51 protein-coding genes (2 of these 51 cut by a window edge) are annotated in these 57,671 nt (G+C 43.5%); 32 read left to right on the top strand and 19 right to left on the bottom strand.

Annotated features, from left to right (window positions below; genetic code table 11):
• From B9Y89_RS05530 to B9Y89_RS05495, 8 genes are all read left to right on the top strand, one after another.
• Window positions 1-213: the final stretch of a fumarylacetoacetate hydrolase family protein gene (locus B9Y89_RS05530; RefSeq protein ID WP_085522234.1), read on the top strand. Its footprint begins 696 nt before the window's first position; the window shows 213 of its 909 coding nt (coding positions 697-909); its start codon lies beyond the left edge, outside the window; the stop codon is at window positions 211-213.
• A gap of 17 nt (window positions 214-230) precedes the next feature.
• Complete coding sequence (gucD, locus tag B9Y89_RS05525; protein ID WP_085522233.1) at window positions 231-1,697, top strand: alpha-ketoglutaric semialdehyde dehydrogenase GucD; 1,467 nt, start codon at window positions 231-233, stop codon at window positions 1,695-1,697.
• A 94-nt stretch (window positions 1,698-1,791) separates the two neighbouring features.
• The gene (locus B9Y89_RS05520) at window positions 1,792-3,978 is read left to right on the top strand and encodes a dihydroxy-acid dehydratase domain-containing protein (protein ID WP_085522232.1); all 2,187 of its coding nucleotides are present in this window, start codon (window positions 1,792-1,794) and stop codon (window positions 3,976-3,978) included.
• Between the two features lie 123 nt (window positions 3,979-4,101).
• Window positions 4,102-4,407: a UxaA family hydrolase gene (locus B9Y89_RS05515; RefSeq protein WP_085522231.1), complete on the top strand. Its 306-nt coding sequence runs from the start codon at window positions 4,102-4,104 to the stop codon at window positions 4,405-4,407.
• Window positions 4,408-4,421: 14 nt separating this feature from the next.
• The gene (locus B9Y89_RS05510; RefSeq protein ID WP_085522230.1) at window positions 4,422-5,579 is read left to right on the top strand and encodes a UxaA family hydrolase; all 1,158 of its coding nucleotides are present in this window, start codon (window positions 4,422-4,424) and stop codon (window positions 5,577-5,579) included.
• Window positions 5,580-5,681: 102 nt separating this feature from the next.
• Window positions 5,682-6,806 carry a UxaA family hydrolase gene (locus B9Y89_RS05505; protein WP_085522229.1) on the top strand — a complete coding sequence of 375 codons (1,125 nt, stop codon included), beginning with the start codon at window positions 5,682-5,684 and terminating at the stop codon, window positions 6,804-6,806.
• A gap of 267 nt (window positions 6,807-7,073) precedes the next feature.
• On the top strand, window positions 7,074-7,535 hold the full coding sequence (locus B9Y89_RS05500) for a VanZ family protein (RefSeq protein ID WP_139822728.1): 462 nt from the start codon (window positions 7,074-7,076) through the stop codon (window positions 7,533-7,535).
• A gap of 14 nt (window positions 7,536-7,549) precedes the next feature.
• Window positions 7,550-8,485: a nucleoside hydrolase gene (locus B9Y89_RS05495; protein ID WP_085522227.1), complete on the top strand. Its 936-nt coding sequence runs from the start codon at window positions 7,550-7,552 to the stop codon at window positions 8,483-8,485.
• 239 nt (window positions 8,486-8,724) lie between these two features.
• On the opposite strand, the gene B9Y89_RS19565 is transcribed toward B9Y89_RS05495, so the two are convergent.
• Window positions 8,725-8,811: a putative holin-like toxin gene (locus B9Y89_RS19565; RefSeq protein ID WP_369596724.1), complete on the bottom strand. Its 87-nt coding sequence runs from the start codon at window positions 8,809-8,811 to the stop codon at window positions 8,725-8,727.
• A 197-nt stretch (window positions 8,812-9,008) separates the two neighbouring features.
• Here B9Y89_RS19565 and B9Y89_RS05490 point away from each other — a divergent pair, with 197 nt between their 5' ends.
• The gene (locus B9Y89_RS05490; RefSeq protein WP_085522226.1) at window positions 9,009-9,743 is read left to right on the top strand and encodes an SIS domain-containing protein; all 735 of its coding nucleotides are present in this window, start codon (window positions 9,009-9,011) and stop codon (window positions 9,741-9,743) included.
• A gap of 398 nt (window positions 9,744-10,141) precedes the next feature.
• Here B9Y89_RS05490 and B9Y89_RS18730 read toward each other — a convergent pair whose 3' ends face one another.
• The 4 genes from B9Y89_RS18730 to B9Y89_RS05470 form a co-directional block, all read right to left on the bottom strand.
• Entirely contained in the window at window positions 10,142-10,324 is a 183-nt protein-coding gene (locus B9Y89_RS18730; RefSeq protein WP_139822727.1) for a hypothetical protein, read from the bottom strand.
• Between the two features lie 78 nt (window positions 10,325-10,402).
• Window positions 10,403-11,623, bottom strand: a complete 1,221-nt coding sequence (hmpA, locus tag B9Y89_RS05480) for an NO-inducible flavohemoprotein (RefSeq protein ID WP_085522224.1) — start codon at window positions 11,621-11,623, stop codon at window positions 10,403-10,405.
• Window positions 11,624-11,770: 147 nt separating this feature from the next.
• Window positions 11,771-13,063, bottom strand: a complete 1,293-nt coding sequence (locus B9Y89_RS05475; protein ID WP_176222116.1) for a bifunctional folylpolyglutamate synthase/dihydrofolate synthase — start codon at window positions 13,061-13,063, stop codon at window positions 11,771-11,773.
• Window positions 13,064-13,348: 285 nt separating this feature from the next.
• Complete coding sequence (locus B9Y89_RS05470; RefSeq protein ID WP_085522222.1) at window positions 13,349-14,581, bottom strand: aminopeptidase; 1,233 nt, start codon at window positions 14,579-14,581, stop codon at window positions 13,349-13,351.
• Between the two features lie 520 nt (window positions 14,582-15,101).
• On the opposite strand from B9Y89_RS05470, the gene B9Y89_RS05465 reads away from it, so the two are divergent.
• Together B9Y89_RS05465 and B9Y89_RS05460 are read left to right on the top strand one after the other, a co-directional pair.
• Window positions 15,102-16,016, top strand: a complete 915-nt coding sequence (locus tag B9Y89_RS05465; protein WP_085522221.1) for an EamA family transporter — start codon at window positions 15,102-15,104, stop codon at window positions 16,014-16,016.
• An 82-nt stretch (window positions 16,017-16,098) separates the two neighbouring features.
• Window positions 16,099-16,674, top strand: a complete 576-nt coding sequence (locus B9Y89_RS05460) for a CBO0543 family protein (RefSeq protein ID WP_085522220.1) — start codon at window positions 16,099-16,101, stop codon at window positions 16,672-16,674.
• A gap of 107 nt (window positions 16,675-16,781) precedes the next feature.
• Here B9Y89_RS05460 and B9Y89_RS05455 read toward each other — a convergent pair whose 3' ends face one another.
• Window positions 16,782-17,570 (bottom strand): class I SAM-dependent methyltransferase, encoded by a 789-nt coding sequence (locus tag B9Y89_RS05455; RefSeq protein ID WP_176222115.1) that lies wholly within the window; start codon window positions 17,568-17,570, stop codon window positions 16,782-16,784.
• A gap of 164 nt (window positions 17,571-17,734) precedes the next feature.
• Here B9Y89_RS05455 and manA point away from each other — a divergent pair, with 164 nt between their 5' ends.
• Window positions 17,735-18,694: a mannose-6-phosphate isomerase, class I gene (gene manA, locus B9Y89_RS05450; RefSeq protein WP_085522218.1), complete on the top strand. Its 960-nt coding sequence runs from the start codon at window positions 17,735-17,737 to the stop codon at window positions 18,692-18,694.
• A 132-nt stretch (window positions 18,695-18,826) separates the two neighbouring features.
• On the opposite strand, the gene B9Y89_RS05445 is transcribed toward manA, so the two are convergent.
• From B9Y89_RS05445 to B9Y89_RS05435, 3 genes are all read right to left on the bottom strand, one after another.
• Window positions 18,827-19,747 (bottom strand): nucleoside hydrolase, encoded by a 921-nt coding sequence (locus B9Y89_RS05445; RefSeq protein ID WP_085522217.1) that lies wholly within the window; start codon window positions 19,745-19,747, stop codon window positions 18,827-18,829.
• A gap of 102 nt (window positions 19,748-19,849) precedes the next feature.
• The gene (gene rbsK / locus B9Y89_RS05440; RefSeq protein ID WP_085522216.1) at window positions 19,850-20,767 is read right to left on the bottom strand and encodes a ribokinase; all 918 of its coding nucleotides are present in this window, start codon (window positions 20,765-20,767) and stop codon (window positions 19,850-19,852) included.
• Between the two features lie 18 nt (window positions 20,768-20,785).
• Window positions 20,786-21,799 carry a LacI family DNA-binding transcriptional regulator gene (locus tag B9Y89_RS05435; RefSeq protein ID WP_085522215.1) on the bottom strand — a complete coding sequence of 338 codons (1,014 nt, stop codon included), beginning with the start codon at window positions 21,797-21,799 and terminating at the stop codon, window positions 20,786-20,788.
• A 291-nt stretch (window positions 21,800-22,090) separates the two neighbouring features.
• Between B9Y89_RS05435 and B9Y89_RS05430 the strand changes: the two genes are divergently transcribed.
• Together B9Y89_RS05430 and B9Y89_RS05425 are read left to right on the top strand one after the other, a co-directional pair.
• Window positions 22,091-23,296 carry a NupC/NupG family nucleoside CNT transporter gene (locus B9Y89_RS05430; protein WP_085522214.1) on the top strand — a complete coding sequence of 402 codons (1,206 nt, stop codon included), beginning with the start codon at window positions 22,091-22,093 and terminating at the stop codon, window positions 23,294-23,296.
• 78 nt (window positions 23,297-23,374) lie between these two features.
• Entirely contained in the window at window positions 23,375-24,655 is a 1,281-nt protein-coding gene (locus B9Y89_RS05425; RefSeq protein WP_085522213.1) for an NCS2 family permease, read from the top strand.
• Window positions 24,656-24,868: 213 nt separating this feature from the next.
• Here the strand turns inward: B9Y89_RS05425 and asnB are convergent, their stop codons facing one another.
• The 5 genes from asnB to B9Y89_RS05395 form a co-directional block, all read right to left on the bottom strand.
• On the bottom strand, window positions 24,869-26,377 hold the full coding sequence (gene asnB, locus B9Y89_RS05420; protein ID WP_085522212.1) for an asparagine synthase B: 1,509 nt from the start codon (window positions 26,375-26,377) through the stop codon (window positions 24,869-24,871).
• Between the two features lie 689 nt (window positions 26,378-27,066).
• A complete protein-coding gene (locus B9Y89_RS05410; RefSeq protein WP_176222114.1) occupies window positions 27,067-27,837 on the bottom strand; it encodes an IucA/IucC family C-terminal-domain containing protein in 771 nt (256 codons plus the stop codon).
• Window positions 27,821-28,642 carry an ABC transporter ATP-binding protein gene (locus tag B9Y89_RS05405; protein ID WP_085522209.1) on the bottom strand — a complete coding sequence of 274 codons (822 nt, stop codon included), beginning with the start codon at window positions 28,640-28,642 and terminating at the stop codon, window positions 27,821-27,823. Before B9Y89_RS05405 ends, B9Y89_RS05410 begins: the two co-directional genes overlap by 17 nt.
• Window positions 28,643-28,647: 5 nt before the next feature.
• Window positions 28,648-29,703 (bottom strand): FecCD family ABC transporter permease, encoded by a 1,056-nt coding sequence (locus B9Y89_RS05400; RefSeq protein ID WP_085522208.1) that lies wholly within the window; start codon window positions 29,701-29,703, stop codon window positions 28,648-28,650.
• Complete coding sequence (locus B9Y89_RS05395; RefSeq protein WP_085522207.1) at window positions 29,700-30,707, bottom strand: FecCD family ABC transporter permease; 1,008 nt, start codon at window positions 30,705-30,707, stop codon at window positions 29,700-29,702. Before B9Y89_RS05395 ends, B9Y89_RS05400 begins: the two co-directional genes overlap by 4 nt.
• 177 nt (window positions 30,708-30,884) lie before the next feature.
• On the opposite strand from B9Y89_RS05395, the gene B9Y89_RS05390 reads away from it, so the two are divergent.
• The gene (locus B9Y89_RS05390) at window positions 30,885-31,865 is read left to right on the top strand and encodes an ABC transporter substrate-binding protein (protein ID WP_085522206.1); all 981 of its coding nucleotides are present in this window, start codon (window positions 30,885-30,887) and stop codon (window positions 31,863-31,865) included.
• A 92-nt stretch (window positions 31,866-31,957) separates the two neighbouring features.
• Here B9Y89_RS05390 and B9Y89_RS05385 read toward each other — a convergent pair whose 3' ends face one another.
• The gene (locus B9Y89_RS05385) at window positions 31,958-32,569 is read right to left on the bottom strand and encodes a DUF3298 and DUF4163 domain-containing protein (protein ID WP_085522205.1); all 612 of its coding nucleotides are present in this window, start codon (window positions 32,567-32,569) and stop codon (window positions 31,958-31,960) included.
• A gap of 136 nt (window positions 32,570-32,705) precedes the next feature.
• Between B9Y89_RS05385 and B9Y89_RS05380 the strand changes: the two genes are divergently transcribed.
• The 7 genes from B9Y89_RS05380 (at window position 32,706) to B9Y89_RS05350 (ending at window position 40,148) form a co-directional block, all read left to right on the top strand.
• Window positions 32,706-34,310, top strand: coding sequence for an ATP-binding protein (locus tag B9Y89_RS05380; protein ID WP_369596718.1), 1,605 nt, complete (start codon window positions 32,706-32,708; stop codon window positions 34,308-34,310).
• 16 nt (window positions 34,311-34,326) lie between these two features.
• Complete coding sequence (locus B9Y89_RS05375; protein WP_085522203.1) at window positions 34,327-35,004, top strand: response regulator; 678 nt, start codon at window positions 34,327-34,329, stop codon at window positions 35,002-35,004.
• 175 nt (window positions 35,005-35,179) lie between these two features.
• On the top strand, window positions 35,180-36,193 hold the full coding sequence (locus tag B9Y89_RS05370; RefSeq protein ID WP_085522202.1) for a tripartite tricarboxylate transporter substrate binding protein: 1,014 nt from the start codon (window positions 35,180-35,182) through the stop codon (window positions 36,191-36,193).
• Window positions 36,194-36,256: 63 nt separating this feature from the next.
• Entirely contained in the window at window positions 36,257-36,715 is a 459-nt protein-coding gene (locus B9Y89_RS05365; protein WP_085522201.1) for a tripartite tricarboxylate transporter TctB family protein, read from the top strand.
• A 62-nt stretch (window positions 36,716-36,777) separates the two neighbouring features.
• On the top strand, window positions 36,778-38,283 hold the full coding sequence (locus tag B9Y89_RS05360) for a tripartite tricarboxylate transporter permease (protein WP_085522200.1): 1,506 nt from the start codon (window positions 36,778-36,780) through the stop codon (window positions 38,281-38,283).
• Window positions 38,284-38,293: 10 nt separating this feature from the next.
• A complete protein-coding gene (locus tag B9Y89_RS05355; RefSeq protein WP_085522199.1) occupies window positions 38,294-39,685 on the top strand; it encodes an SLC13 family permease in 1,392 nt (463 codons plus the stop codon).
• A gap of 265 nt (window positions 39,686-39,950) precedes the next feature.
• Window positions 39,951-40,148 carry a hypothetical protein gene (locus tag B9Y89_RS05350; protein ID WP_085522198.1) on the top strand — a complete coding sequence of 66 codons (198 nt, stop codon included), beginning with the start codon at window positions 39,951-39,953 and terminating at the stop codon, window positions 40,146-40,148.
• 64 nt (window positions 40,149-40,212) lie between these two features.
• Here the strand turns inward: B9Y89_RS05350 and B9Y89_RS05345 are convergent, their stop codons facing one another.
• A complete protein-coding gene (locus tag B9Y89_RS05345) occupies window positions 40,213-41,883 on the bottom strand; it encodes an HD-GYP domain-containing protein (protein WP_176222113.1) in 1,671 nt (556 codons plus the stop codon).
• Window positions 41,884-42,195: 312 nt separating this feature from the next.
• Between B9Y89_RS05345 and B9Y89_RS05340 the strand changes: the two genes are divergently transcribed.
• Complete coding sequence (locus B9Y89_RS05340) at window positions 42,196-42,990, top strand: flagellar motor protein (RefSeq protein WP_085522196.1); 795 nt, start codon at window positions 42,196-42,198, stop codon at window positions 42,988-42,990.
• Window positions 42,983-43,729, top strand: coding sequence for a flagellar motor protein MotB (locus B9Y89_RS05335; protein ID WP_085522195.1), 747 nt, complete (start codon window positions 42,983-42,985; stop codon window positions 43,727-43,729). The genes B9Y89_RS05340 and B9Y89_RS05335 overlap by 8 nt, the downstream gene beginning before the upstream one ends.
• Before the next feature lie 551 nt (window positions 43,730-44,280).
• On the opposite strand, the gene B9Y89_RS05330 is transcribed toward B9Y89_RS05335, so the two are convergent.
• Complete coding sequence (locus B9Y89_RS05330; protein WP_085522194.1) at window positions 44,281-45,957, bottom strand: DUF6044 family protein; 1,677 nt, start codon at window positions 45,955-45,957, stop codon at window positions 44,281-44,283.
• Between the two features lie 250 nt (window positions 45,958-46,207).
• On the opposite strand from B9Y89_RS05330, the gene B9Y89_RS05325 reads away from it, so the two are divergent.
• The 3 genes from B9Y89_RS05325 (at window position 46,208) to B9Y89_RS05315 (ending at window position 49,759) form a co-directional block, all read left to right on the top strand.
• Window positions 46,208-47,335, top strand: a complete 1,128-nt coding sequence (locus B9Y89_RS05325) for an NADH-dependent flavin oxidoreductase (RefSeq protein ID WP_085522193.1) — start codon at window positions 46,208-46,210, stop codon at window positions 47,333-47,335.
• A gap of 303 nt (window positions 47,336-47,638) precedes the next feature.
• Window positions 47,639-48,577: a C40 family peptidase gene (locus B9Y89_RS05320; protein ID WP_085522192.1), complete on the top strand. Its 939-nt coding sequence runs from the start codon at window positions 47,639-47,641 to the stop codon at window positions 48,575-48,577.
• 348 nt (window positions 48,578-48,925) lie between these two features.
• The gene (locus tag B9Y89_RS05315; protein WP_085522191.1) at window positions 48,926-49,759 is read left to right on the top strand and encodes a sulfurtransferase; all 834 of its coding nucleotides are present in this window, start codon (window positions 48,926-48,928) and stop codon (window positions 49,757-49,759) included.
• A gap of 116 nt (window positions 49,760-49,875) precedes the next feature.
• On the opposite strand, the gene B9Y89_RS05310 is transcribed toward B9Y89_RS05315, so the two are convergent.
• Window positions 49,876-51,087, bottom strand: coding sequence for an aminopeptidase P family protein (locus B9Y89_RS05310; protein ID WP_085522190.1), 1,212 nt, complete (start codon window positions 51,085-51,087; stop codon window positions 49,876-49,878).
• 220 nt (window positions 51,088-51,307) lie between these two features.
• Here B9Y89_RS05310 and B9Y89_RS05305 point away from each other — a divergent pair, with 220 nt between their 5' ends.
• The 3 genes from B9Y89_RS05305 (at window position 51,308) to B9Y89_RS05295 (ending at window position 55,403) form a co-directional block, all read left to right on the top strand.
• Window positions 51,308-52,156 carry a DUF6612 family protein gene (locus tag B9Y89_RS05305; protein ID WP_085522189.1) on the top strand — a complete coding sequence of 283 codons (849 nt, stop codon included), beginning with the start codon at window positions 51,308-51,310 and terminating at the stop codon, window positions 52,154-52,156.
• Between the two features lie 148 nt (window positions 52,157-52,304).
• Window positions 52,305-54,197: an LTA synthase family protein gene (locus B9Y89_RS05300; RefSeq protein ID WP_085522188.1), complete on the top strand. Its 1,893-nt coding sequence runs from the start codon at window positions 52,305-52,307 to the stop codon at window positions 54,195-54,197.
• Window positions 54,198-54,581: 384 nt separating this feature from the next.
• The gene (locus B9Y89_RS05295; protein WP_085522187.1) at window positions 54,582-55,403 is read left to right on the top strand and encodes a manganese catalase; all 822 of its coding nucleotides are present in this window, start codon (window positions 54,582-54,584) and stop codon (window positions 55,401-55,403) included.
• A 61-nt stretch (window positions 55,404-55,464) separates the two neighbouring features.
• Here the strand turns inward: B9Y89_RS05295 and B9Y89_RS05290 are convergent, their stop codons facing one another.
• Window positions 55,465-55,752 carry a hypothetical protein gene (locus tag B9Y89_RS05290; protein ID WP_085522186.1) on the bottom strand — a complete coding sequence of 96 codons (288 nt, stop codon included), beginning with the start codon at window positions 55,750-55,752 and terminating at the stop codon, window positions 55,465-55,467.
• A 211-nt stretch (window positions 55,753-55,963) separates the two neighbouring features.
• On the opposite strand from B9Y89_RS05290, the gene B9Y89_RS05285 reads away from it, so the two are divergent.
• Window positions 55,964-56,893 (top strand): lysylphosphatidylglycerol synthase transmembrane domain-containing protein, encoded by a 930-nt coding sequence (locus tag B9Y89_RS05285; protein ID WP_085522185.1) that lies wholly within the window; start codon window positions 55,964-55,966, stop codon window positions 56,891-56,893.
• Window positions 56,894-57,099: 206 nt separating this feature from the next.
• A protein-coding gene (locus B9Y89_RS05280) for a C40 family peptidase (protein ID WP_085522184.1) crosses the window boundary here: on the top strand, window positions 57,100-57,671 show its 5' portion. The gene runs 418 nt beyond the window's last position; the window shows 572 of its 990 coding nt (coding positions 1-572); the start codon lies at window positions 57,100-57,102; the stop codon falls past the right edge of the window.

Raw genomic sequence — 57,671 nt, 5'->3', positions numbered from 1 at the left:
AAAAGAACATATGAGGAGTTAAGCACTTACCTTGTGAGGGATAATACCGTATTCAATGGTACTGTGTTATTAACGGGCACAAGTATCGTTCCGCCAAATGATTTTACACTTCAAGATGGGGATCAGATTGAAATCGATATCCCTGGCATCGGTTGTTTGATTAATCCAGTAAAAATGCAAGCAAATCAACTCTCAAAAACGATGAAACAATAATAGAAAGGATGAAAGCTATGACTGTTGAGACAAAAATTCAAACATTTCAAAACTATATTGGTGGTCAATGGACGCAGGCGGCATCTGAAGATGTTAAAGCTTGCATGAATCCGGCCCATCAACATGAGGTTGTCGGGTATATTCAAAACTCCTTAGCCGAGGACGTTGATCATGCAATAGAAGCGGCGCATAAAGCTAAGAAAAGTTGGCGCAAATTAGCCGGTGCTGCAAGAGGTGATTATCTTTATAAAATCGCCGCTGCGATTGAAGCAAGACACGAAGAGATTGCCCAAACAATGACGAGAGAAATGGGGAAAACGTTACCGGAAGCTAGAGGTGAAACGTCAAGAGGTATTGCGATTTTAAAATACTATGCCGGCGAAGGGATGCGGAAAACAGGCGATGTGATTCCCGCCAGTGATAGCAAGGCGTTGCAGTATACCAATCGTGTTCCGCTCGGTGTTGTTGGATTGATTACGCCTTGGAACTTTCCAGTGGCCATTCCATTGTGGAAGATGGCACCGGCCCTCATTTACGGAAATACAGTTGTCATTAAACCCGCTCATGATGCTTCAGTGACTGCGGCCAAATTGATCGAGTGTGTCGAACAAGCGGGATTACCTGCCGGTGTTGTTAACTTGGTCACTGGATCAGGATCGGTCGTTGGGCAACGCATCATCGATCACCCTGAAATTAATGGCATCACGTTCACAGGCTCTAACCAAACAGGAAAGAGGGTTGCCCAAGGGGCCGTTGCACGAGATGCGAAATATCAATTGGAGATGGGCGGCAAGAATCCCATTATTATTGCGGATGATGCCGATCTTGATGAGGCTGTCGAAGCGACACTCAGTGGCGGTCTTCGTTCAACAGGTCAAAAATGTACCGCGACAAGCCGAGTCATTGTGCAGGAAGGAGTCTATGAAGCCTTCAAGAGCAAATTAATCAGTCGAACGAAAGCATTGACGGTTGGCGATGGCATGAAGGAAGACACCTGGATGGGTCCAAGTGTCAATGAGGCTCAGCTTAATACCGTACTTTCCTATATTGATCAAGGAAAAGCGGAAGGCGCGACTCTGCTTCTTGGTGGGGGTAAACCTTCAGATCCAGAGTTACAGGATGGCTTTTTTGTCGAGCCGACGATTTTTGAAGACGTTAACCCCAATATGACAATCGGACAAGAAGAAATCTTCGGCCCTGTTTTAGCTCTAATGAAGGTAGATACGATTGAAGATGCCTTAGAAGTGGCCAATCATGTTGCGTTTGGCTTGAGTGCTTCGATTTTTACTAAAAATATCGAGAATGCTTTCGAATTTGTTGAAGACATTGAAGCGGGTCTTGTCCGTGTTAATTTTGAAACAGCTGGTGTTGAACTTCAGGCGCCATTCGGCGGAATGAAGGGATCTAGTTCCGGTTCGCGTGAACAAGGCACAGCGGCGATCGAGTTTTATACATCCATCAAGACGGTGTATGTGAAACCATAGTTTTCTTAGCACTCAAGGAAAGGGTTTAACACTTTCTTTGAGTGCGGCCTTGATTCTAAATCACTTTTCTTTAAATTATTGGAGGGCTGGACCTATGTTGAGACCAAATAAAGAGCCAAAGATCACTATTGATAATCCCCATAATCCTTATCGGCACAATGTACAAGGAAAGGCGAATGAGCCGATTACGGTGGCCGGATTACTAGATCGTGCTAAGAGCGTCCTGGAAGATCAAAAGATCCAGGCTGATTGGACATTAGGGGAGATTTATAATCGGTTGGAGAAAAACGCGCCCCGGATTGCCATTATTGGCGGTTCATCCGATCATCCCGCTCATATTCTTGATATGCAAACCGTTTCCAAGGCTGCGATTAAAATATGGCAAGAAGGCGGTGTTCCATTCTATTTTAGTACACCGGTATTATGTGATGGGACAGCACAAAGCAATATGGGGATGTCTTATTCCTTGCAGAGCCGAAACGCGATTGCTGAAATTGTGGTTAATCAAATGGAGGCTCACAGTTATCATGGGGCTTTTGTCATTCAAGGTTGTGATAAGCAGCCTCTGGGTGTACTAAGCGGTTTAGCTTTATTAGATCGTACCCGGCGCCTGCGTGGTGAGGCACCCGTGTTTGCTTCTTTCGCACCGTCGCATGTATTACAGGGCGGAGAAATTCCACCGCAGTTACAAGATGATTTGCGCGCCGTCGCTGATAAAGCTGTACGCATGGGCTATCAAAATATATCTGATGACATGCATGATGCCTTAGACTATATCTTGCAGTGCAGTTCAAATACACAGTTCCAAGGGGTTTTGCTACGAGCTGTTGAGAACGAAATTATCACTCATGAGGAGCAAAAGGCGTTTGAAAAACAATTGGCTGTTAATACGTGTGATGCTTCAGGAGGCATCTGTGCCTTTCACGGTACAGGGAACAGTTCTAGAGATATTATGGCAGGGTTTGGATTAGCTCATCCGAATTTAGAACTTTTGATTGAACCGCCAACACAAGAACAGTTGAATCCAGCTATTGAATCGTTATTCTCAATCGCCAATCGCCCGGAATGCAGTGTGGGAGAGCTGGTTGGCCATAATATAAAGAATGCCATTCGCATTCATAGTTCTGGCGGAGGCTCATCCAATTTAATGATGCATATTGTGGGGGCGATGATTTATGCCGGTTTCGATTTTAATTTGTGGGATGTTGAAAAGATTCATCAAGAACACCCCATCCCTGATTTGCTCGATTATAGTTTGACAGAGGGTCGGGATATCTATGTATTAGCACAACAGACTTGTTCAGGTATGATTCGCGGGATGGAGACCCTCTTTTATGAGCTTCTAGAAAATGACGTGCCTATGGATGTCGATGCCATGACAGTGACTGGTCAGACATGGAAAGAAAGGCTCAGCGATTCAAACGGATTAAGTGCAGACGGCGTTACAGACAATCCAATTATTCTCAGCCAACCCAAGCGTCAATTTAGTGGCGTCGATGTCTTGCGTAGCAACTTTTTTGAAAGCGCTGTCGTTAAAATAAGCGGTATGCCGACTGAGCAGGTCGACCAGTTTGATGAGAAGGTATCGTTTGTCGTATATTTTGAAAACGAGGAAAAGGCGAATGAACAACTCTTAAATGCTGAGATGTTAGATGAACTAAGAGATCAAAAGACCTTCTCACAGCAGCATCTATTGCAAATGTGGGAGCATAATCAGCCGCAGACGTATTGGGAAGCCCAATCATTATCTTATAATGAGCTATTCGATCGCATGGTAGATGATGACATATTAAGACTGGCGATCATTATTGCAGGGCAGGGACCTGAAGCGTTTGGTATGCCTGAAATGTTCACACCTATGCAGCATATTAATGCGAATCGTCAACTGCAGCGATTAGCGACACTAATCAGCGACGGTCGTTATTCTGGTGTGTCATACGGTGCCGCTATCGGACACATGACACCGGAAGCGTATAAAGACGGTGATATTCTATACTTACAACAAGGTGATTTGCTTCATTTGCGCTTTCGTTCCAAACGTATTGATTTGTTAGATAGTGAAGCATTTGCCCAAGGAGATATCATGCCGTATCAAGGTGACTTGCGAACGGAACGGCAACAGCTTGGTGACCAAAGAAAGGACACCATGAAAAAGCGCCAAAAAACAGTGGCAGCATCCAATCGCCTTGTGGGCTGCACTGACGCTTCAGAAGGGGTTGTCCCTATGGCGGTTAAAGTCGATGCAGATATTCCCTTTTCTATACCTGCAACAAAATTATAGTGGGGTTGTGAGCCGTATCCCTAAAGGATTTCGGGAAAAGATGAATTGAAAGCGATTAAGATAACTCTGTATGAGACTTCACCTTAAAATATAATAAAGAATGATAGGGAGGGAGGAATGATCATGGTCCAACTTACATTTAATGCGCTTAAATTAAATCCAAAAGATAATGTCGTCGTCACACTCAAAAACGTGAAAGTGGATGAATATCTTTCGGTTCAAGGAGAGCACCTTACAATGAAAGTCTTAGATGGCATTCCCTATGGTCACAAAATTGCCATTGCTGACATACCAAAAGGCGGTCGGATTATAAAATATGGTGAATGGATGGGAGTCGCTACGCAAGACATTCAGGCAGGGGCCCATGTTCATGTGTCTAATGTAAGGGGCCTGAATGATGAGGAAAGGCAGACAATCAACGTTCAATAAGAAAGGGATGAATCATGAAAACTTTTGAAGGCTATCGCAGAGCGAACGGAAAAATAGGTGTTAGAAACCATGTTATCGTTATGAATACCGTTGGGGAATTATCAAGTCTTGCTCAAAAGTTGGCGGAGTCAGTGCCGGGGGTCATAGCAGTCACTCATCAGGCGGGCGAAACAGAACATTCAGGAGATATTAAGCAAACGATAAAGACATTAAAGGGGACGGCAGGACATCCTAATGTGGCGGCAGCATTATTATTGGGCATGGGAAGCAAGGATCCGGCAGAGGCTATTTCAAAGGATTTGCAACAAGCCGGTCATCATGTGCATGCCCTTATTGTTAATAAGGATAAAACTTTAATGGATATTTTAGCAGAAGGTAAAGATTGGCTGCAGCACGCGTTAGATCAGAGCCAACAACAAGAAACAGAGGCAGCAGATGTTTCTGAATTAATTATTGGCTTAGAATGTGGTGGATCTGATGCGTGGTCAGGGGTCACAGCTAATCCATCCATCGGAGCCTTTTCAGATGCAATTGTACACGATGGAGGTACGAGTATATTAGCAGAAACGACTGAAGCGATAGGGGCAGAACATATATTAGCAGAACGTGCTATCAATTCCGAAGTGAGCCGGGATTTTTTGAATAGGGTCAAAACATATGAAGAGAGAGTGAAAGCTGTAGGGGAGGATGTCAGATCAGCCAATCCTTCTCCAGGAAACATAGCGGGAGGCCTAACGACACTTGAAGAGAAATCATTAGGTTGTATCAAAAAAGGTGGAAACTCACCATTAAGAGAAGTTTTAAACTATGCTCACGAACCATCTGAAAAGGGTTTTGTATTTATGGACACACCAGGATATGATGTTGAGTCAGTAGCTGGATTAGCTGCGGGTGGGGCACAAATCGTATTATTCTCGACCGGCAAGGGATCTCCTACAGGATCTCCTATTGTTCCCGTCATTAAAATAGGAACGAATACAAGACTCTATGAAAATATGCCGGATCATATTGATATTAATGCAGGTGAAATTTTGGAAGGCACAAGTACCATCGATAAGATAGGCGAGGACATTTATTCTCTTGTTTTAGAAGTAGCCAATGGATATAGGACGGCTTCGGAATTAAATAAGAATCAGGAATTCAGTATTTGGCGGTTAGCGGAAACCATGTGATAACGGTATAGATATTGCGGCTATTTCCTGGTCAATTCATGCAGATAGGAACAACATTGGCGATTTTAACTTTTAAGCGAAAACTTGAAAGGAGAATAATGAATGAGTCTCACTTTTCAGGGTTATCAAAGAAGTGATGGGACGGCTGGGACGAGAAATCATATTGGCATCGTATCATCGGTCATATGTTCCAGCACGGTGGTTCGAGAGGTGGCCGATCAAGTTCCATCAGCAATACCCTTTGTGCATGCAAATGGATGCGCGCAACTAGGAGATGACTTTAAACTCACAAAACAAATGCTAGTGGGTATGGTGTCAAACCCAAATCTCTATGCAGCCCTTCTTATTGGATTAGGTTGTGAAACCAATCAAGTCAGCGGATTATTAAAAAGCATACCTAAAAATAAGCCCCTTGAAGCAATAGGGATACAACAATTATCTGGTGGCGACAATACAATCAATCATGGTGTTAGCAGAGCTGAAGCATGGGCTAAAGAGGCGGAGAAAGAAGAACGTACAACACAACCGCTATCATCAATAACTATAGGTGTTATGACTGTAGAGGCAGATGAGGACACACTAAATGACGTTACTCCCATCGTTGGAAAAGTTGTTGATCAATTACTTGAAAATCATGGGACGGTCATTACAGGCTTGGGAAAAACCATGGAACCGGCTGGGAACCTATTAGCCGAACTTGCTAATAATAAAGATGCAGAGGATAAACTGAGAAAAGTAGAAAAAGGTTTTCAACGTGAAAGTTGGGAAACGGTTCAGAATGTTAATCAAGAAACCCTTCCTTGGTCGGATGATCAAAGGAGAACTGCTCATCTTGAAACAGGCATAAGTGGTTCAAAAGCCATTGATAGTGTCCTAGGATATGGGGAAAAGCCCATTCGAAAAGGTCTTCATATGATGTCAGTGCCGAACAACATCGTGGAAGCGATGTCTAGTTTAGCTTCAGCTGGATGCGGCATCGTGTTGATGATTAGTAGTAGAGGCATATTTACAGGATCTGTTGCTGTTCCTTGCATGACGGTCGTACCAAGTCAACATGATGCTTTATATGATGAATTAGTTGATTATAAGGTTTCAGGGGCTGATGTTGAACAACAAGTGACAGAATTAATAGATACGTTAATTGATGTATGCTCTGGGAAAGAAACAAGGCTTGAAACTCATGCACTTGGTGAATTTTCGATTTCACACGTGGGAACGCCATTTTAATAAATGAATACTAGTAAATGTTGCATCATTGCTCTAAAGATGGCTCCTATCCAAATGTATCTGCGTTATATTTGGATAGAGGGCTTTTCTTTTTGATGAATCATGGATTTCCGCTCCAATCAGCGATTTTTGACGCTTTAGTTTCATAAGTCCTATTTAAAAAAACATCTTTTAGAAAAGAGCCTAGTATAATGAACAAGAATTTGTTTATATTTGGATTGTCTATGATATGATAGTGGGAAATCCCTTATAAAGTAGCGTGGTTATGTGAAACGATGGGTGATGAGAGTTGCGCCGATCATTTATATGCTGGGTATCTGGTTGCAGTCGGGATATTTTAATCCCGGGGAGGCTGTAGAGACGTGGCCGATTTTTGATGGGTTCAATCAATTATTTTCTGACCAGACTAGTACTACGGGCGGTATGGACATGACGCAGTTGTTTGAATACGGTCACCTAGTGGAGTTTGGTATTTTTTATATTTTATTAATGATGGCTTTAGCAACTTTCTTAAGAGTAGGATCGGGTTGGGAAGGGTTGGCCGCCGCTCTAGCGGTGTCTTATGCATTCATAGATGAATGGCACCAATCCTTTGTGCCTTATCGCTCAGCAACATTCATTGATTTAGTTAAAGATTTTATTGGTATATTTGTAGCTTGGTTGATGATTCACTTCGTTTATGTTCGGAAACACAGCGCAGATTGGATGAACGAAAGGGATCGTCAGTGAATGGAGGTGCAGAAATGAAGCATAAACAGATCATTTTGGACGTTGATACAGGTTTGGATGATTCGTTGGCACTGATGTTGGCCTTGAAGCACCCAGATATTAATGTACTCGGTATTACAACAGTTTCGGGCCGCGTTTCCGCCGAACAGGCTTATCTAAATACAATCCAGTTAATTAATCGATTAGATACTCATGAAAGACCACCGGTCATTAAAGGATCAGGTGAGCCGCTCTTGAATCGTTTTCCCATAGCAACACATCAAGCCCATAGTACGGAAGAGCAACTTCATAGGATTCTCGACGGCAGTTCTGTGGAGTACCCGGTATTGGATGAGCATGCTGTCACTTTTATGATTAATACCATTTTAAAAAATGCCAAACCCGTTACACTTGTGTTAATGGGCCCACTAACCAATTTTGCCTTAGCCTTGAAGGTGGCCCCGGAGATCGTTGATTACATTAGTGATGTGATTGTCATGGGTGGTGCAGAAGGTAAAGGAAATATTACGTCAGTTGCTGAATTTAATATATACTGCGACCCGGAAGCTGCTCAAATTGTTTTGGGGCATCCTGATTTGAATATTCATTTGATTACGTTGGATATTTGTCAGAATGCCTTTTTAACAGAGGAAGATCTTGAAACTTTATTAGAAAATGATCAATCTACAAGTCAGTTGGCTTTGAAAATCCTACAAGGTATAACCAATCAGTTCAGAAATGTCTATGCTCCTATAAGTGGCGCGGCCACTTTACTATATGCGATGGACTCCGAATTGTTAGAAGGGGAAATGGCTGAGGTGTCCGTGGAGACGGGGAGTCCGCTCACTCGTGGCATGACGGTCATCAATCGGGAGAGTTATGGAGATGGTCATGTCTTCGTACCCTCTGACATCGATCACCAGCGGTTTACGGAATCATTTGTTCGAACGTTGGTGGGGGAATGGTTATGAAAATAGGGCATCCCTATGTGGTTTCAAGTGAGCAAGTGTTCCATATGCGTTATTTGACGTTCCCATTACTAACTTGATTTTTTGTTCTTTGGTGCATATAATGAATTTAGAAAACATAATTTAAAAAGAACACCGGCGGCAACCGGTGTTCTAGAATAACAGCTATCCGCATGGAAGTTGCGGTGGCCTCTTTAAGAAGAAGAAATAGCCTTCCCTACTGGCCTAAACAATGCAGGGGGCTATTTCTCTTTTTGTGAGACAGCAATAACAGTGGCAACTAACAGACCAAAACTGATCATTAAGTTAATTGTATGATATACTGTCATATGATCACCCCCTTCCTATTTGGAATCAGGGATGACCACCGCCCCATCCTGCATTATATAGCTGCTTTTTGTATGATATCATATTCTATTTATTTATTCACGGACTGATCTAATATAAAAGCAAACGAAAAAAGCTACTCTTAATTTAAAAGCGGGGTAGCTTTTTACTATATATTATTTTTATAAGAGGCCAATCTATGCTAAACACTTATTTTGAAAAAATAGACGCATTATTAACAACGATTCAGGAAGAAGAAGGAGACCACTTACGGATGGCAGCGCAGAAAGTGGCTGCTAGTGTGCAAAACGGCGGCATTATTCAAATGTTTGGGTGCGGCCATTCGCATATTTTAACGGAAGAGGTGTTCTACAGAGCTGGTGGGTTGGTTCCGATTAAGCCGATTTTTGTGGAACCCTTAATGTTACATGAGGGGGCCGTAAGATCGTCGGAATTGGAACGTCAGAATGGCTATGCCGATGAATTTTTGGTCGAGCAACATTTTTCTGAGGAGGATGTTGTGTTTGTCCTCTCGACATCGGGCCGGAATCCAGTCCCAGTAGATGTGGCTCGCCATGCTAAGGCATCCGGGGCATTCGTTATCGGTGTTACATCAGTCGAATATTCTCAGAGTCAAAGCTCGCGTCACACGAGCGGTGATCATTTATATGATGCGGTGGATTTGGTCATTGACAATCATGCACCAAAAGGGGACGCGATGCTATCCCATGAGGATGTTTCAGTACCTTTCGCACCATCATCAACTGTTACCGGGGCAGCGATCCTTAATGCCATATTGGCTGATGCCATTAAGACCATTGCGGAGACAGGGGCCGAACCGCCTGTTTTTCTCAGCGGCAATGTCGATGGTGCGGATGACCACAACAAGCGCTTAATCGAGCAATATAAAGATAGGATTTCGCTATTAAGGTAAAACCATGAATAGACCATCAAAAGTCGCGGATCAAAACAACAAAGCCTATTAAAGTTACGCTCTTCTCTAAAAGATTGTTGTTTTTTAAATAGGACTTATGTTGCTATTTAAGAAATGGGTTGATTTCCGCTCCAGGATGCTCGCTTTCCGCGGGGCGGGCGGTGAGCCTCCTCGGCGCTCTGCGCCTGTGGGGTCTCACCTGTCCCGCTACTCCCGCAGGACTCTAGTAAGACACCTTGAGTAAGCGGCGCTGAGGAACACACTATGTTTAAGTGTTCCGAATCTCGACGCACCTTCCGCTCCAATCAACGATTTTCGACCTTTAGCTTTATCGTTTACGGGGATAAATCTAAAACAGGATACTCAGGAAGCCGAACCATAAGATATGAAAGCTAGATCTAAGCGCCGTCAAAATACGAAGACGCCTGCGGGAACAGCACGAACGCCTTAGAATAAGCTTCTTTGGACTGCGACGAAACATCTTGCTTCTCTGAATGGGCTTGAAGATGCAGGAGCACGAACGCCTTAGAATAAGCTTCTTTGGACTGCGACGAAGCAATAGGAATGACTATTTTAAACAAATCATCCGAACTGATTTATAAACAAGTTCGGATGATTCTGTGACTCATATACTTTTGTCCAAGTCTCGTCTTAGAGACTTAAGCTTCTTCTAAAATACTAATCGGATTAAAGACTTCGTAGTGACTGCGCTCTTCCGGAACATCCCAATCCTTAAGAGCTTGATTAACAGCTTTCATGAAAGGAACGGGTCCGCAGAAGTAGAAATCGGCTTGGTTACTTGGCAAAATGGATTTTAGCCATTCTAGATCCACATAGCCCTCTTTATCAAAATGATGAGCAGCCTTGTCTTCCGCCGTAGGGTCATCATAGCAAACAAATGATGACACGTTTTCGTACTCATCAGCTACTTTTGCCACATGCTGCTTCATCGCATGGTTTGAACTGTTTTGTGTGGCATGGATAAACGTTACGGGACGATGAGGCTCTTTTTCTGTAAGATGATTGAATATACTCATAAGCGGGGTCAAGCCAATGCCGCCACTGATGAGGACAATTGGAAGATCTTCGTTCATGATCGTAAAGTCACCCGCTGGAGCCGCAAATGATAGGACATCTCCTTCCTGAACCTGATGATGCAAATAATTTGAGACAATCCCATCCGGTGTATTGTCGTCGCCGTCTTCACGTTTGACACTAATTCGATAATAATCTTTGCCAGGAGCATCGGATAAACTATAATGCCTCATATGGGTATATTGCTCGCCTTCAATCTCAGCTCTTAATGTAAGATACTGGCCGGGTTGATAGGTTGCTATGGGTTTGCCATCTTTCGGTTTAAAATAGAAGGAGGTTACCGAGCCGGTTTCTTTCACTTTTTTATCAACAATAAATTCTCGAAAGCCTGACCAGCCTCCGGTTTGTTGTTCCGTTTCTTCATAAAGTTCTTGTTCAAGACTAATAAACACGTCTGCAATGGCGTTATAGGCCTCGCCCCAAGCATCAATCACGTCATCTGTTGCTGCATCACCGAGGACGTCCTTAACCGCTTGTAGAAGGGTTTCACCGACAACCGGATATTGTTCTGGTTGAACGCCTAAGGCGACATGTTTTTCAGCAACCCGCATCACAAGTGGTTTAATGGCGTCTAGGTTATCAATGTTTTCACCGGCAGCATAGACGGCATAAGCCAATGCCTCTTGCTGCAAGCCTCTCTGTTGATTGGTTTGGTTAAAGATATTATATAATTCAGGAGCTTTAGCAAAAAGGAGCTCGTAAAAACGCACGCCGATGTCACGGGCATGATCTTTTAATACGGGGGCCGTCGATTTCACGATACTAAGCGTGTTAGAGTCTAGCATAATGAGTCACCATCCTATTGAAATGTGTGCATTCGTAATAATTATTGTTTCCTGCTACATCTTTATAATACTAAAGGTGGTTATTTCAATTTGTGATATAAATCACACTTACTATGACAGTTGTGTGAAATGAGCAGATTGAACCGATCACATCTCATCATCAGTGTCTTGATCTAACAGTAGGGTGCGGGCTTGGCCGATAAAATATAGAGATCCCGTCACCAGTACTGTTTGTGGATCAGGTTGAGTCACAACCGCTGTAAGGGACTCATGAAGTTGGTCATAGAAGCGGATGTGGCTATGAGCGTTCTCAAGTTCCCTTCTTATATCGTGAAAGTTTTGGTTGCCTGGCTGGAAAGGATTGGGCACAATATGCAGCGGGATCGATTCGTCTGGAATGGCGGCAATCAAAGCATTGGCGGATTTATTGGTCGGAAAACTGATGATTAAATGATCGATATCTCTTGGCTCAAACCTTTCAAACAAACGTTTGATTTCAAATGGATTATGGGCGCCATCTAAAATGAGGGTATGTTGACCGATATTAAGGAGCTCGGAGCGACCGGGAATCGAGAGGTGCTGCAGTGTTCTTCGAATCCGATCATCATGGATTGGGTAGCCCTCAGATTTAAGCATGTTAACGACGGCCAAAGCATTTGTGATATTTTGCTGTTGGTGATTGGCATGGTTCAGCAAATCTAATCCGGTCAACATCCAATGGCAGCCGTGATACACGAATGCATGCTCCAAACGATAATCTTCGTTATAAAAATAAAATTGAGCAGATGATCGGTTTTGATGGCATTTAAGGATCTGTTTTGCCTCCGGATTTGTCATACCACAGACAACGTAGTCTGTTGCCGGTTTTATAATTGCTGCTTTATTCTTGGTGATTGACGGGATGTCAGGGCCAAGAAGGTGGGTATGATCGAGCGTCATTTCAGTCAGCACAGCGATCCAAGGATCAAGGACATTAGCTGGATCCGAAGCGCCGCCGACGCCATTTTCATAGATGATTAGAGAGATTTGATTGTTTTGGAAATAAAGGAATGCTGCAAGCAGCATAATATGCGGATGACCCACATCCCTTTCATGAGAAAAGGATGGTAATGACCGCCAAATCGACGCGATGATAGATACAAATTCGTCTGTCTGGATGACACTGTCGTCAATCGCAAACCGCTCCTCGTAGCGTTCAAGGTGCGGACTGATAACTCGTCCGTGTTGAATGCCATTTGCGGTGAGCAGTTTTGACAACGTCAATACCGTGGATCCTTTGCCAGAGGAACCCGCGATTTGAATGATGGTAAAGTCGGACAGATCAATTTGGAAAACGTCAAGCAACTCTCGCATAATGGCCAAGTGATGACCATCTCTGTTGATAGTACGATGATGGAAGGTTTGTAGATACGATAAGATCCTATTATAAGTTACAGTCATTGAACGACTCCATCCCATGATTTTGGAATTAATGAAAAATCAGGTGTTATAAAGATAGACTTCATGCTTAGAAGGGACAGTCCTTTATGTCCTTAACCACCGGTTTTTGTTCCTTAGCTTTCGGGTTATGTTCTTTACCCCATTCTTTTGCGCCTTAAATGAGATAGAATGTTCTCTAACTCAAATTTTATGAGCCATTATTACGGTTATTGTACCCTCGTTTAAAACTTCATGACTTTAAAAAATAGAGACTGCCCCTTTATGAGGCAGTCTCTTAAGAAAGGATTAAATGGCCCAGTTACCGTTGCGGAATAGTGGCTTAATGTCGCCATCTTGTGTTTCGGCATCAATATCAAGCTCGCTAGACCCGATCATGAAGTCGGTGTGGACGACACTTTCAGTAACTTCATGCTGTTCAAGAGCGTCAGAATCCATTTGGTCGCCGCCCTCAATATTCATCGTAATCGCATTACCAAGCGCAATATGACATGAGGCATTCTCGTCATATAAGGTGTTATAGAAGATAATGCCGGATTGGGAAATCGGTGATTGATCAGGCACAAGAGCCACTTCACCAAGGTAGCGGGCGCCTTCATCTGTATCTAGCATACTCTTCAGAGCGTCATAGCCTTTTTCTGCGGAAAAATCAACAACCTTGCCGTTTTCAAAGGTAAATGAGAAATTCTCGATGAGATTACCGTTCAAAGCAAGTGGCTTGGTGCTCGTCACCGTACCGTTGACACCGTATTTTCTAGGTGCAGAAAAGACTTCCTCGGTCGGCATGTTCGGTATGTAGGTGAGGCCATTCGGTGACTCATGGCCAGCCCCCACCCATAGATGATCGGGATTTAGCTCAATTGTCAAATCGGTTCCAGGTGCTTTGTAATGTAGGGCCTTAAAGTTTTGCTCATTGAGATAATTCATTTTGTCCTTGAGATTTTCGGAATGCGCCTCCCAGGCAGCAACCGGATCGTCTTCATCTAAGCGGACGGTTTTAAAAATCGCTTCCCATAGTGCTGCGACAGCTTCTTCAGGTGTTTTGTCTGGGAAAACTTGCGTGGCCCAGCTTTCAGTAGGCACACCAGCAATACACCAGTGGATATCCCCTTTAAGCTGCGCTTCTTTGAAAAATTTCAAGGCTTTTCCGGATGCCTGCTGCGCGATCATAATTCGATTAGTATCGACTCCGGATAAAGCGTTTGGATCTTGTCCAGTGATATTAAGCAAAGCACCGTTGTCCTCAACAAATGCTTGGAAACGATCAACCTTCCATTGGGGAACGTCCTTTAAGCTTTCTTCTGGTTGCTCCTCAAATTGAATGCGTCCGGTTGGTGCGTCACTATAATCGACGTCAACCTTTTTGGCCCCATTGCGATAAGCTGCTCGTACAGCCTCTCTGGCAAATTCAGCTGCCTCAATCGGAGCCTGAATAATGACGGGCTGATCTTTTTGAACATTAAGCCCAATTTTTACGACGAGCTCGGCATATTTCTCGAGCTTGGATTGAAAATGATCCATCTAATATCTCCTTATCATTCAGAAATTAACGTGGTTGTGTTGTGCTAAAGGTAAGCGTTGCCAAATGGAGTTTGGCGATGATGATATGTCATCCCTTTACTACTATATTATCGTTTTTATTCGAATCTTACCATATATTTGTCTAATGAATTGAGATTTGAATCGATTTCATAATTTTAAACTAAAGCAGAAAACCAAACATTTGTCAGTGTGCTTGGCCTGTTGATTTCCACTCTAGGCGGACGCTTTCCGCGGGCATGGCTTGAGCCTTCTCGTGCTTCGCGCTGCGGGGTCTCAAGGCTTATGCTATTCCCGCAGGAGTCGCCGCCTGCCGTTCAATCAACGATGTTAACGTACTGAATTGACAAACATTAATACAATAGACCTTTGGGGTGTTCGGATTAAGTATGAGTATAAGCAATTGTGAAATTGATTCATTTAGCCTTCAATTAAACATTCAACTTAAGATCGTAAGTTATGTTAATCTAAATATGGATATTTATGCATAGGAGAGCTCAACATGAAAAGATGGCAAGCGGTGATCGTATTTATGATTGGTGCCGGCAGTTTCGGCATGAACCCCGTTTTTGTAAAACTCGGTTTTGCGGAAGGGTATACATTAGGTGAAGTGAACGCAGCGCAAATGATATTGGCGGTTCTGTTCCTATGGTTAATCGGCATACGGACGGCGAAAAAGACCCAGACAATGAAGACCATTAATCTTTCGAAAACAGGATATATGATGGTGGCCGGGACGCTGACGGGATTAACCGGGATTTTCTATTATGGTGCGATGCAATATTTACCAGCGTCGGTTGCGATTGTGCTCTTGTTTCAGTTTGTTTGGGTGGGTGTGCTGTTTGAATGGGTATTTGACCGCAAACGGCCGACTAAGGAGACGTTGTTGTCCGTCGTTGTCACATTAATAGGGGTGGCGTTTGCGGCGGATGTTGTGAGCGGTGACTTATATAACTTTGCACCGGTCGGCATTTTGCTCGGCTTTTGTTCGGCCTTTTCCTATACCGGGTTTGTTTTTGTCAGCGGTCGTGTCGCGATAGATGTTCGTCCGTTGGTCAGGACACCGATTATGATGACAGGATCATTGATATTAATTTTAATTATTTTCCCGCCTGGTTTTCTGTTGGGTGACACCTTAACGAGCAGTCTATGGTTGTATGGCGCGGGCCTCGCGCTCTGCGGCGGTATATTGCCACCGTTGTTGTTTGCGATATCTGCACCGCATATCCCGGGTAGCTTAGCGACGATTCTTGGATCCGCGGAACTGCCAGTGGCGGTCGTTGCCTCAAGCATCATTCTTTCTGAACGAGTCACCCTGTTGCAATGGTTCGGTGTTATCCTCATTATTATATCAGTGGTCATGAACGAATGGCTGGCCTCATCGCGTCGCGGGAAAATGAGAGGACATAATAATTAAAGGGGAGTGAGTCATTCTCAGTATAAATTTTTCCTTTAAGGGAAAGACCTATACTATACTGAGAGTTAAGTGAGGAAATGATATGAGTGCTGAAAAGGCGGAATTCTTTAATAGACTCGTGAATTTAGGGGAAAAGTTATCTGATGAAGAGCTTCATTATTGGAAAGCTTATTCCGATTATGATACTTGGCAATTTTGGGTTAATATCTTAATGTTAGTTGTCCCCTTAATCATTTTATTGTGCTTCATTGATAGAGAGAAAATCTTCCTTTTAGGCTTTTATGGCATGAATATTGATGCATGGTTCACTTATTTGAACCTGATCGGAGTAAGATGTGGTTTGTGGGATTTCCCAAATCGATTAGCGCCGATATTTCCTTTTTTTAGTTTCAGTGCCTCTTTAATACCCGTCATATATATTTTAGTTTACCAATGGACACTTAATCATAATAAGAACTATTATATTTATACATTCATCATATCAGCAATCATTTCATTTATTATGATGCCGATATTTGTCGTAACAGATTTCTTTAAAATGTTTAAATGGGTTAATTATGCTTGGTTGTTCGTATTTATAGTGATTGTATTTCTTTGGAGTAAGATCATTACAAATGTATTTATCTTTATGCATAAGAAGAGTGAATCGATGAGATAAGAAAAAATATTACTGGACCGTCAGTTTTAGTGCCGCATTGTAACAGACACAATGCGGCATAGGGTTTCAGCGGCGGTAGAAAGGAACAGCCTGTCTATGAACGATGGTTAGTTTGTCTTTTCGCCCTTTTTCCTACAAACAAAAATAAATTCATCACCATCTGAGACAGGTGTGCCGTCATACCAACCCATTTCGTTCGTGATTTCAAATCCGGCCTCATTCAGCAGGTGCCGCAAATCATCTTCCCCATAATAGCGGACTTGCAGACGGTCCCGATATTCCTCAGCCTCTGTTTCCATCCCAGAAACCCGATAGAGATTATCGAAAGTCATCAGCCGCTGCCGCTGATCTAGTTCCTGAAGAATGGTGTAACGGGTCACGAACTGCCCGTCTTCCAAGAATTCAATGGATTCTTGGGTTTCTAACCCTGTCTGCCAATATTCGGCGAATCCGTCGCCAAGATGGGAGACGTTTAGGATGAAGGCCCCGTCCTCATCAAGATGATCGTAAATACAATTCAGGCAGTTTCGAGCGGCTTCATCGGATGGTAATGCTTGAAAACTGTGAAACGGGATAAGGATGAGTTGAAAGGTTGTCCCTAACGAAAAGTCGGTCATCGCTTTCTGTGCTATCGTGATTCTTTCATATGCTTCATGGGGTAAATTCTGGCGCTTCTGTTCAAAAATCGAAAGCATTTCCTGAGAAAGGTCGAGACCATACACAGAAAAACCCTCTTGAGCAAGCGGAATCGCTATGCGTCCCGTTCCACAACCCAATTCAAGGATAGGGGAACCAAACTGAGAAGCTTGATGAAGATAAAAAGGAATATCATCGTTATGGGCCGGATGCTGGTCGATATCATAAAAATGGGCGGTATGTTGAAACGTATTTGTCAAGGTTATCACCTGTTTTGATCGCATAGATATATTTTATATAACGCTTACTGCTTGTGATTATACACAGGTTTTGGTTTGGAGGCTAGTTCAAGGCACTTACCAGTTGTTGGCGAACACGGCTTTTGCTATCATTTGATTAGAAAAAAGATTGAAGGAGTGGGCCTATGTACGATGAACCTTTGTTTTTAAAACCCGTTCTGCAAGAAAGAATTTGGGGCGGTACAGCCTTAAGAGATGAATTTGGTTATGAAATTCCATCCGAAACAACGGGGGAGTGCTGGGGGATTTCAGCCCATCCGAACGGTCCTTCGAGCATCATAAACGGCCCGTTGCAAGGCATGACACTTGACGAGGTTTTTAATAATTATCGTGATCTCTTCAATGGTGATACGAGCGATGCTTTTCCGTTATTAACGAAGATTCTGGATGCTAAGCGCGATTTATCTGTTCAAGTTCATCCAAATGATGATTATGCAAGGGAAAAGGAGCAGCAGCCCTACGGCAAAACAGAATGCTGGTATATATTAAATAGTGAACCCGATGCCGAAATTGTTTTTGGTCACCATGCCCAGTCATCGGCTGAATTCCGGGAAAAAGTGGATGCAGGTGAGTGGGATCAGCTATTGCGGCGCGTGAAAGTAAAGCCTGGTGATTTTTTCTACGTCCCGAGCGGAACGATTCATGCTATCGGTGCCGGTATTCAAATTCTTGAAACCCAGCAAAGTTCGGATATCACTTACCGTGTGTATGATTATGATCGCCGGGGGGGCGACGGTGAGTTACGGGAATTGCACATAGAACCTTCAATTGAAGTGACATCTTATCCCCATAAAGATCCTTTAAATCACTACGTTGCCCGACAAGATACAACTTACGTGAAGACACGTTTGGCTAAGGAAACCTATTTTTCAGTTTATCATTGGGATGTCCGCGGCCAATTGACTCATGAACGCGAGGAACCGTATTTGCTGGCAAGTGTGATCAGTGGTGAAGGTAACATCCGAACAAAGGATCAAGAAAATCCATTGAAAAAAGGCGATCACTTCATTGTTCCAGCAACCATTGATCAGTTAACAATCGAAGGTGACTGTGAGCTTGTGGTTTCACATCCTGAAGGCGTTTGAAAATCGGCTCCTATCAATGTAACTCAAGGTTTTTTTATGATTGATCCATATAAAGCACCCCCTTTGCCGCTTCTGCTATATTTGGAGGCAAAGGGGGTGTTTCGGTTTTTTTGTAACTATGTTCAAGATCTATTAGACAACACGCTCAAGAAAATGGGCAACAAATCGGTCGGCATCGACACCGAGACCGACTTTAATATTGGGATGATCCTTTTCATGGGTCTCAAAGGTTTGGCCTTCGTATTCACCGTCAGTGACCACATCAATTTTCAAAGGTTCAGTTTTAACAAAAGACGAATCAATCGCTATACCAACAGTTAATGGATCGTGCAGGGCACAGCCGTTCATACCTGGATTATTTTTAATGTAAGCGTCGATATAGAAGTCACAAGCATCCGCCAATGTACGGGACAATACGGTATCTTTATCGCGCCATTCATTCAAAACGGAGCGTTCAAGCATCGTTTGCATGGTTACATCCAGACCAGTGAGGGTTATTGGAAGGCCCGATTGAAATGTGAGCTGGGCGGCTTCTGGGTCAGTGTATATGTTAGCTTCAGCGTAAGGCGTGATATTTCCAGGCGCCCGCACAGCTCCGCCCATGACAATGACCTCATCGATGAGTGAAATAATTTCTGGATCCTTATTAATGGCCGTCGCTAAGTTGACTTGACTCGCGGTTGGCAATAACGTGATATCATGCGGATGTTCACGAACGGCTGAAATAATAAAGTCATGGGCTAGTCCATCCGAGGCCTTCGTCGTTGCCGGTGGCAGCACAGCTTCACCAATGCCGTTTTCACCATGAATTGATGCTGTTTTTTCATGAGGTTCGTCCCCATTAAATTTCTTATCAACGCCTGGAATGACAGGAATGTCTTCAGCACCGAGGGCTTCCAAGAGCTGCAAGGTATTTCGGGTGGCTTCGGGTACCGTTGTATTACCAAAACTTGTTGTGATACCTAGAATATTCAATTCTGGGGAATGGACGGCATAGCTAATTGCCAGTGCGTCATCAATACCTGTATCCACGTCTAAAATAATGTTTTTCATAACTTTTCGCTCCTTTTAGATCAGGCTCAAATGATAGGGTCATGCTTGAAAAATATTCCTTAATTGGAGATTGGTTTTAAAAAGCTAGGACGACAATAATGATTAGTCTTTTTGTGATGCTTTGACTAATTTGTCCACTTCTTCGCGATAAGGCATCCCATCTTGGGCCCCGTGTTTGGCGACGGACAATGTCCCCGCGTAAGTAGCGAATTGAACCGCGTCTTCAAGTGGCTTTCCTTGTCCAATCGTAACAGCAAGTCCGGCGTTATACGTATCTCCGGCGCCTGTGGCATCGACTGCCTCAACTGGAACAGCTGGTTGATGTTTTAGTTCACCATTGAAGGTTGAATAATAGGCGCCTTCGCTTCCCTTTGTCATAATGATTTTTCCAGGATACGATTGCAAAGCAGTTTTGAAATCGTGATCAACGTCAGAACGACCTAACATCGTTGCTAATTCATGTTCGTTAGGGGTCAAAAACGTTGCATCTTGTATGACGTCTGGTCCAAGCCCGACGGCTGGTGCGGGATTTAAAATCACCGGTACGTCATGTTGTTTGGCTGTCTTCATCGCTGCCTTAACGGTTTCGAGCGGCGTTTCTAATTGGACTAATAAAACGTCTGCTGCTTGAATGGCATCTGAGGCTTGATCAACCATTTCGGGTGTTAGGGCATGATTAGCTCCTGGCGTCACGATGATTCGATTGTCGTTCTCTTCAACAATAATCGTAGCAATGCCTGTCTTTTCTGTAACCGGTTCCACATTGTCGGCATTGATGCCTTCGTTTTTTAAATTAGTGAGCAGTTGTTTGCCAAAATCGTCTTGGCCCACACACCCTATCATGCTAACGTCAGCACCTAATCGGGCACAGGCAACAGCTTGATTCGCCCCTTTACCTCCAGGATTCGTTGAAAAATGGTCACCAAATTGTGTTTCCCCGCGTGCGGGTATGACGGGAATTTGGGTGACAAGATCCATATTGAGACTGCCAACAACGGCAATTTTTGGCGTGTTTTTCATTAGTATATCACCTTCCAATTAGGATTGATCATCATGAGCACTCATGATGAGGGACTTGTTGGTCGATTGTCGTTGAATTAACTGAGCAGAATATTTTCGATAAGGTTTTGTTAGTTGTTTTTGTTCTATGAGATCAATCAGCATCTCAGCTGCTGTTTCCCCAAGTTGGTAGATGGGCTGAGCCATCGTTGAAAGTTCCGGGAACGTTGTCTCACATAGAGAAATACCATCAAAACCAATGACCGCTAATTGATCCGGGACAACAATATTCAAATCGCGCGCAGCTTTTAATACACCGATAGCCATTAAATCGTTCCCTGCGAAAATACCGTCAATTTCCGGATGGTCTTTCAACAGTGTTAAGGCGGACTGATAAGCTTCTTGACTACTATAGTTCCCATTAACAATGTAGCCGTTATGGAACCAGTTTGTCTCTCCGACGACATCGATATAACCTTGACAGCGGATATTTGCGTTATTCACATGTTCCGGTCCGCGCACATGGGCAATCACTTGGCATCCTAAATCTTTCAAGTGGCGAACAGCTTCTCTAGAACTGCTGAGATTGTCGGAGAACACTGTTGGAACCGTTGAATCAATGGCCCGATCAATCGCAACCACAGGCTTATTAAAGGCATGTACTTGTTCATTATCCATCGTATTCGTCGCCAGTATGGCCCCGTCCACATATTTTTGTTCCATCATTGTCAGATAAGCTTTTTCTTCCTCGGCTTTTTCATCTGAGTTACCGAGAATGACTGTATACCCCTTACGATTCATGACATCTTCAACCGCCCGTGCAAGCTCGGGGAAAAAAGGATTTGTAATATCAGGAACGATCAAACCAATTGTCCGCGATTGTTTCTTATATAAACTACGGGCGACTGCATTGGGTTTATAGTTCAGTTCTGTTATGGCCTGGGATACTTTCTCTCGTGTGTCCTCCCCGACATAACCATTATTATTTAACACTCTTGACACTGTAGCGACGGACACACCGGCCGTTTTTGCGACTTCTTTAATTGTTGGCATCGGCCCACCGCTTTCTAGGAAAAGTCATTTCTATCTAGCAACTATGTAACCCGTTACATTTATTATATTTAAAGGTTTACAAAGTTGTCAATCCAATTTTAATAGGAAAGAAAGTGGGAGTAAGCTGTTTATTTTACTAATTGACAAATGATATAATAGCCTATATATTATATGTGTATCCGGTTACACATTAGTTGTTATAGAGACTTAAGAATTTAAAATAAGGTTGTCTATTTTATATATATATGGAACCGGTTACACATTATTTACTTGAATATAGGGGGAGTAACGGTGCAAATCCTGTGGGGTATTTTAGGAATTATTGTGATTCTGGGAATCGCCTTTTTATTTTCAAACAATAAAAAAGCGATCAATTTCCGAACAATTTTGTTGGCGCTAGTCATACAAATTTTGTTTGCACTTATTGTTTTAAAGTGGCCGCTGGGCCATCAAGCACTTAAATGGGTTTCGGATAAAGTGGAGAAAGTGGTTGGCACAGCCGGCTCCGGCATTGACTTTCTTTTTGGTCCGGTCTTACCGGAGGACGGCAGTATATTTGCGTTCCAAGTGTTACCTGTCATTATCTTTTTCTCTTCATTAATTAGTGTCTTGTACTATCTCGGCGTGATGCAATGGATGATTCGTCTTTTAGGCGGCGCTCTTCAAAAGTTGTTAAAAACGAGCAAGGTAGAGTCCATGAACGCGGCCGGGAACATTTTTCTTGGACAAACAGAGGCGCCTCTCGTCGTTAAACCGTATATCAAAAATATGACGAACTCTGAGATGTTTGCCGTGATGACTGGTGGACTATCCACCGTTGCCGGATCGGTTCTAGCTGGTTATGCACTCCTAGGTGTACCGATGCAATATCTCATTGCTGCAAGCTTTATGGCAGCGCCGGCAGGTCTACTAATGGCGAAGTTGATTATTCCCGAGAGTCATAAAGAAGAAACAACAGATGATGTTACACTAGAGAAAGATACAGAGACAACGAACGTCATCGACGCTGCAGCCAGAGGGGCAAGTGATGGTTTGAAACTGGCCTTAACAGTTGGCGCCATGTTAATTGCCTTCATCTCGTTAATTGCTTTAATCAATCTTCTCTTGGATTGGGTTGGCGGCTGGGTTGGTCTTGACATCACCTTGCAGCAAATCCTAGGTTATATTTTCTCACCAATTGCGTTTCTTATTGGTGTGCCTTGGGATGAAGCCATCCGTGCCGGCTCGTTAATTGGGCAAAAAATTGTTTTAAATGAGTTTGTCGCTTTTTCAAACTTCGGCCCAAATATCGCTGAGTATACGGAAAAAACGAAAACGATCATTTCCTTTGCATTGTGCGGGTTCGCCAATGTTGGATCCATGGCGATTTTAATTGGTGGATTGAGTCCTATGGCTCCAAATCGTCGTGGCGATATTGCCAGATTAGGGGTTAAAGCGATAATAGCTGGTACGTTAGCCAATCTATTAAGCGCTGCTATTGCAGGCATGTTAGTTTAAAAATATAATTTAATATGTGATTTTCTGTTCTGAAATCACGGGTGGGTGAGGGATACCTTAAGCAAGGAGAAACTTTTTTTGAAGTTACGACGTTTTTTTGGCTTCAATGAGTATGGTTCTACAATCAAGCAAGAGGTGATGGCAGGAGTCACCTCTTTTGTGACCATTGCTTATATTATTATCGTCAATGCTTCATTTTTACAGGAAGCAGGTATCCCATATCAGCCTGCGATCATCGCAACAGTATTAACATCGTTCGTCGGTTGTATCTTTATGGGATTTTGGGCCAATGCACCCGTTATTCTTACGCCGGGTATGGGGATTAATGCCTTTTTCACCTATGTAATGGTTCAGTCAATGGGGCTGGCATGGCAGGAAGCATTGGCAGCAGTATTCATAGCCAGTCTGATTTTCGTAGTCGTTGCGTTCTCACGGTTCGCATCTCTGCTGTCTCATGCAGTTCCGCAATCGTTGAAGGATGCGATCACCGTTGGCATCGGTTTTTTTCTTACATTTATAGGCCTGCAAAAGGGCGGTCTGGTTGTTAGTGATGCGGATACCTTTGTTGCGCTTGGTGATTTAGGGAGTCCCCCTGTGATCGTTACCATTCTGACGCTAATTATCACCGTGATTTTATTTAGTCGTAATGTTAAAGGAAATCTGCTTCTTGGCGTCATAGCCGGTACGATCCTTGCACTTATATTTGGTGTGACTGAGCTTTCAAGCGTGAGTTGGCGTGGCCCGACATTGGGGAGCTATCAAGATGTGTTTAATGTCATGTCATTTGACCGCATCACATCGGTGACCTTTTGGATGGTGACCTTGTCTGTGACAATGGTGATTGTGTTTGAAAATATGGGTGTCCTTCATGGCTTGCTATCAGACAAGAAGAAGTACAGGCGGGCTTATCAAGCGAGTGCGCTTTCTGCTGTGACTTCAGGATTACTCGGTTCAAGTCCAACGATGACAGCCGTAGAGAGTGCGTCAGGTATTAATACTGGGGGAAAAACAGGGGTCACAGCTTTGATAACAGGACTCTTATTTATACCGGCCTTGTTTTTAATGCCTTTGATCCAGTTAATACCAGATAGCGCGATTGCTCCCATATTAATAATTATTGGGGCATTGATGATTCAAAATATACAAAATATCGATTTGCAAGATTTTACAGAGTGGTTTCCGGCGTTTTTAATCATTGCACTTATTCCGTTGACATCAAGTATTGTTGATGGAATGGCGTTCGGTTTCATCGCTTATCCCGTTCTTAAAATGGCTCAAGGCAGAACAAATGAGATCAATGCCACGATTGGTGTTATTGCTTGTTTGTTCATACTCAATTTTCTTGTATATGCGATTTAAAAGATAGGCTAGGACAAAAGTATATTCGTCACAGAATAATCCGAACGATTTTAATCAAATCAGTTCGGATTATTTGTTGAAAATAGTCATTCTTGCATCGCTTCGTCAAAATCCTTCGTTTTCCGGAATCTAAGTATTTTGACGACGCTTAGAATTTGCTTTCATATCTTATTGCTCGGCTTCCTGAGTATTCTGCTTTAGATTTGTCCCAAATTAGGCTGTCGCCCATCGTCCGACGGTTTCGATAGCAGATGGTTTTGGGAAGCGATCTTGGAAAATTTTAAAATAGAGACACTCTTGCTTGCTCCTAAGAGAAATAGGGGCCTGGGCATTAAGCTTGTTCCAGTCAGAATCCGTTATCACTTCATTGGCATAGCGTTCCAAGATATCTAATGCGCCGCTGCCCGCAGAAAATTCCTCTTTCTTGCGCCACAAGACATGATCCGGAAGCCAGCCATCAAAGGCTTCTCTTAAAATGGCTTTTTCCATTCGAGCTTCCTTGTGAAGTTTCAATCCTGCAGGAATTTTGAGCGCCTGTTGGATGAGATCCAAGTCCAGAAATGGGACACGTAACTCCAAAGAATGAGCCATGCTCATGCGGTCGGCGCGCTGTAGGTTAATGTTATGCAAGGATTGAATGATTCTGAGAATCTCTTCGTTTAAAGATGCTGTTGTTTGAAATTGATTGAGATAGTCATAGCCGGCAAACAGCTCGTCCGCACCTTCCCCTGAAAGAATCACTTTGACGTGCTGAGATGCCAATTTGGACACGAAATAGTTTGGCAAAGCGCTGCGGACAAGAGAGGGTTCAAAAGATTCCAAGTGGCCAATCACATCCGGGAGAATATTAATGATTTCTTTCTCAGTATAAATATATTCATAATGCTCCGTACCAATGGCCTGGGCGACCTCACGTGCTCGCTTGATATCTTCACTACCCTCTGAACCGACACAAAAGGATTTCAGTGGGGTATGATTGTTCTTATTCCGTAGTTTAGCAGTAATCGCAGCAATTAAACTACTGTCAAGCCCTCCGCTAAGCAAGACACCGACGTCAACGTCAGCGAGCATTCGTTTTTCGACGGCTTGGGTTAGATATTTGCGAATGCCTTCTCTGTAAGTGTCAGGGTGATTATCGGTGCTGTCTGTTGTTCGCTGAATCTCCCGATAACAAACAAATCCTGTCTCTGGGGTGTAATAGTGACCCGGCGGAAATTCCTGCGCGGTTTCGGAAACAAGATAGACGGTCTTCAATTCTGATGCAAACACCATCCCGCCATCGGCATCATAGCCATAATAAAGGGGTTTGATACCTAATGTGTCACGGGCGGCAAGAAAGGTATTCTGTTGTTCATCGGCAATGAAGAATGCAAACATCCCATCTAACTGATCAATAGCGCCAGCGCCAGAAACCTCGTACAGTCTTAAGGCGACTTCACTGTCCGATTCGGTTAAAAAAGCGGTTTGACCCTTTAAAGATGCTTTTAAAGATTGATAATTATAGATTTCTCCATTACAAACTATCCACTGATCTCGTTGTTCATTCGTAATCGGCTGGATGCCATCTTCAAGGCCAATGATGGATAAGCGTTGATGTCCGAGTTGAAATTGACCTAGAGTGTGTGTCCCGCTTTCATCAGGACCGCGGTGGGTCATGCTTTTTAAAACTTGGTTCATCTGTTCATCTGAAATCTGTCCATTCATGGCATATATGCCGCACATTTTGGCAGGTCACCTCAAATATTTTAAGTATGTTAGACATTTAACCATCTTGGAAAGGTAATGACAAACTTGATATGAGAGGAAATTTTATTGTTAAACCTTATTGATGATTGATGAAGTGCTTTTGGTGAATGATGCGCCGATTTAATCGCCAATGTGATGTAAAAGGAAGGGGTTTTTAAAAGTAGATGGGTATGAGCGCTCAATTTTCGTCGAGAGCGCTCAATTATTCGTTGGGAGCGCTCAATATTCTGCGAGAGCGCTCAATTGTCGGTGGGAGCGCTCAATATTCTGCGAGAGCGCTCAATTTTCGTTGGGAGCGCTCAATTTTCGGTGAGAGCGATCAATTTTACGTCGAGAGCGCTCAATTTTTCAGTGGGAGCGCTCAATTATTCGTCGAGAGCGCTCAATTTTCGTCGAGAGCGCTCAATTTCACGTCGAGAGCGCTCAATATTCTGCGAGAGCGCTCAATTTTCGGTGGGAGCGCTCAATTTCACGTCGAGAGCGCTCAATTTTTCAGTGGGAGCGCTCATTTTCAGACGAAAAGCGCTCATTCTAAAGAAAAAACCGCTCATCCCGCCGCTAAAATCACGACATAAGGGTTGACCGGTTTTTAATATAAGTTATTGATTTCCAGTCATTAGATCGTTCCTCGCGTACGTTCTCTTAGTATTTCTCAACAGGGGCAATCATGTTACGTTCACTTTAGCACGCGTATGATGACGAACATCTATACAACCATTGCGGCAAGTTGAACAGTAGTCGGCACCCGGGATTTGATAATACTGGCAGCACGTCTTGCGCATACGCACACCATCACGCTTCGGTGTGTAAAAGGGTCTAATTGGATTAAAATCACACCCGAAAACATCACCATCAGCGTCAAGCAGACTTTGAAAGTCTTCGCGCATCTCCAGGGATCGAACGCCATTTTCCGGCAATTTTGTTTCATAGAGCCAGAATATATAGGTCGCCGAATTTTCCCATAAAATCGGCTCGGGAACCCGGGAAATATCCGACAGTAAACGGATGATTCGTGAAAGATTATGTTTAAACAGCTTAGTGAACGCGGTTCGCCGCCAATGTTCTCGATCCGACGATGCCGGCTGCGGTGTCACATGCCGATTATTCAATGTTAGTTGGGGCATCCACAGTCCATTGTTGCTATGGTCAACAATCCGGCAGTTGTCAACATCGACATCCAGCCGTTTATGGAAAGCACTTAGCGCATACAAGGCCGGTGCCGTAATTAAAAACGCGTATCGTTTACAAAATTGAGAAGCCGTGACAAGAAGTGACGGCGACTGCAACTTTTGACTCGCCTCACGAAGGAAATTCGTCATTGTTTCCTCGGTAAATAATGAACGAACCGGGGTAGCGTTCATATCCTGATAATGATTGGTATATCTGAGATGGGCCTGCAAAAACTGTTCTTCTCCGGCATTAAGATAAGACAGCATAGGGCTCCTCCATTTTAACGTTTCGGCCTTTGCCATGCGGAATGCACATAGGTGTACCGAAAATGGGATCTTGCGTAATATCAACGTTCATATCATAAACAGATTCAACGAGAGACTCAGTGACGACGTCTTCAGGAGCGCCTTGGGCGTACACGTTTTGATCATTAATTGCGATGACATGATCAGCGTACCGGCAAGCCAGATTCAAGTCATGTAAAACCATCACAATCGTGCGACCGCTGTCCTTATTGAGATCGAACAATAAATCAAGGATCTCAACCTGATGGGACATATCCAGGTAGGTTGTGGGCTCATCAAGCAAAATGGTGTCGGTATCTTGAGCCAATACCATCGCAATCCAAGCACGTTGTTTTTGGCCGCCGGACAATTCCGCAACCTGGCGTTCGGCCAAATCACTCATTTTCGTGACATTTAAGGCGTATTGAATCGCTTGCTCATCGACTTCTGACCACTGACGCAGCCAGCTTTGATAAGGATAACGACCTTGTTTGACTAACTGCAGCACCGTTAATCCTTCAGGCGCTTGAGGACCTTGAGGTAAAACAGCCATGTGCCGTGCAATTTTTTTCGTCGACCTTTGTGCCATGTTTTTACCGTCAAGCAAGACATGCCCGCCTGTGGGTTTATTCAAACGAGCCAAAGTGGATAGTAAGGTCGATTTTCCGCAGCCGTTTCGCCCGATAAGAACTGTGATTTGGCCCTCAGGAATGCTTACATTCAAATCATCAAGAACGAGATTGTCACCATAAGCAACGGATAGTGATTGGGCTTCCAAAACGCTCATGTTCGTCACCTCTTCGCCTTTCTGCTGATATATAAAAGATAAATGAAGTATGGAGCGCCGATGGCTGCTGTAAATACACCAACGGGCACTTGCAATGGGAGAAACAGCGTGCGTCCCGCTGTATCCGCTAATATAACGATGATGCCTCCGAGTAACGCGGATGCCGGAATTAAGCTTCCGAAGGATGTTCCGACCAAACGCCTTGCCATATGGGGAGCCATCAAACCGACAAAACCGATACCGCCCGCAAAGGCAACGGCACCGCCTGTTAACGCTGCGCATAAGGCTAATAAAATATTACGGTCACGTTTGACGTGACTGCCGACGCTGGCAGCGATGTTTTCCCCTAATTCTTGGACATTCATCCGCCTTGCGAGTACCAGTGACAGGATTAAAAAGATCAATGACCAAATGGAGAGAATTGTCACCTGCTGCCAAGTGGCCCCATAGACACTGCCAGTAATCCAAATATTGGCTTTGGTGGCCAAATAGGCGGAGCCCATGACGAGCAAAAAGTTAGTAATGGCCTGCGCGCCGCTGGCAAGACCAATGCCGATTAGAACCAAGCGCATTCTTGACATGCCGTTTTTATTTGACAAGATAAATACAATGAAAATCATGGCCAAGGCGCCTATAAAAGATGCCAGCGGCACCCATTGAACACTGACCGTCAGCGAATGGTCATTTGTACTGAAGGCAGCGAGAAAGGCCACTGTTGTTACTGATGCCCCGCCAGTGACGCCAATAATGTCTGGTGAAGCGAGCGGATTTCTAACGAGACCCTGCAAAATTGCACCTGCGACAGCCAAGCCAATGCCTGCTAACCCAGCCAACAATGTGCGTGGCATCCGGAAGGAGCGCACGATCAGATTAGTCATCTCAGAACCGGTTCCAAAGATCCCGTTGACCACCTCTATGGGATTGATCATCACATCACCGGCACTGATGCTCAGTACTAAGACGCCGATGAGAATGAGTATGAGTATGCCGATGACAGCCATCGCCTTTTTTTCAAACAGGAGGGAAACTCCTTTTAGCCGAAAAGGGACGTAACGTTTCATGTCTTGAAAACCCCTTTCCGTGCAATATAGACGAAGAACGGCGTGCCAATGACGGCGGTCATAATACCAACCGGGACCTCACTGGGCATAATGACATAACGGGCCGTGATATCCGCGAGCAGCAAAAGGATTGCGCCGAGTAAAGCACTGTATGGAATCAGCCACCGGTAATCTTGACCAACCAGCCACTTTGCAATATGTGGAATCACGATACCGATGAATCCAATCGGCCCTGCAACAGCGACCGAACCCCCGGCCAATAGGATGACTATGAGACCGACAATCATTTTCGTGATTAAAATATTCTGCCCTAGACTTTTGGCCACTTTTTCACCGAGAATCAACACATTCATTTTGCTGCTAATCACGATTGATAAAATCCATCCGGCAACTAAGTATGGCAGGACGGCCGTGAGCGTTTCCAAATCGCGCCCTTGAACGGAGCCGATAAGCCAAAACAGCACGGCATCAAGCGCTTTTTCATTTAAAACCAAAAATCCCTGTGTCAGTGACGAGAACAGGGCGGCGATTGCCGCACCTGCCAATGTCAGTCGTACAGGTGAGATTTCGTTACCTAACGATCCGACAATGTAGACGATGAGAGCGGCAACTGTTGCGCCGGCAAAACTTAACCAAGTAAATGCGGATATTGATGTGACACCGAACATGGTAACGGCAATTACAATAAAAAAACTCGCTCCCGCATTCACACCAAGAATGTTAGGGGAGGCCAGCGGATTTTTTGTGATGCCCTGCATAAGGGCCCCTGAGATTGCAAGACTGCTACCGATGGCCGTTGCAATCAAGGCTCTAGGCACTCGTGTTTCTCTTATAATAACTTGGTTATTGCTACCTGTATAATGAGTATAAGCATCGAAAACCATTGATAAGTTGATATCTGTTAGACCAAAAATAATGCTGGCAACCATGCTTAGGAGTAAAAGAATAATTGAGAAAATTAACACAAACGTCTTAGTCAGTTGACTGGTCAGAACTCCTTGCATGTCCGTTACCCCTTAATTCAAATTACTTCAAGTGTATGGTAAGTGATAATCATTGTCAATGATACTGAGAATTATTTTCAGTATTTTATTGACACCGTTATCAAATCATTATATAGTCAATTGTGGAAATGATAATCATTATCAATTTGCATAAAAATAATGAGGGGGACAACGAACATGAAACGATTTTTACAGATGTTTTCTGTATTTATCCTTGCTTTGACTGTACTGGCCGGGTGTGGCAGCGGTGAAAGTGATCAGTCGGATTCTAATTCTAATAGTAGCTCTGATAAGACATCGAAGGAAAATACCATTAAAGTTGACCATGCTATGGGCACATCAGAGGTGCCGGCGGATCCGAAACGTGTGGTTGTTTTGACGAACGAAGGAACCGAAGCGCTTTTAGCTATGGGCGTCAAACCGGTCGGCGCTGTTAAATCGTGGTTAGGTGATCCATGGTACGATCATATCAAGAAGCAGATGGACGGTGTCAAGGTTGTCGGTACGGAATCAGAGGTCAGTCTTGATACTATTGCTAAACTGAATCCTGACTTAATTATCGGCAATAAAATGCGTCAAGAAAAAATTTACGATAAATTGAGTGCCATCGCTCCAACGGTATTTTCAGAAACGCTTCGCGGCAATTGGAAAATTAATTTTAAACAGTATGCTAAAGCACTGAATAAACAAGAAAAGGGTCAGCAAGTTCTGGAGAAATTTGATAACCGTATCCAGTCGATTCATGATCGTCTTGGTGACAAAGTGAATCAAGAAATTTCTCTCGTCCGTTTTGTTGCGGGTGACATCCGTATCTATCACAAGAATTCATTTGCCGGCGTGATTTTAGATCAAATCGGATTTAAGCGTCCGGAGAATCAAAGGAAAGATGACCTTGCACAAAGGCATGTGACCAAAGAGCTGATTCCAAAAATGAATGGTGATAAGCTCTTCTACTTTACTTATGAAACCGGTGATGGTAAGGCCAATCAAGTTGAGGATGAATGGACGAACAGCAAATTGTGGAAGAATCTAGAGGTTGTCCAAGAAGGTGACGCTCATAAAGTCAGTGATGCTACATGGAACACCGCCGGCGGTGTCCTTGCAGCGAACGAAATGCTTGATGACATTGAACATTTCTTTAATATTGAACAAAAATAAATGCTAGCAACAAGGGGCCCCATAAGTAGGATTGATACTTGTGGGGCCTTTTTTTTATCTACCATAACTCAATGTTTCGCTTCTTCATTCTTTTAAAACGATCCCATCATTTGCCCCAGTGGACCGTTCTCATCGATGATGTCTTGAATCTCATAGATGGAGATCGGGAAATACGGAATGCCATAAACATAAGGGGCTAAATCATACAGTTGATAATAAATGACCAAGCATTTGTCGGCGATATAAAAGGATTGATTCCCAGGGGCAGGGACCGAATCGACGATCATCTGAATGTCTCGTTGCTGAATTTGCTTGTTAATGATGTCAGTTAGTACTTTCGTATAATCACTATTAGGATTAAATAAATCTTGCAATTGATACTGCTTTCCTGATGTGACATCAAATGTCAGTGTTTGAATGGTCGTCATGCCGTGGGCTCCGCCAGTAAAGGCATAAGCATACATGGCTAAGCTTAATATGCCTCGCTCATTGGTTTTGATTTCATACCAACCGTCGAGTTCTACCAAATCGGGGTTTGTTAAGTCATCATGGATTAAGCGATTGAGTGTGTTCATAATCGTTTGGTTGATGGTCTGCTGCACCCCTGGATTAACGTGGCCATAGATAAGCGGATATTGAACGTTGATATTGCGTTCAGGTACAACATAAGTTTGGGTTTGCACCTGCACATGAATATGATCCATTAAGTTCGCTCCTCCTTGCTTAAAAGCTATTGTGGTTATAGTATATGCCTATTTTTTTAAAACGTTAGGAAATATGAAGGTTTATAATGTTAAAGTGAATATAGGATTTTTACATAGATGGGGAAGGAGGGCGACCTTGCTCAAACGCTTGTTGAGGGTTACATTACAAACGAAGATATTGGGGCTTATTATTTCATTAATATTAATGATGATTATTTCGCTGACGGTGATATTTGCGTATATGGAGTCAAAGCAAATCAAGGAGCAAAAGGCTCAGCTCGCCTTGCAAACAGCCAAGACCGTTTCGTTGATCCCAGCCGTTGAACAAGCCTTACGCACCAACCATCCCTCAGACGTCATTCAACCCATTGTCAATCATGTTCAAGATGAGGTAGGGGCAGCTTTCATCATTATTGGCAATCGAGAAGGTGTGCGTTATTCATTTACTGATACACAAGAAATGAGTAAAAGCATAAAAAGTGGCGGTTACAATAGAGCCATCGTATTTGGGGCTAACTACAATTCTACAGGACCAAGTCCCCTTGGCTCTTCTTTAAAAGGCACATCTCCGATTTATAGACAGGTGGGTGATGCCAAGAAACTCGTCGGCGTTGTGACCGTTGGTTTTCTAACAAAGGACATTCAGCAAGAAATATGGACTAAAATGACAACAATCGGTTTATTTGCCTTGGTAGTATTATTATTCGGGATCGTCGGCGGCGTCTTTCTCACCAAAAACATAAGGAAGGATACATTAGGTCTTGAACCCCATGAAATTGCTGCTTTATACAGGGAGCGGGGGGCCATTCTTCAGTCGGTCAAGGAAGGCGTTGTTGCGGTGGACGAAAAAGGGCTGATTACGATGATCAATGCATCAGCCTGTGACACGATAGGCGTGGAAGGCGACTTATCAGGTAAATCTATTAAGCAAGTGATACCGAATACCCGGCTGTACAGCGTTCTTGAGAATGGAACTGTGGATCGTAACCAAGAAATGATACTTAACGATCGAGTGGTCATTGCCAATAGGGTTCCGATCATTGAAAAGGGACGTGTTGTTGGTGCTGTGTCGAGTTTTCGCGATAAGACAGAATTACGCGACATGGTTAATACGTTATCTGAAGTTAAAAAGTATTCCGAGGATTTACGCGCACAAACCCACGAGTTCAAAAATAAACTTTATGTACTGTCCGGTATGCTGCAATTGGGGCATTACCAAGAGGCTATTGATATGATTCAAGTGGAGGCGGCTTCCCAGGAAAACCAAAGTCAAGTGATATTCAATCAAATTCATGATCCAAATGTACAGGCGATTTTGCTCGGAAAAATCAGTCAAGCATCCGAGAAAAAAATTCACTTCACGATTGATCGTCATAGTTCGCTTGATGTCTTGCCTGAGCACTTTGACATATCTAAGATCATTACAATTCTGGGCAATTTAATTGATAATGCCTTCGAAGCTGTCATGGTCCAAGAGGATCGACAAGTTGCTTTTTTTACTTGGGATGTCGGCAACGATGTGGTATTTGAGGTAGCGGATAATGGAAAAGGCATACCTGAACATCACATATCAAAGATTTTCAGACAAGGATATTCATCAAAGGCATCAGATAATAGAGGTTATGGATTAGCTAATGTGAAGGAAGCTCTTGATAGTTTGGGAGGAACCATTGAGGTGGACAATCAGCAAACCGGAGGAGCCATTTTCTCTGTTTTCATTCCTATTAATAAAAACTCGTAAGTGAAGGGGAGAGTCTATGATTCGTGTTGCTATCGCCGAGGATGATTTTCGTGTCGCAAGCTTACATGAACAATTTTTATCATCCATCACTAATGTATCGGTAGTGGGACAAGCTTTGAATGCCGATCAGACGCTCGAATTATTAAGGAACGATGATGTGGATTTATTATTATTGGATATCTATATGCCCGATGTGTTCGGAACCGAATTACTGCCTGAAATCAGAAAGTCCTTTCCGTCCGTTGACATCATTATGATCACAGCGGCTACGGAGAAAGACATGCTGGAAACTTCGCTTCGATATGGTGTGTTCAATTATTTGATCAAACCTGTCAAGCTTGAACGATTCAAAACAGCTATTGAAGACTATAAAAGAAAAAAAGACTGGCTTGTTTCACATCAAGAACTGGACCAATCCGTGGTTGACCGTTATTTCGGACACGCAAATGCGGGGATGCCTGAAAAAGATCAACTACCAAAAGGCATAGATTCATTAACGCTTGAGAAGGTCAAAAACATTTTGTTTAATACTGTCGAAGGTATGACGGCAGAAGCGATGAGTGAAAAAATGGGGGCCTCCCGGACGACGGCAAGAAGGTATTTGGAATATTTAATTTCTACGGGTGAAGGACAAGCAGAACTGGAATACGGCATTGTTGGGAGGCCGGAGCGGAAATATTTTATTTATTCATAATATCGTGATCTATTTTGTGAACAAAATGAACAAAATGTGTTTTATGAATTTTAAAAATCAAATTAGGAAAACGGTTACATTTTATTTAATGCCCTTTACAATGAGAAAACAGTTGCATGACATTTTGACATTTAGGCTCTGACATGCAGCGATTTTCAAAAAGGAGATGATCATTTTGAAAACATTCGCAGGTATTCTTACCCTCGCTTTTATTATGATTTTTGCGTCGGCCTGTTCTAATAGCGGAAGTAGTTCTGGATCCACTGGAGGAGAAAGCGGTTCAGGATGGCAGCCGAATAAGCGGATTGAGTTTGTGGCTCCAGCGACCCCAGGCGGCGGTTGGGATACGACCGCTCGTGCGATGAAAAAAGTATTATCAGATCAGAATCTGATCAAGAAACCCCTTACGGTTGCCAATAAACCAGGTGGAAGCGGTGAAGTGGGTTGGAAGTATTTAAAGCAAAAAGGACCGAACACACTGGCTATTAACTCAAGTCTTTTAATCACTAATCATTTATTGGGACGCAGTGATCTTACTTATAAAAATTTCACACCCCTTGCTATTTTGGCCACGGAATGGGAAGCCATTGTCGTGCCTAAGGATTCAGATATCTCGAGCCTAAAGGACTTGATGAAGCAACTGAAATCTGATCCGAAATCGAAAAAGATCGCGGTGGCCCCAGGACTCGGGAATGACGATCACCTTTCCTTCCTTAAAGCCGCCAAAGCATATGGCGTTGGTGCGAAGAAATTGGACTTTCTAGTCTATGAAAGCGGCGGAGACGTAACCAATGCTTTGCTCGGTCATCATGTTGGTGCTGCAACCATGTCGGTTTCAGAGGCAAAACAGCAATATAAGGCGGGCAAACTGAAAATCTTAGCTGTATCTTCAGAAGAACGGATTGATGGTTTGGAAGATATTCCGACCTATAAAGAATCCGGTGTTGACATTGTATTCCCGCACTGGAGAGGCATTATGGGACCGCCTGATATGACGGAAGAACAAATCGCTTATTGGGATAAGAAAATCGGAAAAATGGTGAAAACCGATGCGTGGCAAAAGGTTTTGAAAAACAACGAGTGGCAGGATTTCTACAAAGACAGCAGTGAGGCAAAGAAATTTTTCAAGAAGCAGGTTAAGCAATATAAAGATCTTATCGAGACAGCGGGACTCTCTGATAAATATTAAATTTAAATGGATCCCACAGGGATCCATTTTTACCTCAATGGTATTAGGAGGTGTAGGGTTTCTATGATTTTTAAAAGGTATGGGGTCCCCATTTTCTTTATCTTAGTGGGTGTCGCTTTTCTTGTTGGGACGTTAACTTTGTCGGAAGCCCCAACTGGAGATCCAAACGCTCCAAAATATTTTCCGGCATTCATCAGTATCTTCTTGATTATCATCAGTACGGTTTATTTTATTAAAGAGTTGATCAGTGGAACTGAAGCAAACGAAGAGCTGAAAGCGCTGTTAAAAAATCGGACTCCGTTTTTAATTATTGGTAGTTTGGTGCTTGGTCTGCTTTACACGATGGTTTTCCAACCCCTTGGATTCTTGATTTCAACCATTCTATTTTTAGGATTCCTTTTATGCTTAGTCAATGGCGTCCGAACAAAAAGAAAATGGATGGTTAATATTGTGGTTGCTGTTCTATTTACTTGGGTGATTTGGTACGGATTTGCGAAATTATTACATGTCAGTTTGCCATAAAAGGCTGTCTGACAGCAGCCAATTGACTGTACCTAATTGCTGTTATTGGAGGTGTCTTTAGTATGGACTTTCAGCATATTATGAATGGATTCGAGAACGCGTTGATGCCAATAAATATACTGTGGGTGATTATTGGCGGATTTCTAGGAACGATAGTCGGGATGCTTCCGGGGTTAGGGCCGGCGACAGCCGTGGCTGTGCTCATTCCAATCACTTTCGGAATGGACCCCATATCTGCTGTCATCCTAATGGCTGCGATCTATTATGGTGCGATGTACGGGGGTTCTAGGAGTTCAATTCTATTAAATACCCCGGGAGACGGCTCGGCGATTGCGGCGTCCTTCGACGGTTATCCAATGTCGAAAAAAGGGCAAGCAGGGCCGGCATTGGCGATATCAGCTATTGCTTCCTTAATTGGCGGCATTATCGCTGTTATCGGATTTATTTTTCTAGTCAAGCCGTTGGCGAGCTTTGCCTTACAATTCGGTCCAGCTGAATTTTTTTGGCTGATGGTTTTTGCTTTATCGGCTGTCGTCTCATTGACTCGAGGCGCCATGTTAAAAGGTTTCATTGCCATGTCAATTGGTTTATTGCTAAGTACTATAGGTGTTGATTTACAAACAGGGATCTATCGATTCACTTTCAATATTCCACAGCTGAGTGACGGTATTAATTTCTTAGTTATTATCATTGGGATTTATGCGGTTGGGGAAGTCCTGTATAACTACTTAATGATTGATCAGACCACAGGAAAAAAGAAGAAAATCGGAAAAGCGTGGATGAGCAAAAAACAATGGAAACGGTCCTTATGGCCCATGATCCGGAGTGGCCCTATTGGTTTCATTATCGGTGTTTTGCCGGGTTCGGGTGGATCAATGGCTTCTATGCTAGCCTATACTACAGAAAAACAAATTTCTAAGCAACCGGAAGAGATGGGCGAAGGAGCGCCAGAAGGTTTGGCAGCACCCGAGTCAGCGAATAACGCGGCATCTGTTGGGGCGTTAATTCCCCTGCTAACAATGGGGATCCCAGGTTCAGGAACGACGGCCGTCATGCTTGGTGTTCTCGTTATGTTGGGTATGAGGCCAGGGCCGTTATTGTTTCAAAATAATCCAGATATGGTCTGGACGTTGGTCGACAGTATGTTTATCGGGAATATTTTCTTAGTTATTCTCAACATTCTTCTGGTAGGATTATTGGTGCGCGTATTGGATACACCGCCGAAGATTCTTTATCCGATCATTCTAGTCTTGGCATTCGTCGGAACGTACACACTTAACTATAGTATTATTGACTTCTATATCCTTCTGATCTTTGGGGTGATAGGATTATTCATGAAGATCCTAAAGTTCCCGATTGCACCGATGATTTTGGCGTTAATCGTCGGCAGTCAAATGGAACAAAACTTTCGGAAGGGGATTGTGGCATCGAATGGTGACTGGGGTTACTTTTTCCATTCTCCGATTTCCATCGGTTTAGTTGTCTTAACTCTTCTAGCTTTGGTCTATCCGTTTGTCATGGATATCGTTTCGAAAAAAAGAGCGGGTAAAACCGGGCTTAATCTTTAGGATATCAACGATGAATAGACGAAAGTTAATATTGCTTATTATTGCATTATCACTTTATATCCTATTTATTGTGCCGCTGTTCTTTGATTGGCCCGGTGACATTCAGGCATGTGCACTACTCATTATAATGCAGATATTGTGGCTGGGACGTGTCTTTCCGCTAGGCTACTCATCTATTCTATTAATGCTCATTCTAGCGTTTCACTTTTGGACTTATGAAAAGGTGCTCGGGTTTGTCGGTGCACCGGTTGTGTGGTTGCTATTTGCCACTTATCTGCTATCCGGTGCATTGATTCAATCCGGTCTTGCCCACCGACTTGCCTTGCATATTCTGTATTGGTCAAAAGGGAGCGGGAGAAAGATTGTGAGTGCCAGTTTTTTGCTTATATCGCTGCTTGCATTGATGATTCCGTCAAACATTGGGCGGGCGAACTTAGTGACATCGGTGTTGGATAGAGTGATAGTGAGTGTCAGTCAGGCGGGGGAAAAGACGCGTCTATCAAAGGCGTTGTTTATAAGTATCTGTTATATAACGGCATTGACCGGTGCTTTTTTTGCAACAGGTGCCAGTTCGACGATTTATACGTATGGCTTTATTAACCATCAATTGGCTGATCCGCTGACATTCTTACAATGGATGCAGCTCACTGTACCGCCGGTTGCTATTTTCATGGTATTATTATGGATTGTGTTGAACCTATGTTTTCCATTTGAGAAAGTCAATCCGGAATTTATCGTATCCTACATTAGAGACCAGTTAGCTGAACGTGGTCAATTGAAGAAAGATGAAATCAAAATGATGGTGATCATTGCGGGGACTGTTCTGTTGTGGATTTTGCAGCCGTTGCACCATTATTCGATTCCGCTGATCGGATTGTTGAGCGCCGCTGTCACGATGCTTCCAGGTATAGGCGTTTGGAAATGGGGGGAAGCCAAGCAGACCATTAATTGGGATATGATTCTCTTTTTTGCTTCGACGATCATGTTATCAAATCTTCTCATTTCTTCCGGTTTGTTGGAATGGATATCACATCACATGATTACGTTTATAAATTCTGATCACTTGGTATGGTTGCTGTTGGTGTTTATCCTTTTGATTTTTGTGATCCGGTTGTTTTTCGTTAATGTCTTAGGGATTATGACGTTTATTATTCCTCTTAGTTTCAGCGTTGGGGAGCAGTTATCAGGGGTCTCGCCCGTTTTGTTTCCGGCTGTTTTTTTTCTTGCGGGCGTTCCAGGCTTCTTTTTTATCACACAGTCGCCTGTACATATGATTAGTTTTTCATACGGTTATTTCACTGAGAAGGATCTGATGAAAACTGGATTAATGGCAGCTATCATGTGGCTTGTCATTTTACTCTTGACAGCGCTTTTCTATTGGAATGGGCTGCTATTAGGATGATCAACTTTTGGGTGGACGATTGCAGAATCATCCGAACTTGTTATTAACAAGTTCGGATGATTTTTTTGACACTTAAAGAAAGTATAAAAACTTTCTTCAAGTATAAGTGCAACTAAGGCTTTCGCCATTAAGGCTTGGCGATAAGCCAAGTTTTCTTTAAAATCGTCATTCCTGTCAATGCTCCGTCAAAATACTTCGCTTGCCGCGGGCACGGCCTCAGCTAACTTGGTCAAGAAAATCGCTTGACCAAGTGGATCTTCGGCTCGTGCTCCTGCATCTTCAAGCCTATGCAGAGAAGCAAGATGCTTCGTCGCAGTCCAAAGAAGCATATTCTAAGGCGTTCGTGCTCCTGCATCTTCAGGCCTATGCAGAGAAGCAAGATGCTTCGTCGCAGTCCAAAGAAGCTTATTCTAAGGCGTTCGTGCTGTTCCCGCAGGCGTCTACGTATTTTGACGACGCTTAGAACTTGTTTTCATATCTTATTGGCATTTCAGTATCCTGTTTTAGATTTGTCCCCAGCCTCTGACTTATGATGACAGCAAGTGTTTGGTTTTCATTTGACTCAGTATGTCCCTGATACTATGAGCATAGATATCAACGCCATCAGGACGCCAATGGGTTTCTTGATGAACATAGGCCATAAGAAAACAAGAAGGCACCCATCTTTGAATGTTTGATAGGAAAGTTTGGAAGGTATGCTGCGTTTGATCATCATCAATGACAAAGACAACATGATTGACGTGGTAGCGGTTCATCATTTGACTCATGGATTCAGGCGATACGCCTTGATCTAAATGATAGATGTCCCAACCATTAACCGTGAAGACATCATGAATGAGTTTGTCGAACAATGACGGCCTTTGGCGCGCCCTCATATTGATTAAAATCATCTTCTCTCCCGTATGTTGAATGGAAGGGTAGAACTCGGACATTTTGTTATCCATGATCGCCATTAACACTTCAATGGCTGTGTCATACGCTCTCGAAGTCATTTCACCTATACGTTTCTGTCTGCTCAAATACTTGGCATTAAGTTCAATAATATCAGCATAGATTTCCTCCACGCGCATCCCGTCCGTTAACACATCGAATAGTTCTAGAGCAGTATGATAATGGTTGTCGAGCAGCGACTGGATAAATTGCGTTTGGTGATACTGGGTCAATTGTTGGACGCGCTCATCATTCCAGCCGATGACTCGTTTGACGACTAAAGAAAGGTTGGCCGGTAGTTGAAGGGGGTCCGTATTCCCATGCAAGCGAACAACTGGAACAGGACCATCTGTGTCTTTCTTGTACACTGTCCATGCCTTTTGTCCGTCTGAGAGTTCAACTTCAGCTTGAGGGGGATAAATATCAAGCATTTCCATAAAAGCAAAGTAAAAAAATGGATCATATTGATGATGATCATTCAACACCCGCTCAATGGCCTGATTAGCCGGAAGCGGCCGGCGGTAAGGACGTTCAAGTGTCAAAGCTGAATAAACGTCTATGATCATAATTGTTTTAATATCTTGATCGAGGGTTTCCGTCGTTAAGCCATCGGGATAGCCTGATCCATCTAAACGTTCATGGTGTGAGCGGGCAAGCCGGGCTTCACGATGGGAAAAACCAAGATCTTCGAGCATGTAAGCGCCTTTGGACGTATGTTGTTTAACAGCATGATATTCTCTCTGTGTTAATTTCCCTCGCTTTTGTAAAATTTCACTAGGCACAAACCGTTTCCCGATGTCATGGAGCAGGCAGCCCCGTGCAAAGGTATCCAGATCTGTATTACCTGTCTTCCTTGCTAATGACGTTCCTAATACAAACACATCAACCGAATGATTGAAGCAATAAACGTCCCATTGTTTCAGTGAGAAAAGCAAGTGGGCTGTCCAAGCGTCGGACATGAGACGGACAAACAGGTCGGCCAGCCATTCATAGGTGCTTGACTGATTCATCAGCCGGCCGTATCTGGCTTCCATGCCGATTTCGCGCATCGTTTGGAAAAATAACTGCCGAAGATGTTTCTTTGACATAGACGAATCCGGGGGAGCAATGATCACATCATTCACCGGCATCTGTTGAATGGCCGCCAAATTTGCCTGATCCAATAGGGTACCAGCGGGATATACAAGCGTGTGATGATCATCATAAAGGTCTTGAACTAATCGGAGTTCGGGAATTAAATTGTCTGTCTTGATTCGCCTGTGATTCATAGACCATGCTCCAATCATCAAATTTCATCGGTTTTCGACAATGTTCCAATTCATTTGAATTCATATTAACAAAAATGTCACTAGATTTCTGCTAGTATTCTAAAAGTTATCAAGAAATAGTTAAAAAAGACTAGTCATAATAGACTAAAGTTTAAGATGAACCCTGATCATTCGACAGTATTTACCCTTTTTGTGAGTCTTTTCAACCATTATTGGAGAACGCCCGACAAAATTCGCTTATCTCTCTAAATAATCGGTGCCATGAATCCGATATGACACTTAGAGGTAGCGTTTTGAGAGGGTGTTTGACAAATGGATGTTACAACAATTATTGGCCTGTTTGTAGGTATATTATCTTTGGTCGTTGGTTTTCTCATAGAGGGTGGAACGCTCGGATCACTATTACAAGAGACAGCAGCGATAATTGTGTTTGGCGGTACGATCGGTGCGGTCATTATAAGTTTTCCGCTTAAGACATTAAAGAAAGTTCCTTTTATCATAAAATATGCATTTACAGCCAGCTCATCTCATTCGATGACAACGGTGGAGAACATGGTCGAGCTCTCCAATGTGTCTAGGCGTCAAGGTCTTTTGGCGTTAGAAACACAACAGGACATGTATGAAGACGACCCGTTTCTTTCAGAAGGCATCCGGATGATCGTGGATGGTGTTGAAGGTGAGACAATTAAAGACATTTTGAACCGGGAAATCGAACTTTACGAACGCCGGATGCTGTCAATAGGAAAAGTGTTTGAAACGGCTGGCGGTTTTGCACCAACCATGGGGATTATCGGGACGGTTATGGGGCTTGTCCATGTATTAGGCAGTTTAGATAATCCGAGTGCTTTGGGACCGGCAATCGCGGTTGCCTTCATCGCTACTCTTTACGGGGTGGCCAGCGCCAATGTGATTTATTTGCCGATCTTCAATAAAATCAAGGCGCGATTGGATGACGATTTGATGATCAAGGAGTTGCAAGCAGAAGGTTTAATCTCTATCCAGTACGGTGAAAACTCAACATTGTTGCGGAATAAATTAATGGCATTTATCGATGATGAAGTGAAGTCTGAAAGTGAGCAAGTTGAGGACGTGAATGTGAATGCATAGGCGTAGGCGACGGAAGGAAGAAAGCGGTGAAGGGGGCCAAGATCGTTGGCTCGTCACTTATGCGGATATGATCACGTTGCTGCTCGTGTTTTTCATCGTCCTTTATTCGATGAGCGAGGTGGAGAATCAAAAGTTTAATTCGTTGTTAGATTCACTCCAAACTGCGTTCAAAGGGGATGCGGTTGTGACGGACAGCGGGACGCCGCCGGGCTCCAATCAGCCGATACCAACAATGCCGAAGCATGAGAATGACGACGATGACAAGGAAGAACAAAAACTTGATGAACTTTATGCAGACCTCTCAAAGTTTATTAAAGAAAATGACTTAAGTTCAGTGATTTCGTTGCGCAATTTACCGAAGGGCGTCCGCGTCACTTTTAAAGAACAAATTTTATTCGATCTTGGTAGCGCCAAGCTAAAAGATCAAGCGGATCCCATTTTGAAAGCTGTCAGTCAGATTATTAAAAGTGTTGATAATGAAGTGAGTATCGAAGGACATACGGATAATAATCCGATTGTTTCCAGTGAAAAATTTGCCTCTAATTGGGAACTCTCAGGGGCGCGTGCCCGCAATGTTCTGCTACGTCTGGCTGACAAAGGGGTGGCTCGCGACCGAATGCGCTTCGTCGGATATGGTGAACATTCTCCGATTGTTCCAAATGACACTAAGGCGCACCAACAAATGAACCGCCGTGTCAATGTTGTTATCATTAGAAAAGGGGATGCCGCAGAATCGTAAGTCGGTCACTTTTGATGGAGAAAAACTAAATGAACAAGTCAAATAGCATACTCAATCGCATTGTGATTGGTATGCTATTTTTTCATTGATACAGGCTACGTGGTAGCATACCGCTCCGGAAATACACTACGCTTTCCGCGGGTGACCCGTGAGCCTCCTCGAACTCCGTTCTGCGGGGTCTCACTTTGGCCACTAGTCCCGCAGGAGTCTCCGTGTATTTCCTCCACTGGCATTGCGCTTAACAACTTTATAACATTGATTTTGCTTAATTAAATACAGGTAGTTGATAGAGTGGAGGGTCGTCGAGATTCGCAGCATTTAAACATAGTGTATTCCTCAGCGCCGCTTACTCAAGATGTCTCACTAGAGTTCTGCGGGAGAAGCAACAGCTGAAGAACCCGCAGGAAGTGGTCTTGTCCCGAGGAGGCTGAACGTTGCCGGTGGAAAGCGACTGCTTGGAACGGCAATCAAACACTTACTTCGTATTTTATAGATTGTTTGTTAGAAACAACAATCTTTTAGAAAACTACGAATAGCCGTGTTGGATGGTTTTACTGGACTTGGTACAAATGGATTTTCCATGGCGATGATGGTTTTGTAAACACTTTAAGCAATCTCAAGCGGTTGTCGTCAGGGTTTCCGATTTTAACCGCTGAGAGAATATAATCACCCCCCATGTTCTTTAACTGTTTAATATTTAAGTTAAGATGGTTTAATGTTTCATTTGTGTCTTTTGTAAACATATAGTGTTGACCAAGGTCATCTGTAAAGATATAACAGCGACTGCCCCAATTGTCATAATAACCACGGATATTAGCATTTTTTTCGAGTTCGGGTGCGATAATCTTCCGGAAGTCCTTTTTATAGGACAATGGGTAGCTGACAACGTAACCGTCTAAGGTATAAAAGCCGTTGTACTGGGCGATAGCCGGATGCATGCCAATGCTGACAACGCGATAATCTTCGGGATCACGCCCGATGTAAGTCTTGATTTGGTCAAAAAGATCCTCTGAATAATACTGTTCAAAACTCACATAATCGAAATGCCGGTATTTAAGCTCTTCACCATGCATGAATAAGATGACAATTTGACTTAGCAATAGAAGGTAGACAATCGGTTTGCCCCATGTAAAAACGCGCCAAATAACGACGAGTGCTAATGCGAAGCCTATGTACCACAGCGCCGGTTCGAGAAAGTGAAACCGTCCGAAATTAAACGTCTCGAAAATCGGCCAACGGGCTTTGATCCCTTTTAATCCTTCCCAATAGTAGAAACCAATGGTGAAAGAAAATAGCAGATTCAGATAAAAAATCCGTTTCATCCAAGTGAAGTCAATATGCTTGAGTTTGGCCACAATAAGCGCCCAAATCATGGTTGGAAAAACAATGTATTGCGTCAGGCGAATCGCGTGTGTTTGCCCAACGACGAAATTGCCAAGCCAATTGCCGACGGATGTTATAAAATCGTAGTGTCCGCGGTCGAATGACTCCCTATGTGGGACGAAATCTGGGTTCAAAAACATTTCGTAGATGATCCGATAATTCACAAGTAAATAAACCACTGTCATAACGGCCATCGCAATGAAAAATGGCCAATGAATCCGCTTCGTTTTGATCCAATCATAGACCCATAACACGGTCATGCATGTTAAAAAGAAGACAAATACAAGTACGAAATCCGTATAAAACGGCAGTAAAATTAAAATCATCCAGTCTTTCATAGATCCACGTCCGCCACGGATATTTAAGAACGCATAGAGGGCGAGCGGGATGCCGGCGATGGCTCCACCCATCGAGGGCCAAAAAGGGATGATGGCAAACGTCAAAGAGGCACCCGCAGCCATCGGCAAGGACTCCCGTTCCTGTAAGAGATAGTTTTTTAAAAAAAGGTACATGCCGAAGAAAGCGAGCACCCGCATCAACACTTGATTCAAGGCGTACGCCGTAAACGGTTTGAAGAAAAAATATAACAGAATAACTAAGTTAAATTCAGAACCTAAGGAGTTCCGGGGGATACCATTCATGATATTAGGTACGGTCTCATGCAGACCGGCAAACAGCATGCCGCTGTTAGCTAGAACCGTATACCACGCCACATTGGAATCCAAATTATCATGCGTGCGGACATGGGCATCCTCGCCAAATATGACGTATGGCGATAAATATATAGCTAATAATAACAAGGCCAAGCCAACATAGGGATTGATCCATGTTGAGCGATTTGTCATAACCATTCACCACGGTTTCAAGGTTGTACCAGTAGGATGGTCATTGTGACACAGTTAAAAACGTGGCCTGGAAAATTGTCAGGGTGATTGGGTCCATTTTCCTGTTTCGCTGACTGGTCAGGACACCGCGTAAGCAAATTCTTTGTTTCCTTTGCAAAATCTCTTTATTATAAATATCGCTTGCTATCGAAAGAGCAAAGGAATATTTTTATTAAAATATATTAGTATCAAGAGATTGGAGAGACCATGAATGGATTCACAATATCAACCTTTATTTGAACCCTTTACTTTTCGTAATCATGTTCAAATCAAAAATCGTGTCGCGATGGCACCAATGACCAACTTTTCTTCTCATGCTGACGGGACTGTCTCTGAAGAAGAAATTGATTACTATGCGCGCCGTTCCAAAGGCGCTGGCATGGTGATCACTGCTTGTACGTATGTCTCAGCCAATGGCAAGGGATTCCCTGGTGAATTTGCCGCTGATCGTGATGAGATGATTCCGAGTTTACATCGATTGGCCACGGCCATTAAAGATCAGGGTGCTAAAGCTATTTTACAAATTTTTCACGGCGGAAGAATGTGCCCGCCGGAGTTAGTCCCAAACGGTGACATTGTGAGTGCAAGTGCCGTCCCACCAGAAGGCGAGGGTGAGCCGCCTGTCCCCCGGGCTTTAAATCATGACGAAATTGAAAACATTGTACATGATTTCGGTGAAGCGACGCGTCGGGCGATTGAAGCTGGTTTTGATGGTGTCGAGATTCATGGGGCAAACGGGTATATCCTTCAACAGTTCTTCTCACCGCATTCTAACCGGCGTGATGACCGTTGGGGAGGTAGTCTAGACAAACGCATGACCTTCCCGCTCGCTGTCGTTAATGAAGTGAAAAGTGTCGTTGCTAAGCATGCGAGCGACTCCTTTATCGTTGGCTATCGATTTTCACCAGAAGAGCCCGAAACACCAGGTATCACAATGGCTGATACATTAGCATTCGTTGATGCTTTAGCCGATGAGCAGCTGGACTATATTCATGCGTCCTTGATGGATTTCTGGTCTGAGCCGAGACGAGGGGTGACATCCACACAGCCACGCATTGAAATGATTCATGAACGCGTTGGGGACCGGGTACCAGTGATGGGCGTGGGTTCCATTTATACAGCCGATGATGCCTTGCGCGCCATACAAACGGGTGTACCATTGATTGCTTTAGGCCGTGAAATCATTATCGATCCTGATTGGATAGAGAAAATCCAGCAAGGCAATGAAGCGGATATCGACACCCAGTTAGATCCAAACGATCAAGACCGGCTTGTCGTACCAGACCCACTGTGGCAAGCGATCACTAACACACCTGGCTGGTTCCCCGGGATTGACTAACCAAGTGATTGAAAACTTGAGGCTGGAACAAATCTGAAACAGGATCCCAGCCTCTTTGTATGATCTTATGGGTTGATTTCATTTATGGATAAAATCCCCTTGAAATGAAATGTCATGAAAAAAAGTTACCCATGTTTTCCTCTAGATAGAGGGCCTGCCAATATAGGAAGAAGTTTATCCCCCTCCATGGCTTAACTTAAAGTCGGTGCAATCCATTGTTAATGCCTCTGTAATATTAGTCTACTAAGATAGCATTATACATAAATTTCGACAAATATCGACTAAAAGGGGAGCCATGAATTTATGACTTTAAGAGGAAATAAGTTAATCGTATCATCCTTCGTCGCAGCATCGATCGCATTCCTACCTCACTTGAATGCAGACGCGGCCGAAAACATGAATACCCAGCAAATCATCTCGAAGTGGGAGCAGGGCAATGATGTTCGCACGCTGCAGAAAGCATTGGATAAACGCCAGTTTTATACTGGATCGATTGATGGGATCTATGGTCCGATTACAACATCAGCTGTCAGAAAGTTTCAAAGAAGCAACCAATTACAGGTCGACGGTATCGCCGGTCCGAATACGTTAGGTGCCATGTTCAACGGACAGTCGAACGCTGACAATAGCTCGTCATCGTCTCGTTATCTGGATAAGGGTGACAGAGGCGCTAACGTTCGAAAGGTGCAGAAGACGTTGGATCAACTGGGTTACTTAAATGGTTCGGTTGACGGTATTTTTGGCCCAGTAACAGAGAATGCTGTTGAAGATTTTCAATCGGCGCAAGGACTAGCGGTTGATGGCATTGTCGGTCCGAATACGCACGGCGCATTACAAAAATCCGACGGACAAGCCGTCGAAGCGGTCAGCTACCATAAGAATAGCTCATTAACGGATAACATCATTGCTGATGCTAAGAAATATATTGGTGTTCCCTATAAATGGAGCGGTGAATCACCAAGCGGTTTTGACTGCAGCGGACTGACTCAATATGTATTTGCTCAAAATGGTGTTGATATTCCGCGAACAACAAGTCAACAATGGTCGGCGGGACAATCTGTCTCCAACCGTCAGCCCGGCGACCTCGTTTTCTTTGAAACGTATCGTGATGGCCCATCACACGTAGGGATCTATATTGGTAACAGTCGATTCATTCAATCTGGCTCCTCGTCAGGTGTCAAAATTAGTAATCTTGACAGTTCTTATTGGGGCTCACGTTATATCGGTGCTAAACGATTCTAATAATCTAAAAGGTGGACGTCTCGACGCTTCGTCGGGGCGTTTTTTACTGTAGGTTCAGAGTAGATATAGAGAATCGCTCATTTTTCGAGAAACGCTCACTTTTGTGATGAGTTCGCTCATTTTTCGAGAAAAACGCTCACTTTTGTAGTGAGCTCGCTCAACTTTCGAGAAAAGCGCTCATTTTTGTGATGAGTTCGCTCAACTTTCGAGAAAAGCGCTCATTTTTGCAGTGAGTTCGCTCATCTTTAGAAAATGAACGGAATATTTTTGTGAAATTAAGCTGAAAGACTTGAAATCCGATCGAATTACTAGTATTTTAAAATTAATAAGGTATAAGGAGGGTCATTTATGGCTAAGTCACAAGTACTCGTAACAACCGAATGGGTCGCTGATCATCTTAATGATCAAAACTTTCGTCTAGTGGAAGTTGACGTTGATAGTCAAGCCTACGATTCTGGTCATATTGAAAATGCTGTTTCTTGGGATTGGAGTACCGAACTGAATGATCAAGTGCAGCGGGATATCTTAAGTGATGAACAGTTAGCTAGTTTACTTGGGCGTTCAGGGGTCACACCTGATACGACACTTGTTCTCTATGGTGATAACAATAACTGGTTTGCTGCATTTGCATATTGGCAACTTAAGATGTTCGGCCATAAGCATGTCTACTTAATGGATGGCGGTCGTGTGAAATGGGAAAAAGAGAATCGCCCTTACACGAATGACGTTCCGAAGGTTGAACCGGTTGAATATCCACTACCGGAATCCGATCGTTCAGTGAGAGCTTTTCAACCGGACGTGCTTCAAGCGATCCAATCGGATAACACCGCATTGGTTGATGTTCGCAGTCCGCAAGAATTTTCAGGTGAAGTCATTGCACCACCAGGAATGACAGAAACGGCTCAACGTGGTGGACATATTCCAAAAGCTGTTAACGTTCCATGGAAACAGGCAACCAACGAAGATGGTACGTTCAAATCAGAAGAAGAGTTACAAGACCTTTACGGCACTAAAGGTGTGACCGATGACAAAGACGTCATTACATATTGCCGGATTGGTGAACGCGCAGCCCATACTTGGTTTGTTCTGCATGAACTACTAGGTTATGACAACGTCCGTAACTACGATGGATCCTGGACGGAATGGGGAAGTATGATCGGCGTTCCTATCGAACGTTCATAATTCATTAAATACATGACCTGCTGTTTCTATAAGTATATTCTCCTCACAGATTAAGATATTAAAAGACCGCCCCATCATAGGCGGTCTTTTTTAGTGGGATCAGACCCCACAAACCATTACCGTTTTAAGTCTTTTGTCAGATTTTCATAGCCGTCCTCAGTGACGAGGATATCGTCTTCGATGCGGACACCGATGCTCTCTTCTTCAATGTACAGGCCGGGTTCGATCGTGACCACCATGCCGGGTTCGAGCGGACGTGTCGCGGATGTCCCGACATCATGCGTATCAAGACCGAGGAGGTGACCAATGCTATGGAAATAATAGTCGGAAATGTCCTCAGGGTCATCAATGATGCCGAGGTTTTGGCAGCCGTTGGCCAATTCCTGCTTAGCAAAATCATTCAGTTCCCTGATGCTAATGCCGGGTTTGACCTTTTCATTCGTTCTCCGGAGCACGTCGAGAACGATATCGTACACCGCTTTCTGCCGGTCCGTAAATGTACCATTAGCAGGAAAGGTATGGCTGATGTCGCTGCTGTAATAGCCCCACTGTGCGCCTAAGTCTAATAACACGAGATCGCCGTCTTCAATCACATCGTTATTATCTTCATAGTGTAAGACCGTCGCGTTTTTGCCGCTTGCGCAAATCGTATTAAAGGCATGATCATTGACACCATTAGATTTTAATGTGAAATCAAAGTAAGCCTCTGCTTGATTTTCTGTCATGCCTGGTTTGGTGTTGTTCATCAAATGATGGATGCCTTCAATCGTGATTCGTGACGCTTCCTTAATTTGCTCAATTTCTTCAGGCGTTTTAAACACACGTAACTCGCAAATATCATGGTAAATATTATTCACTTGAACAAATGGATAACGCGATTGCAAGTCTTTGGCAAACACGTGCGCTGGTGTGTCAGGCGCATCCCAATCGCGTTTTTCCAAATCTAAATTCACTTGTTTATAAGGATGGGCCATTAAAAATCGTTGTAGATATTTTTTGAAATCCTCCAGATAGGCTGTGGTTTCAATCCCTGATGCGTTCGCAGCCTCATCTTCTGTCATGCTCTCGCCAATCCATCGAGCCATCACCGGATCAGGTTTCTCGACAAACACGTATTCCTTAGTTGTCCCGTTGGCTTTCGTCATTAATAGAATGATGTTTTCTTCATCAATACCGGTCAAGTAATAAAAATTTCGATTCGGTGTAAAGTGGTAGGCTTGGTCTCCCGTTTTGGTTGGAGCTTGTCCGGCGAACATGATGGTGATTGAATCATCCGGGAGACGATCCATCAATCGCCGGCGGTTATTTTGAAAAAAGTTGCTATCCATAGAGATCCTCCTTGTTATGTAAGTCTCTTTTCATTGTATAGCAAATCGCAATATTTCACTAATACATTGATAAGTATTTGGTAGATTCGCTTTTGCTGAAACGTTTTAAGGTCGTAGGTCGTTATTAAAAAATAGACGCTAATAATCTTGAAAATGCCCTTTATATTTCTCTAAAATTTCTATATAATGACAGGGGTATTAACTTAAGGAGGTCATGTTTGTGTTCAAACGGATCAGTTTTGTGACAGTGATTGTAATGGCATTGAGTCTTACTTTGGCCGGCTGCGGCGGAAAGGCATTACAGGCGAAGGAAGTATTGGAGAAGGCAGCGGATGCCTCCAAGGACCTTGACAATTATCAGATGAATGCTGACATAACAATGAATATGGATGCCGCCGGGCAGTCGATGAAAACACAAGCGAATCTGACAAGTCAAATTCAGAACAAACCGATGCTCGCCCACATGACAATGAAAACAAACCTACAAAATCAGTCGCTTAAGACGGATATGTATATGACGAAAGACCAGTTATACATGCAAAATAAACAGCAGAGCAAGCAGTGGATGAAAATCAAAAACCCAAGCAGTCAGCAAATGGAAGCTATGAAAAATCAGAACATCGACCCAGCCGAGAATTTAAAGAAACTCAAAAAATACGTTGATGAATTTGATATGAAAGAAAAAGATGGTGAGTATGTCTTATCGATGACAGCAAAAGGTGACAAGGTCAAAGAATTTTATAATGATGTTGCCGCTAAGGCGATGCCGCAAACGACGTCGCAACTTCAAAACGTTATGGACAACATGACATTTGAGGACATCAAGTACACGTACCATGTTAATAAAGACACTTACTATCCCGAATCTATGGATATGGACATGACGTTGTCAGTCGCTGGGGATGAGAATCAATCCAATGATCAATCGTCAAATATGGAACTTAACCAAACAATGACCATGACATTCTCTAAGTTCAATGAACTCGATGACATCAGCATTCCCAAAAAAGTCAAAGACAACGCCAAAGAAGTGGACATGAACAAGCTTGGCCAGAATACAGATCAATAAAAAGAAGGCAGCCACCCGCCGTTTTACCGCGGCGGGTTTGTTATTTGATTGGGATCCGGGTGTGATCATTCCGCGAAGTGCCCTATTGATTCTAAACTTTACAAGCTGTTCGAAACTCATTAATATATGGTTTGAGGTGTAAGATTTCATGAACCGCATCATACATAACATCAGACAGCAGCAATTATCTATATTTACAGCGATCTTACTGATCAAATTAATGATGATGAGTTATTTTATTTATTTGACCATTAATTTCCATATCATGGTCTATGATGGGCTATTCATTCTTTCAGTCATGCTGCTGATTGATGCGTTGGCCAAAAAACGACGTTTCTTAAAATTTTTCATAGCCGACATTGTGTTCACGGCTATTTTTATCAGCATTAGTCTTTACTTCGGTTATTTCGGAACACTGCCAACCTATTATGAACTGGGCAGCGTCGGTCAAGTCCCGTCGCTTAATGGCAGTGTGATCGTTCTGTTTTCGCCGCTTGATGGGCTATTTTTTTATGATGTCATCATCATGCTGATCATGTTGCCATTTTATCTCAAGCGAAAAGACGATGTGGAGCGCGTGCCACTACCGTCCAAGCGAAACAAGCTCCAGGCCGTCGTCGCGATAGTCTTCCTTTTAATAGGGACTACTGGATTTTTTCTTAATAAAACGAATGAAATTCTTGATAATGGTGTGCTCGCCAAAAAATCGGGGATCTTTAATATGCAACTCATTCAAGCATATGCTTCCATAAAAGATGACACGCTCGCGATCGATCCAGAGACTTTGACCTTAAATAAGACTCTGAAAATAAAAGGTATCGAGCCCGAACCGGTACAAGAACACCCAAAATTTGGGGTGGCCGAGGGGCGCAATTTGATTGTCATTCAAATGGAATCATTACAAGATTTTGTTATCGGACGAACGATTAACGGCCAGGAAATCACGCCGCATTTGAATGATTTACGAGGACACAGTCTTTATTTCAATAATATCATCCAATCGATTGGAGCGGGCAACACGTCCGATGCTGAATTTCTGATGAATACATCCCTGTATCCAGCTGGTAAACGGCCGACTGTTGATCAATTTATTGACCATAAGTTCCCAAGTTTGCCGAAAAGATTGGCTGAAGAGGGGTATCATTCAGCAACATTCCATACGGATGATGTGACGTTCTGGAATCGTGATGAGCTTTATCCAGCGCTTGGTTATGATGATTGGTACGACAAATCCTACTTTGGCGAACAAGATGTTGTCGGACATGGGGCGAGTGATGACGTCCTCTATTCCAAAAGCATGGATGTACTGAAGAACATGGACAAAAAAGGCCCGTTTTATGCCAATATTGTCTCAATCACTGCGCACTCACCATTTGAAATGCCGCCAGAGAAGCAAGAACTTGATTTGCCGAACAAATACAACGATACCCTGATCGGTGATTACCTGCAAGCCCAGCATTATGCTGACGCTGCTTTAGGGCGGTTTATTAAAAAGCTTAAGGCTGAGGGATTGTGGCAGGACAGCATGCTGTTCGTCTACGGTGACCATTCGGGGATTCATGGTGATTTGATGACCGACGAAGACCGCCGGCTGCTGAACGATTTATTAGGTCAGCCATACTCGCCGTTAGAGAAATTCAATATTCCGTTAATGGTTTCGATCCCAGGGAAAACCAATGACGGACAGACGATCTCGAAGTATGGCGGACAAATTGATTTCATGCCGACAGCGATGTCATTACTCGGTGTCGATTATTCGGACATGACCTTATTTGGTCAAGACTTACTAGCGTATGATCATAATATGTTCGGGATGCGATATTACTTGCCATCAGGCTCATTTTTTAATCAAAATATTTTATATATCGGTGAATCTGCTCGGAAGGGTGTTCGAGTGATTGATCTAAGTAATGGAAAGCATATTGAGGATCAATTGAACAACCCTAAGGACAAATACGACCAGCAATATAAGAAAATGCTGCAACTGCTCGACCAATCTGACGCTTATATTCAGACGCTGCCGACGCGAAACATTGAATAAGAAAAGCCAACGACAAACATCTCTCAGACCATCGTTCACGGTAACGATTCTGAGGGGTGTTTTTTCGTATGGCTTTGTTAAACGTGACTGTTGATTTCCGCTCCAGGCGTTCGCTTTCCGCGGGCAACGCTTCAGCCTCCTCGGAAGAAAACCACTTCCTGCGGGGTCTTCAGCTGTTGCTTTTCCCGCAGGAGTCTCACGCCTTTCTCTCCAATCAATGAGGGCAAATGACAACATTGACTTTGAATCCAGCCTTTTGTATAAAAATACCATTATGGTGGGCCGGTGACACAGCATAATCACCCTGAAGTTGGACAAATTAATTTTGATCATTATCAATCCTATAAGGCAGCGCCCATAAAATTTTTTTAATGGAGGGACACAATGTTTTCACACGTTAAAGAGCTTCAATATGACGCGAAACCAACGAAGCCGGATCCAGTCTATGCGAAGAAACTTCAAGAAATCCTTGGCGGTCAATACGGTGAAATGACAGTCATGATGCAATACCTTTTTCAAGGCTGGAATTGCCGGGCTGAACAAAAGTACCGGGATATGATTTTAGATATCGGAACCGAAGAAATTGCTCACGTCGAAATGATTGCGACGATGATTGCTCAATTGCTTGACGGTGCACCGGTTCAAGATCAAGAGACAGGCGCAAAAGATCCTGCGGTTGAATCAGTATTAGGAGGCATGAACCCGCAGCATGCCATTGTAACGGGAATTGGTGCTGCGCCAACGGACAGCGTAGGTTATCCTTGGAACTCCCGCTATACCATTGCTAGCGGGAATTTACTAGCTGACTTCCGGGCGAACCTTAATGCGGAGTCACAAGGTCGTCTGCAAGTGGTTCGATTATACGAATCGACTACCGATCCAGGCGTCAGAGACATGCTGTCGTTTCTTATCGCACGAGACACTATGCACCAAAACCAATGGATGGCCGCAATTGAGGAGCTGGAACAAAGTCAAAAAGCCATTGTACCGAGTACGTTTAATCAGGACTATGAAAAGCAAGAAGTCTCCTACGCTTTCATGAACTTCTCAGAAGGGGAAGAAAGCAGGCAAGGGCGCTGGGCCAGTGGTGCGAGCCTTGATGGACGGGCTGAATTTGAATATGTCAGTGACCCTGAAGCCATGGGACAAAATCCGCAACTTAACGCGGCACCTCCTTATATTCACGGGACCCCGCCCAATCTTTAAACTAACGACAAAAGAGGCTGACCAAGCACCGTGTAGAAGGTGTGAGGTCAACCTCTTTATACTAAGCGCGTCTGATATTATACACGAAATAGACGATGCCTGTTACGACGTGTAAGAACCAGCCGAGAAAAGGAATTGAGGCAAGCAAAGACGTAATAATCCCAAGAATCGGCGGTGTTTTTGACCATTCATTTTTGAAAGAAATAATTAAAACGATCAGATGTAGGACAAAGGTCACGGCCAAGGCGAACCCGCCGGAAAGCCCAACAATGAGACCGCCAAGAAAAGGGATAGCTAAAAATAACTCAATCGCTCCCGTGATCCATCGCAATGTATTTGAAGACTCCATGATATAACCTCCTTTTATCATCATTTCACTACGACGGTTTTCTGAAAACCGTCGTACTTGCCAAGCGGGAAGTGCTTTTGCACAGAAATACCCAAGCCATCATAGCAGATAAACACTGGTGATTGCGAAGCTTTTCTCTTCCGTTTAATATAGGTATCATGCATGCCCACAAAATTAGGGTGCTTGGCACCTCTAAAAGGAGACGAAACCGTTGTTATACCGGGCAATGATTGGGCTTCTATTAGGTGTTGCTGTCACATCCGTCTTACTTTTGGCAAGTGACATTAAAAATATAGGGACAAGATTACACACTGTGCCGCTCCCCGTGTATGGGTTAGCTGTGTTCGCGATGATGATTGTCTATGCGATCCGTATTAGTAAATGGCATTATCTCACCAAGCATCAGAAGGTTGACATCTCTCTGCGTCAAAACGCCAGTGTTTACATGATCGGGCTCTCCATGGCTATCACACCAGGTAAAGCTGGTGAATTGATTAAAACCTACTGGCTAAGACAAATAACAGGTAAACGTACAACTGTGACATCTGCAGCGGTGTTGTTCGAGCGATTAGCTGATTTGGCCGCGGTTATGATATTAGCTGCTATCGGATTAATCGTTTTTCCGCGAGGCTGGTTTCCCACATGTATGGCGTTTATATTGATGATTGCCGGAGTCATGGTGATTTATTCAAAATCGTTAGGAGCGAGGCTTGTTCATGGGGTGACCTTTCCCGTTGTCCTAAGGCGGTTTCGCACACCGCTTTGGCGTATTTTATTAAGTATTAGACGCTTGCTGTCGGTGAAAGTCTTCACAGTGGCCACTATTCTAAGTTTATGTTATTGGTTAGTGGAGTGTGCCATTTTTTATGGGTTTAATCTGGCGCTTGGTACCCCGATATCATGGCTTGCAGCCCTGTTGATTTTTACACTCAGCGCGTTGATTGGGGCATTCAGTTTCCTTCCTGGTGGTTTAGGAGCGATTGAAGGTTCATTATTTGGTCTCATGATTTTTTTCGGGGCATCGGCTCCAGACGCCTTGACAGCTACGCTGCTGATCCGCTTGTTTACGTTGTGGCTCGGTTGTATCGCAGGCTGGCTCGCCTTGTTGACACATATGATTAAAAAATACATTAAAAAATAGCCTGTCCGTTATAGGTACAACCTCATAAAATTAAATTTTTTAACGCTATTGAACCACGGAATGGCAGGGGACAACGTTTGGATGATATAAAAAACAGGACAATCTACCTAAATTTAATCTATTTAAAATCTCTCTTTAATCTTCTTGTAACATTAATCTACTAAACTAAGACTCGACAAATTCTTTGTAGATTGGACGGTTTTTTCATGAATCCTTTGCAAGTGTTTACATTATCCTTCATGTTGATGGGTGCAGGGCAAGGTGATCAGGAAGCAGCGAACTTGGTGCAGGATGTTGCTTCTAAGTCCCAAGCTAGCAATTATACATATAGCTCAGACAGTGTAGATCATATGAAAGAATGGTACGTAAAGAAAGGCATCGCTCTCAAGAATACAATCAAAGAGAACGAGGTCCAGGAAGCTTATGCCAAGCAGCAAAAACGTGCCCAGAACAACTTGTCTGTACATGATAAGGGAGAAAAAGTAACAAACTTGCAGAAGAAACTGATTACGCTGGGTTATCTCGATGGTGAGGCTTATGGTGTTTATAGTGATTTCACCGCTGATGCTGTTAAGCAGTTTCAAAAAGATCATGACATCAAATCGACGGATGGCATTGCCGATGATAAAACCATCCAACAACTGAGCCAAAAAGTGAAAGACCATAAAAAGAAGATCCGTGAGCGCCAAGCCGAACAAGAACAGCAAGAGGAACAAGTTCATACACGGACCTTTAATAATGACAGCAGTGATCAAGGAAATGCGTCCAATCAAAGAAG

This window comes from Tuberibacillus sp. Marseille-P3662 (genome assembly GCF_900178005.1).
Taxonomy (GTDB): Bacteria; Bacillota; Bacilli; order Bacillales; family Sporolactobacillaceae; genus Marseille-P3662.
This window is presented reverse-complemented; position numbering and strand designations above follow the sequence as displayed.

Bases quoted from the DNA above. Each gene is read 5' to 3' on its own strand.
- gucD (WP_085522233.1), top strand. From the start codon at position 231: ATGACTGTTGAGACAAAAATTCAAACATTTCAAAACTATATTGGTGGT.
- B9Y89_RS05520 (WP_085522232.1), top strand. From the start codon at position 1,792: ATGTTGAGACCAAATAAAGAGCCAAAGATCACTATTGATAATCCCCAT.
- B9Y89_RS05515 (WP_085522231.1), top strand. From the start codon at position 4,102: ATGGTCCAACTTACATTTAATGCGCTTAAATTAAATCCAAAAGATAAT.
- B9Y89_RS05510 (WP_085522230.1), top strand. From the start codon at position 4,422: ATGAAAACTTTTGAAGGCTATCGCAGAGCGAACGGAAAAATAGGTGTT.
- B9Y89_RS05505 (WP_085522229.1), top strand. From the start codon at position 5,682: ATGAGTCTCACTTTTCAGGGTTATCAAAGAAGTGATGGGACGGCTGGG.
- B9Y89_RS05495 (WP_085522227.1), top strand. From the start codon at position 7,550: ATGAAGCATAAACAGATCATTTTGGACGTTGATACAGGTTTGGATGAT.
- B9Y89_RS19565 (WP_369596724.1), bottom strand. From the start codon at position 8,811: ATGACAGTATATCATACAATTAACTTAATGATCAGTTTTGGTCTGTTA.
- B9Y89_RS05490 (WP_085522226.1), top strand. From the start codon at position 9,009: ATGCTAAACACTTATTTTGAAAAAATAGACGCATTATTAACAACGATT.
- hmpA (WP_085522224.1), bottom strand. From the start codon at position 11,623: ATGCTAGACTCTAACACGCTTAGTATCGTGAAATCGACGGCCCCCGTA.
- B9Y89_RS05475 (WP_176222116.1), bottom strand. From the start codon at position 13,063: ATGACTGTAACTTATAATAGGATCTTATCGTATCTACAAACCTTCCAT.
- B9Y89_RS05470 (WP_085522222.1), bottom strand. From the start codon at position 14,581: ATGGATCATTTTCAATCCAAGCTCGAGAAATATGCCGAGCTCGTCGTA.
- B9Y89_RS05465 (WP_085522221.1), top strand. From the start codon at position 15,102: ATGAAAAGATGGCAAGCGGTGATCGTATTTATGATTGGTGCCGGCAGT.
- B9Y89_RS05460 (WP_085522220.1), top strand. From the start codon at position 16,099: ATGAGTGCTGAAAAGGCGGAATTCTTTAATAGACTCGTGAATTTAGGG.
- manA (WP_085522218.1), top strand. From the start codon at position 17,735: ATGTACGATGAACCTTTGTTTTTAAAACCCGTTCTGCAAGAAAGAATT.
- B9Y89_RS05445 (WP_085522217.1), bottom strand. From the start codon at position 19,747: ATGAAAAACATTATTTTAGACGTGGATACAGGTATTGATGACGCACTG.
- rbsK (WP_085522216.1), bottom strand. From the start codon at position 20,767: ATGAAAAACACGCCAAAAATTGCCGTTGTTGGCAGTCTCAATATGGAT.
- B9Y89_RS05435 (WP_085522215.1), bottom strand. From the start codon at position 21,799: ATGCCAACAATTAAAGAAGTCGCAAAAACGGCCGGTGTGTCCGTCGCT.
- asnB (WP_085522212.1), bottom strand. From the start codon at position 26,377: ATGTGCGGCATATATGCCATGAATGGACAGATTTCAGATGAACAGATG.
- B9Y89_RS05410 (WP_176222114.1), bottom strand. From the start codon at position 27,837: ATGCTGTCTTATCTTAATGCCGGAGAAGAACAGTTTTTGCAGGCCCAT.
- B9Y89_RS05405 (WP_085522209.1), bottom strand. From the start codon at position 28,642: ATGAGCGTTTTGGAAGCCCAATCACTATCCGTTGCTTATGGTGACAAT.
- B9Y89_RS05400 (WP_085522208.1), bottom strand. From the start codon at position 29,703: ATGAAACGTTACGTCCCTTTTCGGCTAAAAGGAGTTTCCCTCCTGTTT.
- B9Y89_RS05395 (WP_085522207.1), bottom strand. From the start codon at position 30,707: ATGCAAGGAGTTCTGACCAGTCAACTGACTAAGACGTTTGTGTTAATT.
- B9Y89_RS05390 (WP_085522206.1), top strand. From the start codon at position 30,885: ATGAAACGATTTTTACAGATGTTTTCTGTATTTATCCTTGCTTTGACT.
- B9Y89_RS05385 (WP_085522205.1), bottom strand. From the start codon at position 32,569: ATGGATCATATTCATGTGCAGGTGCAAACCCAAACTTATGTTGTACCT.
- B9Y89_RS05375 (WP_085522203.1), top strand. From the start codon at position 34,327: ATGATTCGTGTTGCTATCGCCGAGGATGATTTTCGTGTCGCAAGCTTA.
- B9Y89_RS05365 (WP_085522201.1), top strand. From the start codon at position 36,257: ATGATTTTTAAAAGGTATGGGGTCCCCATTTTCTTTATCTTAGTGGGT.
- B9Y89_RS05360 (WP_085522200.1), top strand. From the start codon at position 36,778: ATGGACTTTCAGCATATTATGAATGGATTCGAGAACGCGTTGATGCCA.
- B9Y89_RS05355 (WP_085522199.1), top strand. From the start codon at position 38,294: ATGAATAGACGAAAGTTAATATTGCTTATTATTGCATTATCACTTTAT.
- B9Y89_RS05345 (WP_176222113.1), bottom strand. From the start codon at position 41,883: ATGAATCACAGGCGAATCAAGACAGACAATTTAATTCCCGAACTCCGA.
- B9Y89_RS05340 (WP_085522196.1), top strand. From the start codon at position 42,196: ATGGATGTTACAACAATTATTGGCCTGTTTGTAGGTATATTATCTTTG.
- B9Y89_RS05335 (WP_085522195.1), top strand. From the start codon at position 42,983: ATGCATAGGCGTAGGCGACGGAAGGAAGAAAGCGGTGAAGGGGGCCAA.
- B9Y89_RS05330 (WP_085522194.1), bottom strand. From the start codon at position 45,957: ATGACAAATCGCTCAACATGGATCAATCCCTATGTTGGCTTGGCCTTG.
- B9Y89_RS05325 (WP_085522193.1), top strand. From the start codon at position 46,208: ATGGATTCACAATATCAACCTTTATTTGAACCCTTTACTTTTCGTAAT.
- B9Y89_RS05320 (WP_085522192.1), top strand. From the start codon at position 47,639: ATGACTTTAAGAGGAAATAAGTTAATCGTATCATCCTTCGTCGCAGCA.
- B9Y89_RS05315 (WP_085522191.1), top strand. From the start codon at position 48,926: ATGGCTAAGTCACAAGTACTCGTAACAACCGAATGGGTCGCTGATCAT.
- B9Y89_RS05310 (WP_085522190.1), bottom strand. From the start codon at position 51,087: ATGGATAGCAACTTTTTTCAAAATAACCGCCGGCGATTGATGGATCGT.
- B9Y89_RS05300 (WP_085522188.1), top strand. From the start codon at position 52,305: ATGAACCGCATCATACATAACATCAGACAGCAGCAATTATCTATATTT.
- B9Y89_RS05295 (WP_085522187.1), top strand. From the start codon at position 54,582: ATGTTTTCACACGTTAAAGAGCTTCAATATGACGCGAAACCAACGAAG.
- B9Y89_RS05290 (WP_085522186.1), bottom strand. From the start codon at position 55,752: ATGGAGTCTTCAAATACATTGCGATGGATCACGGGAGCGATTGAGTTA.